49 protein-coding genes (2 of these 49 only partly in view) are annotated in these 57,671 nt (G+C 73.2%); 31 read left to right on the forward strand and 18 right to left on the reverse strand.

The genetic code is table 11. The features are described from left to right. Positions 1-487, reverse strand: the beginning of a protein-coding gene (locus ADL08_RS31410) for a MerR family transcriptional regulator (protein WP_053649007.1). The gene continues 737 nt to the left of window position 1, outside the view; 487 of the gene's 1,224 nt are visible here — the first part of the coding sequence; it begins with the start codon at positions 485-487; its stop codon lies off the left edge, out of view. 38 nt (positions 488-525) lie between these two features. Beyond that, entirely contained in the window at positions 526-1,275 is a 750-nt protein-coding gene (locus tag ADL08_RS31415) for an adenosylcobinamide amidohydrolase (protein WP_053649009.1), read from the reverse strand. Positions 1,276-1,501: 226 nt separating this feature from the next. Between ADL08_RS31415 and ADL08_RS31420 the strand changes: the two genes are divergently transcribed. Both ADL08_RS31420 and ADL08_RS31425 read left to right on the forward strand, forming a co-directional pair. Further along, positions 1,502-2,158, forward strand: a complete 657-nt coding sequence (locus ADL08_RS31420) for a fasciclin domain-containing protein (protein ID WP_053649011.1) — start codon at positions 1,502-1,504, stop codon at positions 2,156-2,158. Between the two features lie 546 nt (positions 2,159-2,704). Continuing rightward, a complete protein-coding gene (locus ADL08_RS31425) occupies positions 2,705-4,708 on the forward strand; it encodes a hypothetical protein (protein ID WP_053649013.1) in 2,004 nt (667 codons plus the stop codon). Positions 4,709-4,728: 20 nt separating this feature from the next. Here the strand turns inward: ADL08_RS31425 and ADL08_RS31430 are convergent, their stop codons facing one another. After that, positions 4,729-5,370, reverse strand: coding sequence for a helix-turn-helix domain-containing protein (locus ADL08_RS31430; protein ID WP_078968221.1), 642 nt, complete (start codon positions 5,368-5,370; stop codon positions 4,729-4,731). 212 nt (positions 5,371-5,582) lie between these two features. On the opposite strand from ADL08_RS31430, the gene ADL08_RS31435 reads away from it, so the two are divergent. From ADL08_RS31435 to ADL08_RS31485, 11 genes are all read left to right on the forward strand, one after another. Continuing rightward, positions 5,583-6,707 (forward strand): aryl-sulfate sulfotransferase, encoded by a 1,125-nt coding sequence (locus ADL08_RS31435; protein ID WP_053649017.1) that lies wholly within the window; start codon positions 5,583-5,585, stop codon positions 6,705-6,707. Beyond that, the gene (locus tag ADL08_RS31440) at positions 6,704-8,083 is read left to right on the forward strand and encodes a uracil-xanthine permease family protein (protein WP_107092036.1); all 1,380 of its coding nucleotides are present in this window, start codon (positions 6,704-6,706) and stop codon (positions 8,081-8,083) included. The genes ADL08_RS31435 and ADL08_RS31440 overlap by 4 nt, the downstream gene beginning before the upstream one ends. Before the next feature lie 73 nt (positions 8,084-8,156). Continuing rightward, on the forward strand, positions 8,157-8,636 hold the full coding sequence (locus ADL08_RS31445) for a GNAT family N-acetyltransferase (protein ID WP_053649019.1): 480 nt from the start codon (positions 8,157-8,159) through the stop codon (positions 8,634-8,636). 74 nt (positions 8,637-8,710) lie between these two features. Beyond that, on the forward strand, positions 8,711-9,721 hold the full coding sequence (locus tag ADL08_RS31450) for a LacI family DNA-binding transcriptional regulator (RefSeq protein ID WP_053649021.1): 1,011 nt from the start codon (positions 8,711-8,713) through the stop codon (positions 9,719-9,721). A 458-nt stretch (positions 9,722-10,179) separates the two neighbouring features. Further along, positions 10,180-13,554, forward strand: coding sequence for a CARDB domain-containing protein (locus ADL08_RS31455; protein WP_053649023.1), 3,375 nt, complete (start codon positions 10,180-10,182; stop codon positions 13,552-13,554). Positions 13,555-13,853: 299 nt separating this feature from the next. Next, entirely contained in the window at positions 13,854-18,143 is a 4,290-nt protein-coding gene (locus ADL08_RS31460) for a discoidin domain-containing protein (RefSeq protein ID WP_053649025.1), read from the forward strand. 318 nt (positions 18,144-18,461) lie between these two features. Next, positions 18,462-19,880 (forward strand): ABC transporter substrate-binding protein, encoded by a 1,419-nt coding sequence (locus ADL08_RS31465; protein WP_053649028.1) that lies wholly within the window; start codon positions 18,462-18,464, stop codon positions 19,878-19,880. Between the two features lie 122 nt (positions 19,881-20,002). Next, positions 20,003-20,962, forward strand: coding sequence for a carbohydrate ABC transporter permease (locus ADL08_RS31470; protein ID WP_053649030.1), 960 nt, complete (start codon positions 20,003-20,005; stop codon positions 20,960-20,962). A gap of 15 nt (positions 20,963-20,977) precedes the next feature. Further along, entirely contained in the window at positions 20,978-21,853 is an 876-nt protein-coding gene (locus tag ADL08_RS31475; RefSeq protein ID WP_053649032.1) for a carbohydrate ABC transporter permease, read from the forward strand. Positions 21,854-21,973: 120 nt separating this feature from the next. Continuing rightward, entirely contained in the window at positions 21,974-23,578 is a 1,605-nt protein-coding gene (locus tag ADL08_RS31480) for a glycoside hydrolase family 13 protein (protein WP_053649034.1), read from the forward strand. Positions 23,579-23,729: 151 nt separating this feature from the next. Continuing rightward, positions 23,730-25,769: a glycosyl hydrolase family 28-related protein gene (locus ADL08_RS31485; protein ID WP_053649036.1), complete on the forward strand. Its 2,040-nt coding sequence runs from the start codon at positions 23,730-23,732 to the stop codon at positions 25,767-25,769. Between the two features lie 82 nt (positions 25,770-25,851). Here ADL08_RS31485 and ADL08_RS31490 read toward each other — a convergent pair whose 3' ends face one another. Further along, on the reverse strand, positions 25,852-27,246 hold the full coding sequence (locus ADL08_RS31490; protein ID WP_053649038.1) for a sulfatase: 1,395 nt from the start codon (positions 27,244-27,246) through the stop codon (positions 25,852-25,854). 413 nt (positions 27,247-27,659) lie between these two features. Between ADL08_RS31490 and ADL08_RS31495 the strand changes: the two genes are divergently transcribed. The 7 genes from ADL08_RS31495 (at position 27,660) to ADL08_RS31525 (ending at position 33,704) form a co-directional block, all read left to right on the forward strand. Then, positions 27,660-28,529, forward strand: coding sequence for a HipA family kinase (locus ADL08_RS31495; RefSeq protein WP_199837129.1), 870 nt, complete (start codon positions 27,660-27,662; stop codon positions 28,527-28,529). Further along, entirely contained in the window at positions 28,526-28,909 is a 384-nt protein-coding gene (locus ADL08_RS31500) for a DUF3037 domain-containing protein (RefSeq protein WP_030214460.1), read from the forward strand. The genes ADL08_RS31495 and ADL08_RS31500 overlap by 4 nt, the downstream gene beginning before the upstream one ends. 177 nt (positions 28,910-29,086) lie before the next feature. Beyond that, positions 29,087-29,848 (forward strand): 3-oxoacyl-ACP reductase FabG, encoded by a 762-nt coding sequence (fabG, locus tag ADL08_RS31505; RefSeq protein WP_053649042.1) that lies wholly within the window; start codon positions 29,087-29,089, stop codon positions 29,846-29,848. Positions 29,849-29,882: 34 nt separating this feature from the next. Continuing rightward, on the forward strand, positions 29,883-30,650 hold the full coding sequence (locus tag ADL08_RS31510; protein ID WP_053649043.1) for an SDR family oxidoreductase: 768 nt from the start codon (positions 29,883-29,885) through the stop codon (positions 30,648-30,650). Positions 30,651-30,798: 148 nt separating this feature from the next. Then, positions 30,799-32,379: an ABC transporter substrate-binding protein gene (locus tag ADL08_RS31515; protein ID WP_053649044.1), complete on the forward strand. Its 1,581-nt coding sequence runs from the start codon at positions 30,799-30,801 to the stop codon at positions 32,377-32,379. Between the two features lie 98 nt (positions 32,380-32,477). Next, positions 32,478-33,161 carry a uracil-DNA glycosylase gene (ung, locus tag ADL08_RS31520; RefSeq protein WP_053649101.1) on the forward strand — a complete coding sequence of 228 codons (684 nt, stop codon included), beginning with the start codon at positions 32,478-32,480 and terminating at the stop codon, positions 33,159-33,161. Between the two features lie 69 nt (positions 33,162-33,230). Beyond that, positions 33,231-33,704, forward strand: a complete 474-nt coding sequence (locus tag ADL08_RS31525; RefSeq protein ID WP_053649103.1) for a hypothetical protein — start codon at positions 33,231-33,233, stop codon at positions 33,702-33,704. Positions 33,705-33,742: 38 nt separating this feature from the next. Here ADL08_RS31525 and ADL08_RS31530 read toward each other — a convergent pair whose 3' ends face one another. Then, positions 33,743-34,222, reverse strand: coding sequence for a hypothetical protein (locus tag ADL08_RS31530; protein ID WP_063885392.1), 480 nt, complete (start codon positions 34,220-34,222; stop codon positions 33,743-33,745). A gap of 174 nt (positions 34,223-34,396) precedes the next feature. Further along, complete coding sequence (locus ADL08_RS31535; protein WP_053649049.1) at positions 34,397-34,933, reverse strand: DinB family protein; 537 nt, start codon at positions 34,931-34,933, stop codon at positions 34,397-34,399. 230 nt (positions 34,934-35,163) lie between these two features. On the opposite strand from ADL08_RS31535, the gene ADL08_RS31540 reads away from it, so the two are divergent. Continuing rightward, entirely contained in the window at positions 35,164-36,069 is a 906-nt protein-coding gene (locus tag ADL08_RS31540) for a Gfo/Idh/MocA family protein (RefSeq protein ID WP_053649051.1), read from the forward strand. Positions 36,070-36,105: 36 nt separating this feature from the next. Here the strand turns inward: ADL08_RS31540 and ADL08_RS37745 are convergent, their stop codons facing one another. The 3 genes from ADL08_RS37745 to ADL08_RS31555 all read right to left on the reverse strand — a co-directional run bounded on the left by ADL08_RS37745 (position 36,106) and on the right by ADL08_RS31555 (position 38,183). Continuing rightward, on the reverse strand, positions 36,106-36,279 hold the full coding sequence (locus ADL08_RS37745; RefSeq protein WP_199837130.1) for a hypothetical protein: 174 nt from the start codon (positions 36,277-36,279) through the stop codon (positions 36,106-36,108). Positions 36,280-36,415: 136 nt separating this feature from the next. Next, complete coding sequence (locus ADL08_RS31550) at positions 36,416-37,288, reverse strand: undecaprenyl-diphosphate phosphatase (RefSeq protein WP_053649055.1); 873 nt, start codon at positions 37,286-37,288, stop codon at positions 36,416-36,418. Between the two features lie 139 nt (positions 37,289-37,427). Continuing rightward, a complete protein-coding gene (locus ADL08_RS31555) occupies positions 37,428-38,183 on the reverse strand; it encodes a TVP38/TMEM64 family protein (RefSeq protein WP_053649057.1) in 756 nt (251 codons plus the stop codon). Between the two features lie 95 nt (positions 38,184-38,278). Here ADL08_RS31555 and ADL08_RS31560 point away from each other — a divergent pair, with 95 nt between their 5' ends. Together ADL08_RS31560 and ADL08_RS31565 are read left to right on the forward strand one after the other, a co-directional pair. Continuing rightward, positions 38,279-39,199: a DNA alkylation repair protein gene (locus ADL08_RS31560; protein ID WP_078968222.1), complete on the forward strand. Its 921-nt coding sequence runs from the start codon at positions 38,279-38,281 to the stop codon at positions 39,197-39,199. Then, positions 39,196-40,041, forward strand: coding sequence for a spermidine synthase (locus ADL08_RS31565; protein WP_053649061.1), 846 nt, complete (start codon positions 39,196-39,198; stop codon positions 40,039-40,041). Before ADL08_RS31560 ends, ADL08_RS31565 begins: the two co-directional genes overlap by 4 nt. On the opposite strand, the gene ADL08_RS31570 is transcribed toward ADL08_RS31565, so the two are convergent. Both ADL08_RS31570 and ADL08_RS31575 read right to left on the reverse strand, forming a co-directional pair. Further along, positions 40,003-41,376, reverse strand: coding sequence for an MFS transporter (locus ADL08_RS31570; protein WP_053649063.1), 1,374 nt, complete (start codon positions 41,374-41,376; stop codon positions 40,003-40,005). The genes ADL08_RS31565 and ADL08_RS31570 overlap by 39 nt on opposite strands. A 172-nt stretch (positions 41,377-41,548) precedes the next feature. Continuing rightward, positions 41,549-42,691, reverse strand: coding sequence for a hypothetical protein (locus ADL08_RS31575; protein WP_053649065.1), 1,143 nt, complete (start codon positions 42,689-42,691; stop codon positions 41,549-41,551). 133 nt (positions 42,692-42,824) lie between these two features. Between ADL08_RS31575 and ADL08_RS31580 the strand changes: the two genes are divergently transcribed. Then, positions 42,825-43,262: a DUF4442 domain-containing protein gene (locus ADL08_RS31580; RefSeq protein WP_053649067.1), complete on the forward strand. Its 438-nt coding sequence runs from the start codon at positions 42,825-42,827 to the stop codon at positions 43,260-43,262. Between the two features lie 231 nt (positions 43,263-43,493). Further along, positions 43,494-44,150 (forward strand): DedA family protein, encoded by a 657-nt coding sequence (locus ADL08_RS31585; protein WP_053649069.1) that lies wholly within the window; start codon positions 43,494-43,496, stop codon positions 44,148-44,150. 77 nt (positions 44,151-44,227) lie between these two features. Here the strand turns inward: ADL08_RS31585 and ADL08_RS31590 are convergent, their stop codons facing one another. Further along, positions 44,228-44,755: a gamma carbonic anhydrase family protein gene (locus tag ADL08_RS31590; RefSeq protein ID WP_053649071.1), complete on the reverse strand. Its 528-nt coding sequence runs from the start codon at positions 44,753-44,755 to the stop codon at positions 44,228-44,230. A gap of 135 nt (positions 44,756-44,890) precedes the next feature. On the opposite strand from ADL08_RS31590, the gene ADL08_RS31595 reads away from it, so the two are divergent. Further along, positions 44,891-45,649 carry an acyltransferase gene (locus tag ADL08_RS31595; RefSeq protein WP_053649105.1) on the forward strand — a complete coding sequence of 253 codons (759 nt, stop codon included), beginning with the start codon at positions 44,891-44,893 and terminating at the stop codon, positions 45,647-45,649. A gap of 79 nt (positions 45,650-45,728) precedes the next feature. After that, positions 45,729-46,295, forward strand: coding sequence for a YbaK/EbsC family protein (locus ADL08_RS31600; RefSeq protein WP_053649073.1), 567 nt, complete (start codon positions 45,729-45,731; stop codon positions 46,293-46,295). 10 nt (positions 46,296-46,305) lie between these two features. Here ADL08_RS31600 and ADL08_RS31605 read toward each other — a convergent pair whose 3' ends face one another. Next, positions 46,306-46,746 (reverse strand): CoA-binding protein, encoded by a 441-nt coding sequence (locus tag ADL08_RS31605; protein ID WP_053649075.1) that lies wholly within the window; start codon positions 46,744-46,746, stop codon positions 46,306-46,308. A gap of 111 nt (positions 46,747-46,857) precedes the next feature. On the opposite strand from ADL08_RS31605, the gene ADL08_RS31610 reads away from it, so the two are divergent. The 3 genes from ADL08_RS31610 (at position 46,858) to ADL08_RS31620 (ending at position 51,888) form a co-directional block, all read left to right on the forward strand. Beyond that, positions 46,858-47,484, forward strand: a complete 627-nt coding sequence (locus tag ADL08_RS31610; protein ID WP_053649078.1) for a YigZ family protein — start codon at positions 46,858-46,860, stop codon at positions 47,482-47,484. Between the two features lie 172 nt (positions 47,485-47,656). Next, complete coding sequence (locus ADL08_RS31615) at positions 47,657-48,835, forward strand: exonuclease SbcCD subunit D (RefSeq protein ID WP_053649080.1); 1,179 nt, start codon at positions 47,657-47,659, stop codon at positions 48,833-48,835. Then, positions 48,832-51,888, forward strand: coding sequence for an AAA family ATPase (locus tag ADL08_RS31620; protein WP_053649082.1), 3,057 nt, complete (start codon positions 48,832-48,834; stop codon positions 51,886-51,888). Before ADL08_RS31615 ends, ADL08_RS31620 begins: the two co-directional genes overlap by 4 nt. Here the strand turns inward: ADL08_RS31620 and ADL08_RS31625 are convergent. The 3 genes from ADL08_RS31625 to ADL08_RS31635 form a co-directional block, all read right to left on the reverse strand. Further along, positions 51,878-52,327 carry an Lrp/AsnC family transcriptional regulator gene (locus tag ADL08_RS31625; RefSeq protein WP_053649083.1) on the reverse strand — a complete coding sequence of 150 codons (450 nt, stop codon included), beginning with the start codon at positions 52,325-52,327 and terminating at the stop codon, positions 51,878-51,880. The genes ADL08_RS31620 and ADL08_RS31625 overlap by 11 nt on opposite strands. A gap of 90 nt (positions 52,328-52,417) precedes the next feature. Further along, the gene (locus ADL08_RS31630; RefSeq protein WP_199837131.1) at positions 52,418-54,121 is read right to left on the reverse strand and encodes a DUF885 domain-containing protein; all 1,704 of its coding nucleotides are present in this window, start codon (positions 54,119-54,121) and stop codon (positions 52,418-52,420) included. Positions 54,122-54,170: 49 nt separating this feature from the next. Continuing rightward, positions 54,171-54,668 carry an Lrp/AsnC family transcriptional regulator gene (locus tag ADL08_RS31635; RefSeq protein ID WP_053649087.1) on the reverse strand — a complete coding sequence of 166 codons (498 nt, stop codon included), beginning with the start codon at positions 54,666-54,668 and terminating at the stop codon, positions 54,171-54,173. 59 nt (positions 54,669-54,727) lie between these two features. On the opposite strand from ADL08_RS31635, the gene ADL08_RS31640 reads away from it, so the two are divergent. Then, complete coding sequence (locus ADL08_RS31640; protein WP_053649089.1) at positions 54,728-55,945, forward strand: trans-sulfuration enzyme family protein; 1,218 nt, start codon at positions 54,728-54,730, stop codon at positions 55,943-55,945. Here ADL08_RS31640 and ADL08_RS31645 read toward each other — a convergent pair. Both ADL08_RS31645 and ADL08_RS31650 read right to left on the reverse strand, forming a co-directional pair. Further along, a complete protein-coding gene (locus tag ADL08_RS31645; protein ID WP_053649091.1) occupies positions 55,866-57,299 on the reverse strand; it encodes a GNAT family N-acetyltransferase in 1,434 nt (477 codons plus the stop codon). The genes ADL08_RS31640 and ADL08_RS31645 overlap by 80 nt on opposite strands. Before the next feature lie 88 nt (positions 57,300-57,387). Further along, a protein-coding gene (locus ADL08_RS31650) for a DUF6493 family protein (protein ID WP_234352337.1) crosses the window boundary here: on the reverse strand, positions 57,388-57,671 show its 3' portion. Its footprint extends 2,581 nt past the window's final position; only the last 284 of its 2,865 coding nucleotides appear in the window; its start codon lies beyond the right edge, outside the window; it ends in the stop codon at positions 57,388-57,390.

The raw sequence follows: 57,671 nt of genomic DNA on the forward strand, positions 1-57,671 counted from the left end.
GCCGCTCGTCCGTGGCGCCGGACCGCGCGCCCGGCCCTTCGGCCCTGTGCCCTTCCCGCTCCGAGGAACGGACGGAACCGGCCGCCGCTTCGGAACGGCCCGGTTCCGCACCTTCGCGTCGGCCCGGGTACGGCTCCGCGGACCGGTCCCGCGTCCCGGGAGCCGCGGGAGCGGGACCCGCGCCGGAGCCCGCCGCGGAAGCCGGGCCGAAGTCCGTGCCGAGACCCGCGTCGGGGCCCGGGCCCTCCGTCCTGCTCGCCCGCGCGATCCGGGCCGCCTCGGCCGGAGGGGCCCCTGACGCCGTCAGCCGGCACATCTCCTCCAGCATCGCGACGTCCTCCGGGGCCCACCGCCGGTGCCGTCCGTCCTCGCGGGCGGCGGGACCGATCCCGTACCGCCGGTCCCACGAGCGCAGGGTGGTCGGTGACACCCCGAGGCGCCGCGCCACCGTTCCCGTGGTGATGCCGTACGTCGCCGAGTCGCTCATGTGTCCAGGTTATGGCGCACAACCGATGCGAGTACGCCTCAGACGGCGGGACCGGTGCGCTCGGCGGCCAGCAGGCCCGCACAGGCCTCCCGGGTCGCCCGGTGCACGGCGCGGGCGAGCCGCGCGCCCCAGAGCGAGCGCGGCCCGGCGAAGGGCTCGGCCCCGGCGGCGAAGGGCCCGGCCCCGTCCCCGTCGGCGAACGGCCCGGCCCCGTCCCCGGCGGGGGAGGGCGCGGCCACGCAGACGGCGTCCGTCGGGGTGCCGGAGGCGTCGGCGCCCAGCTCGACCAGGGCCTGCGTCTTCGCCTCGGTGGCGGTGGCCACCGCGTTCACGAGGGCCGCGTCCGTCAGGGGCACGGGCAGCGACACGATGATGTTGATCGTCCCGGGGCGCGGGACCGTGACCCCGCCGACCCCCGGAGCGGCGGCCCAGCCCCGTACCCCGATCCCGGCCGTGACCACGGCGTGCGCGCCGCCGTCCACCGCGTGGCGCCGGTCCGCGACCGAGGCCGCCGTCATGAGGCCCACGCCGGCGCCCGGAAGCCCCGCGCCCGAGGCGAGTTCGCGGAGGTGGGCGACGGGATCGAGCCGGCCGTAACCGGGCGGCACCTGGGCGTTGACCACCCACTCCCGCTCGCCGATGCCCCCGCCGAGCACCGCGCTCGACACCATCCGCACGCCCGGCCCCGGGGCCCAGACGAGGAGGGGCCACTCTCGCCCCTGTTCCGTGTGGCCGAGGAGGACGGCGTCGGCGAGGGACGGGCGGGCGGAGAGGGTCCGGGGAAGCACCCCACACCCTAACGCGCGGCCTTTTTCTCACTCGAACGGATGAAAGCCCCCTCCGGACCCATCCGATCGGCGCCCGGTTCCGAATCACCCGTGACAGCAGGGCCGGAAGTGAGCGATGAGCCGCGGACGGCCCGGACGCGCCACCGCACTCCCCACCGGGAAGGCAGTGCCGTCTCCCCTCCACGTGCGCAGTCCTCTACGCATCCGGACCAAAGAGGTTTCTCCCATGACCACTTCCCGCATCCGCCGCGCCGCCGTCGCCGTGGCCGCCGCGGCCGTCCTGCCCTTCGCCCTGACCGCCTGCTCGGACTCCGGAAAGAACGAGGCGGCCGGCTCCGGCGCCCAGGCCTCCAGCGCCCCGGCGCAGGGCAACACCTCCTCGGCCCCCGCCGACTCCGACATGACTTCCGACGGCCCGTTCGGCCCGGCCTGTGCCGGTGTGCCGAAGGAGGGCGCCGGTTCCTTCGACGGCATGGCGAAGGACCCCGTCGCCACGGCCGCCTCGAACAACCCGGCCCTGTCCACCCTGGTGACCGCCGTCAAGAAGGCCGGCCTGGTCGACACCCTCAACAACGCCCAGAACATCACCGTGTTCGCGCCCACCAACGAGGCCTTCGCGAAGATCCCGAAGGCCGACCTGGACAAGGTCCTGGCCGACAAGGCCACGCTGACCAAGATCCTGACCTACCACGTGGTGGGCCAGAAGCTGACCCCGAAGCAGCTGGAGAACGGCACCTTCGAGACCCTCGAGAAGAGCACCCTGACCACGAAGGGCTCCGGCGAGGAGTACACGGTCAACGACTCCTCGAAGGTCGTCTGCGGCAACGTCCCGACGGCCAACGCGACCGTCTACATCGTCGACACGGTCCTCATGCCCAAGTAGGCGCCACGCGCGCGGAGCCCGCGGCGGGAGCGGCCGCGGGACGGACCGAACGGGATCGGGCCCCACACGCGCGGTACAGCCCGAAGGGCACTCACACGCGGGGCCACCGGATCTTGGGGCCGGTGGCCCCGTTGCCATGCCGTCTGCCGTCTGCCGTCTGCCGTCTGCCGTCTGCCGTCTGCCGTCTGCCGTAGGCCCCGTGTCTTTTGCCGTCCGCCGTCCGCCGTCCGCCGTCCGCCGTCCGCCGTCCGCCGTCCGCATCCGTCCTCGGCCCCGCACCTTCCGCCCTCCGCCCGTTTCCCCCTGTGGCCGGACCCCGTTTCCCGTACCCCGCTCTCCACGACCCGCTCTTCGCGCTCGCCCTCGTGCCCCGCTCCGTGTCCCCGTACCGGAGACGAGTGCCCGTACCGGAGACGAAGGCCCGCACCGGAGACGAGGGCCCGCGCCGGAGACGAGGGCCCATGCCGAAGGCGTGAACCCGCCGAAGAGGCGTGGACCCGCCACCGGGCCGGAGTGACGCGGGCCCGCCGGACTCGTTTTCCGGGCATGCCGTCCCGTCACGCCGTCCCCGGCCCCGCGATACCCGCCCACCGCCCCGCCCGCGAGGCCGCCGAGGCCGCGCTCGTCGAGCACTACCCCGCGCTCGTACAGCTCGCCTACCTCGTCCTGCCGCCCGCGCTCGGCCGCCACCGCCGCGTCCTCACCGCCCACGCCCTCGTCCAGAACTCCCTGGCGGAGGCAGCCGGCCGGGTCGGATCCGGGACCTCCCGGACCGGGACACCGCCCGCCGGGGCCTCCCTGCCAGGACAGCGCTCCGGCGAGCGCCCCGCGCACGCGTGGCTGCGGGCGACCGTGCTCCGCGCCGCCCTCCGCCCGCCGCGCCGCTTCGCGCCCCCGTTCCCGGTTCCGCTGCCCCTCGTCCTCGGCCTGCGGCTCTTCCCCCGGGCCGGGGGGACCGACGAACTCGCCCTCGACCGGGCCCTGGCCGAGGCCGCCCCCGCCACCCGGGCCGCGCTCGCCCTGCGGGCGCTCGAAGGCCTCCCCGCCGACGCGACCGCCCGGCTCCTCGCCTCGGCCGGCGTCACGGAGCCCGCCGCCGCCCTCCGCGCCGCCGAACGGATCGGCGCGGCGTCCGGCACCGACGTCGAGACGCTCCTCCGCAGCGCCGAGTTCGACCCGTGCACCGTCCACACCCGCCCCACCGACCTCCTGCGCCGCCGCCGGCGCACCCGGCTCGCCGCCCTCGCCGGTGCGCTGCTGCTCCTCACGGCGGGCGCCGCCGTCACCGCCGGAGTCCGCGCCGGGACGGAACCGGAACCGGTCGCCGCCCCGTCCGCCCCCGTCCGGGCGCCCGACCCCACCGCGCTCCTCCGCACGCCCGCCGACCGCTGGGCCGACACCTCGCGCGTCGACCTCACCGCCTGGCCCGCACGCGGTGCGAGGGCGGGGGACACGGCCCTGCTCCGGCGGGCCCTGGACACCTGGGCCCGGGGCGCCGGGGACGGCGTCCGGCAGACCGCCACCCCGGGCACGTCCGCCGCGCCGCCCGCCGCGCCGCCCCGGCTCCTCTTCGCGGGCACGGTCGACGGCGCGGGCGTGGTGCTCCTGTACGACGGGGGCAGGCTCGCCCGGTACGCCGAACCCCGCGACGGACGCGGGCCCGCGGCCCTCGACCTCGCGCGGGCCGACGACGCCGACGTCACCACCGGCGCCGCCGTGGTCCTCACCCGCACCCCCGGACGGGCGCGGTACCTCCTCGCGCCCTGGATCGCCGAGGCGGCGGTACGGGACCTCGGCGCGCCCGGCACCGCCGCCCGCCCGCTGGACGTCACCCCGGACGGCGTGACCGGCCCCGTCCCGTACGACGTCCCGTCCACCTCGGGGGCCCCGGGGCGTGCGCCCGGCGCGTGCGCGGGCGTGACCGCGCTCCAGCTGCGCTCCTCGTCCCGGATCGTCGAGGACCACGCCTTCCTCCTCGCAGACCTCGGGGAACTCGCCCCGGCGCACCTCACGTGGACGCCCCCGCCGGGCGCGGGCGCCCCGGCCCGCGCGCCCCGCGAGGCGACCGGCGCACGCGGGCTCGCGGCCTGGGCGCGCTCGGCCTGCTCCCTGGCGGCGCTGCACGGCGCCGGGGTCCGGTCGGTCAACCGCTGGGAGTACGCCGAACAGGCCCTGCCCGAGCGGGCGGGCCGGGCCCTGTGGGTCTGCTCCCGCGTGGACACCTGGGAGGGGAGCGGCCGGGTGGCCGTCTCCTTCGAGGCGCCGGACGGTTCCGCGCCCCGGCCCGTGACGGAGCTCCGGGACACGGCGGCGTGCAGCCGCTTCGGCCAGCACGTCCTCGCGGGCACGTACTGGACGGCCCGCTCGGGCACGCGCTACCTGCTCGCGGCGGGCAGCCGCCGGCTGACCGGCGTCACCGCCGGGGGCGCGGTCACCGCCGCCGCGCGCGGCCCGTTCCTGGCGGCCAGGGCCGTCGGGGAAGGACCGGTGCGGCTCACGGGCCGGCTGTCCGACGGCTCCGCCCTCACGGGACTCACCGGCCTCCCGTAGGGGCCCGGTCGCCGGCCGCGTCAGGGTTCCAGGACCTCCACGTGGTCGGCGACCGCCACCACCAGGACGCGCGCGCCGGGACCGACGGTCCGCCAGCGGTGGCGCACCCCGCCGGACATCAGCAGCGTGTCCCCGCGCCCGAGCCGGTGGACCCTGCCCTCCGCCTCCACCTCCACCGCGCCGTCCGCGACGTACAGCAACTCGTCGTTGCGGTGCAGGAACTCGCGGTCCGCGTCGTGCTCGCCGGTGAACTCCAGGGCGTGCACCTGGTGGCGGCCCCGGACCACCGGGCGGACCCGCGCGCCGTCCCGCAGACCGCTGTCGTCGCCCGCGCGGACGACGTCCACCGTGCGGGTCTCGTCCGAGGCGGCGAGCAGCCGGACGGCGGTCGTGTCGAGCGCGTCGGCGATCCGCTGGAGCGACCGCATGCTGGGGCGGGCCCGGTCGTTCTCGATCTGGCTGAGGAAGGGCGAGGAGAGCCCGCTGCGATCCGCCACCTCGGCCAGGGTGAGGTCGAGGGACCGCCGCCGACGTCGCACGGCCGCCCCCACGCGCGGGACACCGCCCTCCTTCACCCCCGGGGCACCCCCCTCCTTCACCTCCGGCGCGTCCGTTCCCGCCGTCGTCCTCCGTGCCCCGCCGCCCGGCGCCTTCGCCTCCATCGTCGTCCCCGTCCCTCTCCGCCCGGCGGTGCCTGTCGCGATCCTCGCTGCTCCCGGCACCCTACGCGGCGGTCGTGACGGGATCCGGGCACGGTTTCGCACTCCCGACACACGCCCGTCACACGACGCCTCTAGTTTCAAAGTCAGTTGCTCCAGTCAAAGAAAGTTTGACGACGGAGCCCGCAGCCGACCCGGAACGCAGGAGCGCCGCCATGCCCACGATCGACCAGAACTCCCGCCGCCGACGACCGACCGGTCTCCTCGCCCTCGACGAGACCGCCGCCTACGACGGCTACACCCTCTACGCCCCGCTCACCGGCACCGGCCAGGTCCACCTGGTCGACCTGCGCGGCGAGACCGCCCACCGGTGGGACCTGCCCTACCGCCCCGGCCGCCACGCCCGGCTGCTCGCCGACGGCACCCTCGCCTACAACGGCGTCCTGCCCGGCGAGGACGCCCTGTTCCCGATGTGGCACAAGTACCGCGGCGGCGTCATGCTGCACGCCGCTCCCGACGGCGCGGTGCTGCGCGAGCACCGCGACCCCCTCCAGCACCACGACGCCCACCACCTCGACGACGGCCGGATCCTCTACACCGCCCTCGAACCCCTCCGGGGCGCCGACGCCGAAGCCGTACGCGGCGGAGTGCCCGGCTCCGAGGCCGACGGCGGCACCGTCTGGGCCGACACCGTCCGCGAGGTCGGACCCGACGGCGCACTCCTCTGGTCCTGGCGCGCCTCCGAGCACCTCGACCGCGACGCGTACCCGCTGCACGAGGCGTACGCCCGCGAGCACTGGCCGCTGATCAACAGCGTCACCCCGCTCCGCGACGGCAACGTACTCGCCAGCCTGCGCAGCGTCTCGGCCGTCGTCGTCATCAGCCGCGAGACCGGCGAGATCCTGTGGCGCAGCGCCCCCGGCACCACCAGCCAGCAGCACGCACCGACCGAACTCGACGACGGCCGGTTCCTCGTCTTCGACAACGGCGTCTTCCGGCCGCACCACGACGTCCCGTACTCCCGCGTCGTCGAGATCGACCGGGAGAGCGGCGCGATCGCGTGGGAGTACCACGACCCGGCCCGCGAGTTCTTCTTCGCCCCGTTCATGGGCTCCGCGCAGCGCCTCCCCAACGGCAACACCCTCGTCACCGACTCCCCGTCCGGCCGGCTCTTCGAGGTGACGAAGGACGGCTACCTGTGCTGGGAGTACGTCGTCCCGCACTTCGCCGGATACCGCGAGAGCGAGGTCCGCGGCCTCTTCCCGTCCGAGCCCAACGCCGTCTTCCGCGCCTACCGCTACGCGGCCGCCGACATCCCGTGGCTGGGGGCCGGCTCGTGACCCCGACCACCGCTCCCGCCCCGCCCGTCGAGCCCGGCACCGCCCCGGTCGACGCCCGCGTCCCGGCGCGCCGGCTGCTGCCGCTCGCCGCGCAGCACGTCCTCGCGATGATCGCCGCGCCCGTCTCCACCGTCTTCCTCACCGCCGGCACCCTGCGCCTCGCGCCCGGCACGACGGCCTCGCTGCTCAGCGCCGTCCTGATCCTGTGCGGGGCGGGCGCCCTGCTCCAGTCCCTCGGCGTGTGGCGGATCGGCGCCCGGCTGCCGTTCGTCATGCTGCCCGGCGGCGCCGCCACCGCGCTCTTCCTCCAGATCGCCCAGGACCACGGCACGCCCACCGCCGCCGGTTCCGTCCTCCTCGCGGCGGCGCTGCTCATCGCCGTGCTCCCGCTCTACGCGCGCGTGGTCCGGCTCTTCCCGCCGCTCGTCATGGGCGTCACCGTGCTGCTCATCGGCATCGCCATGATCCGGGTCGCCGCCCGTCTCGTCACCGGACCCGACGGCGAGGGCGAACCCCGCGCCGTCCTCCTCGCGGGCCTCACCGTCGCCGCCACCGTCGGCGCGTACGTCCTGCTGCGCGGGGTCTGGCGGCAGACCGCGATCCTCACCGGCATGGCGGCCGGCGTCCTGCTCGCCGTCGTCACCGGCCTCGGCGCCTTCGCGCCCGCGCCCGGCAGCGGCTTCTCGCTGCCCGCCCTCCTGCCGTACGGCACACCGCGGTTCGACGTCCTCGCCGCCCTGCCGCTGCTCGTCTTCAGCCTCACCACCCTGGCCGAGATCACCGGCCAGACCGTGCTGAACAGCGAGACCGTCGGCCGGACCCCCGACCCCGGCAGGGACGTCCCCCGCGTCGCCCGCGCCGACGCGCTCGTCTCCCTCGTGGGCGGCCTGTTCGGTACGTCCCTGATGGTGACCAGCGCCGAGAACATCGGCATCGGCCGGCTCACCGGGGTCCGCAGCCGCTTCGTCACCGCCGGGGCCGGAGTGCTCCTGATCGGCGTCGGCCTGGCGACCCCCGTCTCCCGCGCCCTCGCGGGCATCCCGGAGGCGGTCGTGGGCGGCTCCTCGCTCGTCGTCTACGCGGTGATCGCCGTGATGGGCGTCGAGATGCTCCGCCGCGCCGAACTCTCCGGCGCCGGCACGGGCTCCATGGTCGCCGCCCTGGCCCTCGCGGCAGGCCTGCTGCCGCTCCTGACCCCGGGCCTGTACGACGGGTTCCCCGGCTGGGCCCGCACGATCCTGGGCAGCGGCGTCGTCGCCGGCACCCTGACCGCCGTCCTCCTGACCGCACTCCTCGGCCGGTTCGACCGGCGGGGCGGGGAACCGGAGCCGGGGCACGCGAAGACCGGGGCCCCGGAGCTGCGTGCCCCTGAATGACGGAAGCCCGAGCGACGGAAACCCGAGTGACGGAAGCCGGGTGACAGAACCCGGACGACGGCAGTATGTCCGTATGACTGGGGAGAGCCGGGACGAGGTCGTGGTGCGGCGGGCACTCCCGTCGGACGCGGACGCGGACGCGCTGTGCGGCGTCGACGCGGTCGCCGACGGAGGTGACGCCGCACGGCGGGCGAGCATACGGAAGTGGTGCGAGGACGGGACGGCCGCCGTCGCGGAGGACGCGAGCGGCCCCCTCGGCTACTGCGTGGTGGAGTACACCTTCTTCGAGCAGGGCTTCGTCACCATGCTCACCGTGGCGCCCGAGGCCCGGCGCGGGGGCGTGGGGCGCCGGCTGCTGGACGCGGCGGCGGCCTCGTGCGCCACCGAGAAGCTGTTCACCTCGACCAACGTCTCCAACCGGCCGATGCAGGGCCTCCTCCAGAGCGCCGGCTGGCGTCCGGTCGGCCTTCTCCACGGCCTTGACGCGGAGGATCCCGAGCTGTTCTATCTCCGCTCCACTCCTGCCCGCGCCAGGGGTGAGCGCCCGGCATGACGACGTATCGTCGTGCTGCAATCATGGCAAGAAACATGTAACTTCCTGACTCTCTTTGCGCTAGAGTTGCGTTCGTGACGCGACGACTTGCTCTGGTAGCGAAAAAAGTGGGAGTCAGCGAGGCCACGGTCAGCCGAGTTCTCAACGGCAAGCCGGGGGTCTCGGAGGCCACCCGCCAGTCCGTGCTCAGCGCGCTGGACGTCCTCGGCTACGAGCGCCCCACGCAGCTGCGCGGGGAGCGGGCCAGGCTGGTGGGCCTGGTCCTGCCGGAGCTGCAGAACCCCATCTTCCCGGCCTTCGCCGAGGTCATCGGCGGTTCCCTCGCGCAACAGGGCCTCACGCCGGTGCTCTGCACGCAGACCAAGGGCGGGGTCTCCGAGGCCGATTACGTCGACCTCCTCCTCCAGCAGCAGGTCTCCGGGGTGATCTTCGCCGGAGGACTCTTCGCACAGGCCGACGCGCCGCACGAGCACTACCGGCAGCTGGCGGAGCGCAACATTCCCGTCGTCCTCGTCAACGCGCCCATCGAGGAGCTCGACTTCCCGTGCGTCTCCTGTGACGACATCGCCGCCGTGGAGCAGGCCTGGCGCCACCTCTCCTCGCTGGGACACGAACGCATCGGCCTGGTCCTCGGCCCCGAGGACCACATCCCCTCGCGCCGGAAGCTGACCGCTGCGCGGACGGCCGCCGCGGCGGCCGGGACGGAGCTGGCGGAGGAGTTCGTGGAGCGCTCGATGTTCTCGCTCGAAGGGGGGCAGGCGGCCGCGGGCCGGCTGTGGGACCGGGGGGTGACCGGAGTCATCTGCGCCAGCGACCCGCTGGCCCTGGGCGCCATCAGGGCCGCCCGCAGGCGCGGACTCACCGTTCCCACCGACGTGTCCGTGCTCGGCTTCGACGACTCGGCCTTCATGAACTGCACCGAGCCGCCGCTGTCGACGGTGCGGCAGCCGATCGAGGCGATGGGGCGGGCCGCCGTCGACCTCCTGTGCGCCCAGATCCAGGGGACGCAGGCGCACCCCGGCGAGCTGCTCTTCGAGCCGGAGCTCGTGGTGCGGGGCTCGACCGCGCCGCCCTCCACCGCCTGATCCGTATCCGCCCGCCGGCGCGCTCCGCGCGGGGCGCGCGGTCATCGCGGACGATCCCCAGGGGCCAGACCTGACGGTCTGGCCCCTTTGCCGTGCCCGACGCCGGCAGGCGTGCCCGGCACCGGCAGGCGTGACCCGCGCCGGCCGCCGTACACAACGCCGACCCTCATGCCCCCTCGCACACCCTCCAACGGGCCAGTTGTGTCAGCCCCGTTGACAAAGTGGTGACCTGACGGAAACCTGTCACCCGGTAATCGCAAAAGATTGACTGAACTACTCAAAAATACTTGCTGGCACTCAAATGTTCCGCCCTGGGCATGGAAGGTGTCGTGCGAGGGCTCTGTCATCGTTCATCCGCGCATCCGCCCCCCACCCCGTCCCGCTGCCCCGGCGCCGTGCGCGCCGCCGGCCCGGGCGGGTCACGGCCGGGTGCCCGGGTGAGGAATCAAGAGGACTTCATGCGATTGAGAAACCACGGACGGCGAGTGATCGTCGGTTCGGTGATGGCGGGTCTGATGGGCGTGGGGATGCTCCCCGCCCCCGCCCACGCCGCCGAGGGCCCCAACCTCGCCCTGGGAAAGCCCGCGACCGCGGGCGGCACGAACGGCGGCTACGCCGCCGGCAACGTCACGGACGGAAGCCAGGCGTCCTACTGGGAGGGCCCCAACGGCTCGTTCCCCCAGTGGGTGCAGGTCGACCTGGGAGCCAGTACCGAGGTCGACCGGGTCGCGCTGAAGCTGCCCGCCTCCTGGGGCTCCCGCGTCCAGACGCTGAGCGTGCTCGGCAGCACGAACGGATCCTCCTTCACCGCGCTCTCCGGATCGGGGGCGCGCACCTTCGACCCGGCCGCCGCCAACACGGTCAGCATCCCCGTCACCGCGACCACGGCCCGCTACATCCGCGTGCAGGTGGCCGCCAACACCGGCTGGAACGCTGCCCAGTTGTCCGAGCTGGAGGTCTTCGGCGAGGACGACGGCGGCGGTCCGGTCGACCCGCCGCCCAACGGCACCAACCTGGCGCGCAACAAGCCGATCGAGGCCTCGTCGGTCACCCAGTCGTACGTGGCGGCCAACGCCAACGACGGGAACACCGGCACCTACTGGGAGTCGGCCGGCTTCCCCGCGACCCTGACCGCCAAGCTCGGCGCCAACGCCGACGTCGAGGCGGTCCGGATCAAGCTCAACCCCGACCAGGCGTGGGGCCCGCGCACCCAGGCCGTCGAGGTGCTCGGACGCGAGCAGTCCGCGTCCGGCTTCACCACCCTCAAGGCCCGCGCCGACTACCAGTTCAGCCCGTCCTCGGGCGCCAACACGATCACCGTTCCGGTGACCGGCCGGTACGCCGACGTACAGCTCAAGTTCTTCGGCAACACCGGCGCCCCCGGTGCCCAGGTCGCCGAGTTCGAAGTGGTGGGCGCCGCCGCCCCGAATCCGGACCTCACCGTCACCGACCTCGCGTGGACCCCCTCCTCCCCCTCGGAGACGGACCCCGTCGAGGTCAGCGCGACCGTCCGCAACGCCGGGACCGCCGCCTCGCCGGTCACCTCCCTCAACGTGAGCCTCGAAGGCGCCGTGGCGGGCAGCGCGCAGGTCGGCGCGCTCGCCGCGGGCGCCTCCACGACCGTCAGGATCCCCGTCGGCAGGAAGGCGATGGGCAGCTACACCGTGTCCGCCGTCGTCGACCCGGCGAACACCGTCGTGGAGCAGGACGACACCAACAACAGCCGGACCGGTGCCACCAAGCTGGTCGTCGGCCAGGCGCCCGGCCCCGACCTCACGGTCACCGCGATCACCCCGAACCCGTCCTCCCCGGCGGTCGGCGCGCAGGTCTCCTTCACGGCCACGGTCCAGAACCGGGGCACCACCGGCGTCGCCGCCGGCACCGTCACCCGCCTCACCGCGGGGACCACCACCCTGAACGGATCCACCCCGGCGGTCGCCGCCGGGCAGTCGGTCACCGTGCCGGTGTCCGGCAGCTGGACCGCCGCGAGCGGAGGCGTCACCCTCACCGCGACGGCCGACGCCACCGCGGTCGTGGCCGAGACCAACGAGAACAACAACGTCTTCAGCCGCTCGCTGGTCGTCGGCCGCGGCGCCGCCGTGCCCTACACCGAGTACGAGGCGGAGGACGCCCGCTACCAGGGCACCCTGCTCACCGCCGACGCCCAGCGGACCTTCGGCCACACCAACTTCGCCACCGAGTCCTCCGGCCGCAAGTCGGTCCGGCTCGACTCCACCGGCGAGTACGTGGAGTTCACCTCCGCCAACGCCGCCAACTCCCTCGTCGTGCGCAACTCGATCCCCGACGCCCCCGGCGGCGGCGGGCGGGAGGCCACGCTGAGCCTGTACGCCGACGGCCAGTTCGTACGGAAGCTGACGCTCTCCTCCAAGCACAGCTGGCTCTACGGCACCACCGACGACCCGGAAGGGCTCACCAACGCCCCGGGGGCCGACGCCCGCCGCCTGTTCGACGAGTCCAACGCCCTGCTGGCCCAGTCCTACCCGGCCGGCACCAAGTTCCGGCTCCAGCGGGACGCCGGTGACACCGCCTCCTTCTACGTCATCGACATGATCGACCTGGAGCAGGTCGCGCCCCCGACGGCCCAGCCGGCCGGCTGCGTCTCGATCACCAACTACGGCGCGGTGCCCAACGACGGCCTCGACGACACCGACGCGATCCAGCGCGCCGTGACCGCCGACCAGAAGGGCGAGATCTCCTGCGTGTGGATCCCGGCGGGCCAGTGGCGCCAGGAGCAGAAGATCCTGACCGACGACCCGCTGAACCGCGGGATCTACAACACCGTCGGCATCCGCGACGTGACCATCCGCGGCGCCGGCATGTGGCACTCCCAGCTCTACACCCTCACCCCGCCGCACCAGGCGGGCGGCATCAACCACCCGCACGAGGGCAACTTCGGCTTCGACATCGACCACAACACGCAGATCTCCGACATCGCGATCTTCGGCTCCGGCACCATCCGCGGCAACAACGCCAACGAGGAGGGCGGCGTCGGACTGAACGGCCGCTTCGGCAAGAACACCAAGATCAGCAACGTCTGGATCGAGCACGCCAACGTCGGCGTCTGGGCCGGCCGCGACTACACCAACATCCCCGAGCTGTGGGGACCCGGTGACGGCGTCGAGTTCTCGGGCATGCGGATCCGCAACACCTACGCCGACGGCATCAACTTCGCCAACGGCACCCGCAACTCCACCGTCTTCAACTCGTCCTTCCGCAACAACGGCGACGACGCGCTGGCCGTCTGGGCCAGCAAGTACGTCAAGGACACCTCGGTGGACATCGGCTCCAACAACCACTTCCGCAACAACACGATCCAGCTGCCCTGGCGGGCCAACGGCATCGCGGTCTACGGCGGGTTCGGCAACACCATCGAGAACAACATCATCGCCGACACCATGAACTACCCCGGCATCATGCTGGCGACCGACCACGACCCGCTGCCCTTCTCCGGGCAGACCCTCATCTCCAACAACGCCCTGTACCGCACGGGCGGCGCGTTCTGGAACGAGGACCAGGAGTTCGGCGCCATCACCCTGTTCGCGCAGGGCCAGCCCATCCCGGGCGTCACCATCAAGGACACGGACATCGTCGACTCGACCTACGACGGCATCCAGTTCAAGACCGGCGGCGGAGAGATGCCGAACGTCAAGATCACCAACGTCCGCATCGACAAGTCGAACAACGGCTCCGGCATCCTCGCGATGAGCGGCGCCCGCGGCAGCGCCACCCTGTCGAACGTGACGATCACCAACTCGGCCCAGGGCAACATCCTGGTCGAGCCCGGATCCCAGTTCGTCATCAACAACCCGTAGCACCGTCGGCGGCGCCCGAGGCGCCGTGACGAGGGGGTCCGGCCGCGGCGGTGGCCGGACCCCCGCCCCTCCCCGTGCTTCCCGTCGACCCCGTAGCCCCCTCGTGCGCGGGGCCTTCGGCATGCCCTCGTACGTGACGACGGGCCGGAGGAAGCACGCCTTCGCCAGATGTAGACGCCTTGGCAATTGTCTGCAACTCTCTCACCGCTCGCAGCAAACAGGCGACATCTGCGAGCCAGAGGCCAACCCGACGAGCCGCGCCACGCAGCCATCGCATGCGGGGCCGAGATCGAGGACAGATGAAACTCCACAGCTGGAGATCACGGGGCATGAGCGCCGTGATCGCGACGAGCCTGCTGGCGCTGGGAGGTCCCCTCATGACCGCCCAGGCCGCCGGAGGCCCCAACATCGCCCTGGGCGATCCCGCGGCGGCCGGCAGCGCGCTGCCGGAGTACGGCGCCGCGAACGTCACCGACGGCAACCAGGGGACGTACTGGCAGAGTTCCGGATCGAGCCTGCCCCAGTGGGTGCAGACCGACCTCGGCACGAGCACCCGCGTCGACGAGGTCGTCCTGAAGCTCCCGGCGGGCTGGGAGAGCCGCAACCAGACGCTGTCCGTCCAGGGCAGCGCCGACGGGACCAGCTTCTCCACCCTGAAGAGCTCGGCCACCTACACCTTCAGCCCGGGCACCGGCAACACCGTCACGGTGGGCTTCCCGGCCGCCCAGGCCCGCTTCGTACGCGTCGACATCACCGCCAACACCGGCTGGCAGGCGGCCCAGCTCTCCGAGCTCGAAGTGCACGCCGCCGACGGCACCTCCGCCAACCTCGCCGCGGGCAGGACCCTGACCGCGAGCAGCCACACCGAGGTGTACGCGGCGGGCAACGCCAACGACGGCAACAAGGCCACCTACTGGGAGAGCCGCAACAACGAGCTGCCCCAGTGGCTGCGGGCCGACCTCGGCTCCTCCGTCCGCGTCGACCGGGTCGTGCTGCGGCTGCCCGACGGCTGGGGCGCGCGCAGCCAGACCCTGAAGGTCCAGAGCAGCGCGAACGGCACGGACTTCACCGACCTCACGACGTCGAAGGCGTACGAGTTCGCCCCCTCCGGCCAGAACTCCGTGACGATCCCGTTCGGCGAGACGACGGCGCGCTACATCCGGGTCCTGGTCACGGCGAACACCGTGCAGCCGGCGGCCCAGCTCTCCGAGCTGGAGGTCTACGGACCGGCCACCGGGGACACGCAGGCGCCGACGGCCCCGGCGAACCTGGCGTTCACCGAGCCCGCGACCGGCCAGGTGAGGCTCACCTGGACCGCTGCCACGGACAACACGGGTGTCACCGGGTACGACGTCTACGCCAACAACACGCTCCTGACGAGCGTGGCGGGGAACGTCACCACGTACACGGACAGCCGTCCGGCCGACCAGACGGTCACCTACCACGTGCGGGCCAAGGACGCGGCGGGCAACCAGTCCGCCAACAGCAACGCCGTCACCCGGCAGGGCGACACCGGGGACACGCAGGCGCCGACGGCCCCGGCGAACCTGGCGTTCACCGAGGCGACCTCCGGCCAGGTGAGGCTGACCTGGGGCGCCTCCTCGGACAACACGGGTGTCACCGGGTACGACGTCTACGCCAACAACACGCTCCTGACGAGCGTGGTGGGCAGCGTCACCACGTACACGGACAGCCGTCCGGCCAACCAAACGGTCACCTACCACGTGCGGGCCAAGGACGCGGCCGGGAACCAGTCCGCCAACAGCAACGCCGTCACCCGCAACGGCAGCGGCTCCACGGGCTCCAACCTGGCCGTCGGCAAGCCGATCAGCGCCTCCTCCACCGTGCACGGCTTCGTCGCGGCGAACGCCAACGACAACAGCACCAGCACCTACTGGGAGGGCGCGGGCGGCAGCTACCCGAACACCCTCACCGTCAAGCTCGGCTCCAACGCCGACCTCGACCGGCTCGTCCTGAAGCTCGACCCGGCCACCGCCTGGGCCGCGCGCAACCAGACCGTCGAGGTCCTCGGGCGCGAGCAGAGCGCCTCCGGCTTCACGAGCCTGGTCGCCGCGAAGAGCTACACCTTCGACCCGGCCGGTGGGAACACCGTGACCGTCCCGGTCACCGCCCGCGTCGCCGACGTCCAGCTCAGGTTCACCGCGAACACCGGTTCCTCGGCGGGCCAGCTCGCCGAGTTCCAGGTCGTGGGCGTGCCCGCGCCCAACCCGGACCTGGAGGTGACCGGCCTGACCACGACGCCGGCCGCCCCGGTCGAGTCGGACCAGATCACGGTCGGCGCCACCGTCCGCAACAGCGGCCCGGCGGCCGCGCCGGCCAGCGCCGTCGCGCTGCGCCTGGGCGGCACCAAGGTCGCCACCGCCCAGGTCGGTGCCCTGGCCGCCGGGGCCCAGACCACCGTCAGCGCCTCCATCGGCGCGCGGGAGGCCGGCTCGTACGAGCTGAGCGCGGTCGCCGACGAGGCGAACGCGGTCATCGAGCAGAACGAGTCCAACAACACCCACACCAGCCCCACCCCGCTCGTGGTCAAGCCGGTCACCAGCCCCGACGTGGTCACCACCGGGGTCACGACCACCCCGTCCAGCCCGTCCGCCGGTGACACCGTCTCCTTCCGGGCGACGGTGCGGAACCAGGGCAACCAGGCCACCTCGGCGGGCGCTCACGGCGTCACCCTGAACCTGCTCGACAAGCAGGGCGCCACGGTCAAGACCCTGACCGGCTCGTACAGCGGCAGCCTCGCCGCCGGCGCCTCGACCGTGGTGACCCTCGGCCCGTGGACCGCCGCCAACGGCTCGTACACGGTGCGGACGGTCCTCGCCGACGACGCCGGCGAGCTGCCGGTCAAGCGCGCCAACAACACCGCCTCCCAGCCGCTCTTCGTCGGGCGCGGCGCGAACATGCCGTACACCACGTACGAGGCGGAGGACGGCACCGTCGGCGGCGGCGCCACCGTCGCCGGCCCCAACCGCACCGTCGGCGACATCGCGGGCGAGGCCTCCGGCCGCAAGGCCGTCAACCTGGACGCGACGGGGGAGTACGTCGAGTTCACCGCCCGCGCCGCCACCAACACCCTGGTCACCCGCTTCTCCGTGCCGGACGCCCCGGGCGGCGGCGGCATCGACTCCACGATCAACGTCTACGTCGACGGCGTCTTCAAGAAGGCGCTCCCGCTGACCTCGAAGTACGCCTGGCTGTACGGCTCCGAGATCGCCCCCGGCAACTCCCCGGGATCCGGAGGCCCGCGTCACGTCTACGACGAGGCGCACCTGCTCCTCGGCGAGACCGTCCAGGCCGGCAGTAAGATCCGGCTCCAGAAGGACGCCGCCAACACCGCCGCGTACTACGCGATCGACTTCGTCGACCTGGAGCAGGTCGCCCCGGTCGCGAACCCCGACCCGGCGACGTACACCGTCCCGGCCGGCTTCACCCACCAGGACGTCCAGAACGCCCTCGACAGGGTCCGCATGGACACCACCGGCAAGCTCACCGGCGTCTACCTGCCGCCCGGCGACTACCAGACGTCGAGCAAGTTCCAGGTGTACGGCAAGGCCGTCAAGGTGGTCGGCGCCGGGCCCTGGTACACGAAGTTCCACGCGCCCTCGACCCAGGACAACACCGACGTCGGCTTCCGCGCCGAGGCGGCGGCCAAGGGCTCGCTCTTCAAGGGCTTCGCCTACTTCGGCAACTACACCTCGCGCATCGACGGCCCCGGCAAGGTCTTCGACTTCGCCAACGTCACCGACATCGTGATCGACGACATCTGGAACGAGCACATGGTGTGCCTCTACTGGGGCGCCAACGCGGACCGGATCACCATCAAGAACTCCCGCATCCGCAACATGTTCGCCGACGGAATCAACATGACCAACGGCTCCACGGACAACCACGTCGTCAACAACGACGCCCGGGCCACCGGCGACGACAGCTTCGCGCTGTTCTCGGCGATCGACGCCGGCGGCGCCGACATGAAGAACAACGTCTACGAGAACCTCACCAGCACGCTCACCTGGCGGGCCGCGGGCCTCGCCGTCTACGGCGGCTACAGCAACACCTTCCGCAACATCCACATCGCCGACACCCTGGTCTACTCCGGCGTCACCATCTCCTCGCTGGACTTCGGCTACGCCATGAACGGCTTCGGCACCGAGCCCACGACCTTCGAGAACATCTCGATCGTCCGGGCCGGCGGCCACTTCTGGGGCAACCAGACCTTCCCCGGGATGTGGCTCTTCTCCGCCTCCAAGGTGTTCCAGGGCATCCGGGTGAACAGCGTCGACATCGTCGACCCCACCTACAGCGGCATCATGTTCCAGACCAACTACGTGGGCGGACAGCCGCAGTTCCCGATCAAGGACACCGTCCTCACGGACATCTCCGTCACCGGGGCCCGCAAGAGCGGCGACGCCTGGGACGCCAAGTCCGGCTTCGGCCTGTGGGCCAACGAGATGCCGGAGTCGGGGCAGGGGCCCGCCGTCGGCGAGGTGACCTTCAACGGGCTGCGGATGAACGGCAACGCCGTCGACATCCGCAACAACACCACCACCTTCAAGATCAACGTCAACCCGTGATCCCTCCGCCTCCCGCCGTCTCCCGCGGGTGACGGAGGCCGGCCCGGGCCCCGGACGGGACCCGGGCCGGCCGCGACGCCGCGGGACGCTCCGGCGCGCCTTCGCGCGCCCCCGACCGCTTCCGTTCCCTGTCGACCAGGTACGTGTCGGTCACGTTTCGATTACGCCTCACTGTCGTGCAATTGCGAAATCAGCGCGAGATATTGCGTTCACTTGTTGGTGGTGGTTGAGTGTGCCGCACCCCGCCAAGCCGTCGGCGGCGGGGGACCTCCACCTCACGCACCGCTCCTCCTCGTTCATGCCCGAAGGGGTCCACTCATGAGAACTGCCCGGTTCCGTCGCAGCCGTCGTGCCGCCGCGATCACCCTCGTCTCCGCCCTGTCGCTGACCGCGCTCGCCGCCTGCGGCACGAGCAGCAGCGGCGACGACAACAGCGACGGATCCCAGCAGAACGGTTCGTCCGACCCGACGGCGCCGCTGGACCCGAAGACCAAGGTGACGCTCACGATCGACTGCATGCCGCCCACGGCGAAGGCGGCCGAACTGAAGGAGTGGAAGGAGGACGTCGCCGAGTTCAACAAGACGTACCCCAACGTCACCATCGAGGGCCGCTCCACCCCCGGCCAGTGCCTGGAGCCCCCGCGCTTCACCGCGATGCTCAAGGCCAAGTCGCAGCCGGACGTGTTCTACACGTACTTCACCGACCTGCCGCAGGTCCTCGACAACGACGGCGCCGCGGACATCACGGCCTACGTCAACGACAAGTCCGTCCCGGCCCTGAAGGACATCGACCCGAACGTCCTCGGCTCGCTCAAGCAGGACGGCAAGCTCTACGGCCTGCCCACCAGCAACTACACCATGGGCCTGCTGATCAACCGCAAGCTCTTCAAGGACGCCGGCCTGAACCCGGACGCCCCGCCGCGCACCTGGGACGAGGTCCGCACCGCCGCCAAGAAGATCGCCGGCCTGGGCGAGGGCGTCTCCGGCTTCGGCGAGTACAGCGCGGGCAACACCGGCGGCTGGCACTTCACGGCGCAGATGTACAGCCTCGGCGGCGACGTCGTGGACGCGAGCGGCAAGAAGGCCGCGTTCAACACCGACCTGGGCCGCCAGGTGGTGAAGAACCTCCACGCCATGCGCTGGGAGGACGACTCCATGGGCAAGACCCAGCTGCTCAAGTGGGGCGACCTCCAGAAGCAGATCGCCACCGACAAGCTCGGCATGTTCCTCGCCGCCCCCGACGACATCGCCTACATGGTCCAGCAACTCGGCGCCAAGTACGAGAACTTCGGCATGGGCCCGATCCCCGGCGGCAGGAACACGCTCGCCGGCGGCAACAACTACATGATCAAGAAGGGCATATCCGGCGACAAGATCAAGGCCGCCGTCGCCTGGCTGAACTTCAAGAACCTCACCGTCGGCAAGGGCCAGTTCGACTGGGCCCGCACCAAGGCCGACGCCCTCCCGGTGGGCATCCCGCAGCCCAACTTCTGGCTGAACGAGTCCAAGACCAAGGACGACGCCGCCCGCCTGGAGCACGCCACCATGCCGGTCGAGAACTTCAAGACCTTCATGGACAACCCGGTCGCCGGCAAGAACGAGCCGCCGAAGGCGCAGGAGGTCTACAAGGTCCTCGACAACGTCATGTCCGCCGTCCTCACCAACAAGGACGCCGACGTCGACAAGCTCCTCTCCACCGCCGAGGCGCAGGTCAACCAGGTCCTCGCCAACCAGTGAGCGGGTCCGGGCGGGGCGGGGCGGACGCCCGCCCCGCCCACGGGCCGGTCCCCGTCGACCGGCCCGCCCGTACGCCCGGCACCCCGGGCCCCGAAACCGGCAGACAGCACCGAGGAGAGACGATGTCGGCCCCCAGCCTGACCCCGAGCAAGGCGGACACCCCCCGCCCCTCCCCGCCACGAGAGGCGGCCCCCGCACCGGCCGGCGGCCGGTTCGCCCGGAGCCTCCGGCGCAACCTGACCGCCCACGGCTTCCTCATCGGCGCGGTGCTGTGCTTCGGCGTCTTCTCCTGGTACCCGATGGTGCGGGAGTTCTTCCTCGCCTTCCAGAAGACCGAGGACGGCCGCACGACCTGGGTCGGCCTCGACAACCTGAACACGGTCCTCAACGACCCGGCCTTCTGGCAGGCGTGGGGGAACACCGCCCTGTTCACCGTGCTCGCGCTGGTCCTCGGCTTCGCGGTGCCCTTCCTCGTCGCGGTGGTCGTCAACGAGTTCCACCACGGCCAGGGCTACCTCCGGCTCCTCGTCTACCTGCCCGTCATGCTCCCGCCGGTCGCCTCGGTCCTCCTCTTCAAGTACCTCTACGACCCCGGCTACGGACTCCTCAACGAACTGTTCACCTCGGTCGGACTGCCCGAGCAGCAGTGGCTCCAGGACCCGGACCTCTCGATGTTCGCCGTCGTCATCGCCTCCACCTGGATGAACATGGGCGGCGCGACCCTGATCTACCTCGCCGCGCTCCAGTCCATCCCCGGCGAACTGTACGAGGCCGCCGAACTCGACGGCGCCGGCCTGCTGCGCAAGATCTGGCACGTCACCATCCCGCAGACCCGCCTCATCCTGTCGCTGATGGCGCTCATGCAGGTCATCGCCACGATGCAGGTCTTCGTGGAGCCGTTCCTGCTCACCGGCGGCGCGGGCCCCGAGGGATCGACCACGACCGTCGTCTACCTCATCTACCAGTACGCCTTCAACTTCAACAACTACGGTGCCGCGGCGGCGCTCGGCCTGCTCCTGCTCGTACTGCTCGCCGGTTTCTCGGCGGTGTACGTCAAGCTCAGCCGCGCCGAGGACGAATAGGACCGGAGACCAGCCATGTCCACACGCACGCTCATCTCACCGGCCGTCCTCGCCAGGCCCCGCGGCAAGGTCCTCTACTGGACCGTCTTCACCGCCGTCGTCCTCCTCTTCACCCTGGTCTTCCTCGGCCCCCTCTACTGGCTCGTGTCCAGCGGCTTCAAGGACGCCCAGGAGGTCATCCAGACCCCGCCCACCCTGGTCCCCGGCTCCTTCGAACCCGAGAACTACTCGCGGGCCTGGGAGGTCATGGACCTCGCCAGCCTCCTCTTCAACACCCTCTACTACGCCTTCGGCGCCCTCGCCTTCCAGCTCGTCCTCGACGTCGCCGCCGCCTACTCCCTCTCCAAGCTGCGGCCCGTGTTCGGCAAGGCGATCCTCGGCATGATGCTCGCCACCCTGATGATCCCGGCGACCGTCCTCGTCGTCCCCCAGTACCTCACCGTGCTCGACGTGCCCGTCATCGAGCGCAACCTGCTCAACACGCCCTGGGCCATCTGGCTGCCGGCCGTCACCAACGCCTTCAACATCTTCCTGCTGAAGCGGTTCTTCGACTCCATCCCCAAGGAACTGCTCGACGCCGCCTCGATGGACGGGGCCTCGCCCCTGCGGGTCCTGTGGTCGATCGTCCTGCCGATCTCCCGCCCCATCCTCGGCGTCGTGTCGATCTTCGCGGTCGTGGGGGTGTGGAAGGACTTCCTCTGGCCCATGCTCACCCTGCCCGACCCGTCCAAGCAGACGCTCAACGTCGGCATCTACTCGCTCTCCAACGGAGTCCCGGTGAACGTGCTGATCGCCGCGCTCACCATCGCCTCCGTCCCCACGCTGCTGATCTTCCTGGTCTTCCAGCGGAACATCATGAGCGGCCTCACCGCCGGCGGCCTCAAGGGCTGAACAGGCCCGAACCCCCGCCCCGTCACGAGCCCGCACCCCATAAGCCTTCGCCGCCGGCCCCTCCGCCGCCCCGCTTCCGGGCCGGCGGCGAAGAACCACCCTGCCCGAAAGGACCGTCCCGTGGCAGCCCCTCATCCGCCCCGCACCGACGACTGGTGGCGCGACGCCGTCATCTACCAGGTCTACCCGCGCAGCTTCGCCGACGGTGACGGCGACGGCACCGGGGACCTCGCGGGCGTCCGGGCGAGACTGCCCTACCTCGCCGAACTCGGCGTCGACGCCGTCTGGTTCACCCCCTGGTACGCCTCCCCGATGGTGGACGGCGGCTACGACGTCGCCGACTACCGGGCCATCGACCCGGCCTTCGGCACCCTCGACGAGGCCGAGAAGCTCATCGCCGAAGCCGCCGAACTGGGCCTGCGCGTCATCGTCGACATCGTTCCCAACCACGTCTCCGACCAGCACGCCTGGTTCCGTGAGGCCCTCGCCGCCGGCCCCGGCAGCCCCGAACGGGAACGCTTCCACTTCCGTCCCGGCCGCGGCGAGAACGGCGAACTCCCGCCGAACGACTGGCCCTCGCAGTTCTCCGGCAACACCTGGACCAGGGTCCCCGACGGCGAGTGGTACCTCCACCTCTTCACCCCGGAGCAGCCCGACCTCAACTGGGCCCACCCCGAGGTCCGCCGCGAGCACGAGGACATCCTGCGCTTCTGGTTCGCGCGCGGCGTCGCCGGCGTCCGCATCGACTCCGCCGCCCTCCTCACCAAGGACCCCGGCCTCCGCGACTTCACCGAGGGCGTCGACCCCCACCCGTACATCGACCTCGACGAGATCCACGACGTCTACCGCTCCTGGCGGGCCGTCGCGGACGAGTACGGCGGCGTCTTCGTCGGCGAGGTCTGGCTGCCCGACGCCGAGCGCTTCGCCCGCTACCTGCGCCCCGACGAACTGCACACCGCCTTCAACTTCAACTTCCTGTCCTGCCCCTGGGACCCCGACCGGCTGCGCCGCACCATCGACGACACCCTCGCCGAGCACGCCCCCGTCCACGCCCCCGCCACCTGGGTGCTCTGCAACCACGACGTGACCCGCACCGTCACCCGCTACGGCCGCGAGGACACCGGCTTCGACTTCGCCAAGAAGCGCTTCGGCACCCCCACCGACCCGGACCTCGGCACCCGCCGCGCCCGCGCCGCCGCCCTGCTCACCCTCGCCCTGCCCGGCTCGGTCTACCTGTACCAGGGCGAGGAGCTGGGCCTGCCGGAGGCCGACGTCCCCCTGGACCGCATCCAGGACCCCATGCACTTCCGCTCCGGCGGCACCGACCCCGGCCGCGACGGCTGCCGCGTCCCCCTTCCCTGGGAGGCCGACGCCCCCTCGTACGGATTCGGCGCCGGTACGGACCCGTGGCTGCCGCAGCCGGCCGACTGGGGCCGCCACGCCGTCGACCGGCAGGCCGCCGACCCGGGCTCGATGCTCGGCCTCTACCGCACGGCGCTGGAGCTGCGCAGGGCCGAGGCCGCGCTCGGGGACGGGCCCATGCGATGGCTGCCGTCGTCCGAGGGGGTCCTGGCCTTCGCCCGCGCGGAGGACCTCCAGTGCGTGGTCAACCTCTCCGGCGCGCCCGTGGACCTCCCGCCGCACACCGGCGTCCTGCTGGCCAGCGGACCGCTGCCGGCGGACGGCTCCCTCCCCGCGGACACCGCCGTCTGGCTGCGCACCTGACCGCGCCGCCCACGGCGGGACGCCCGGTGCGCGCCCCGGCCACGGGGACGCGCACCGGGCCCGCGGCCCCCACGGCCCGGGCCCCGCGCCCGGGCGACGTCCGCGTCACCTCCGACAGATCCGTGTCACCTCCGACAGAAGTGAGCCCGACATGAGTCCGAGCCGATCAGGACGCGGCGCGCGCGGCGGCCGAAGAGCCGCCCTGGCGATCGCCGCCCTCGCACTGAGCACGAGCGTGCTCCTCGACGGCGTGGCCGCGGCGGGCACCGGGGACCGGGGGCCGGCCGCCCGGGGGCCCGTGGTCACCCGCGCCGCCCTCGCCCCCGAGCTCGTCGCCGGCCGCGGCGCCGCCGTGGCCTTCGACGAGCAGGAGGCGGAGAACGCCGCCACCACCGGCACGGTCGTCGGACCGGACCGCACCCCGTACACGCTCCCCTCCGAGGCGTCGGGGCGCTCCGCCGTGCGGCTGACCGCCGGGCAGTACGTCGAGTTCGTCCTGCCCCGCAACGCCAACGCGCTCACCGTCCGCTACAGCGTCCCCGACGCGCCCGGAGGCGGCGGCATCACCGCCCCGCTCGACGTCGGCGTCGACGGACGCCACCGCGCGACGATGACGCTGACCTCCCAGTACTCCTGGCTCTACAACCAGTACCCCTTCACCAACGACCCGCGCGCCGACCTCCTCCACCCCGACTGGTGGATCACCGAGTGCGCCTGCGTCCCGGCGGCCACCACACCGGCGCCGGAGATCGCCAAGCCCTTCCGGCCCACCCACTTCTACGACGAGCAGCGCCTCCTCCTCGGCCGTACGTACCGGGCCGGCGACCGGGTCCGCCTCACCGTCCCCGCGGGCAGCCCCGCCGCCTGGACCGTGATCGACCTCCTCGACACCGAACTGGTCGCCCCGCCGCACGTGGAGCGCGGCGGAGTGAACGTCCTGGCCTTCGGCGCCGACCCCACCGGCCGCCGGGACGCGGCCCCCGCCATCGAGCGCGCCATCGCCTTCGCCCGCCGCGTCGACCGGCCCGTGTACCTGCCGCCGGGCACCTTCCGGGTCGACCGGCACATCGTCGTCGACGACGTCACGATCGTCGGCGCCGGCAACTGGCACACGGTCCTCAAGGGCCGCCAGGTCACCCTGGCCGAACCCGCCCCCGACGGCTCCCGCCACACCGGCGTCGGCCTCTACGGCAGGAACGCCGCCGAGGGCGGCAGCCACGGCGTGCACCTGCGCGGCTTCGCGATCGAGGGCGACGTCCGCGAGCGGATCGACACCGACCAGGTCAACGCCGTCGGCGGCGCCATGAGCGACTCCACCATCGACGGCCTCTACCTGCACCGCACCAAGGTCGGCCTGTGGTTCGACGGCCCGATGTCGAACGTGCGGGTCACGAACAACGTGATCACCGACCAGATCGCCGACGCCCTCAACTTCCACACCGGCGTCACCGACTCCCTCGTCGACGACAACTTCGTCCGCAACACCGGCGACGACGGCCTGGCCATGTGGTCGGACACGACCGCCGACGCGCGCAACACCTTCTCCCGCAACACCGTGCAGTCCCCGACCCTCGCCAACGGCATCGCGATCTACGGCGGCGAGGACAACACCGTCAGCGGCAACCTCGTCGCCGACCCCGTACGGGAGGGCAGCGGCCTGCACGCCGGATCCCGCTTCGGCGCCGAACCCTTCACCGGCACCCTCCGCTTCACCGACAACACCACGGTCCGCGCCGGCACCCTCGACCTCAACTGGAGGATCGGCCTCGGCGCCATCTGGTTCTACGCCCTGGACAAGAGCATCGACGCCGACGTCCGGGTCACCGGCGACCACTACCTCGACTCCACCCACAACGCGATCATGCTGGTCAGCGAGTACGGGGTGAAGGACCGGGTCGACGTCCCGGCCGTCCACTTCAAGGACGTCCGCGTCGACGGCACCGGCAACTCCGTGCTCAGCGCCCGGGTGAAGGGCTCCGCCACCTTCGAGAACGTCGACGCCCGCAACGTCGGAGCCGTCGGCGTCAACAACTGCGGCTCCTTCAACTTCCCCGCCACCGGCTCGGAGTTCGCCCTGACCGACCTCGGCGGCAACGACGGCGGCTGGCTCGCCCCGTGGCTCCTGCCCAACACCATCACCTGCGACGACCGCCCGCCGGTCGTCGCGCCCCCGGCGCCGTCCCGCTGGTGACGCGGACGCGAAGGGCGCGCGGTCGGGGACCCCGACCGCGCGCCCGGTGCCCAGCGGTGGCGGCTCGTCCCGCCGACCCCCCTCAGGACGCGCGGTCCGCGGCCAGCGCGGCCGCGAGGCCCGGGATGCCGAGCGCCTTCTCCTGCGCGGGCGTGGCCTGGTAGAGGCTGTTGCTCAGCTGGTAGGGGTCCGCGTCCAGGTCGTAGTACTCGCGGAACTTGACCCGGCCCGTCCCGCTGACGTTGCCCGCGGCGTCCGTGTGGAGCTCGTAGTACTCCGTGTACTGGCGGTCCTTGGCGACGTACGAGGACCAGGTGTTCTGCCCCTCCGTGCCCGTGCCCTGCTTCCACCACTCGATCAGCAGGTGGTCGCGGGAGTACCCGCCGAGCAGCGAGCGCCCGTCGTGCGGCGTGTCCGGCGTGATCCCGGCCGCGTCGAGCACGGTCGGCGCGATGTCGATGTTCGCCACGATCCGGTTGTCGGTCGTACCGCCGCCGAGGCCGCCGCCGGGCCAGGAGAGGTAGAACGGCACCTCGTGGGCGGGCCGGTAGGGCACGCCCTTGCCCCCCAGTCCGTGGTCGGCCCAGTTGAAGCCGTTGTCGCCGATGTAGATCACCAGCGTGTTGTCCAACTGGCCCAGTGCCGCCAGCTTGTCGCGGAACGCCCCCACCGCGTCGTCCACCGAACGCAGCGTCCGCAGCTGCTTCGCCCGCGTCAGCCGGCCGTCCGCGAGCGTCTGCGTCGCGTTGCGGACGTACGCGGGCTTGTCGCTGCGGTCCGCCTCGGGCACGGACGGACGCCCGTCCCAGGCCGGCACGTCGGTGCCGGCGTACTTGGGCTCGGGGGTGTTGGGCCCGTGCGAGGCGTACGGGGTGACGTAAGCGAACCAGGGCCGGTTGTCCGTACGGGACTTGTCGATGAAGGCCAGCGTGCGGTTCTTCACCACGGTCGTCGTGTAGCCGGGCACGGTCTGCACGGTTCCGTCCACGTTGAACGTCCCGTCCACGTACGACGGCCTGAGCAGCGCGAACTCCTCGAAGTGCGGCGGAGCCTCGGCCAGGTCCCAGGAGTTGAGGTACTTCCCGAACAGCCCCGTCCGGTATCCCGCCTGCTTCAGGTACCGCTGCAGCGTCGTGTGCTGGTCCAGCGAGCGCGACGCCCCGTTGTTCCGCACCCCGTGGTTGTGCGCGTACCGCCCGGAGAACACCGACGAGCGCGACGGCGCGCACAGCGGCGTGGTGGCGTGCCCGTTCGTGAACCGCACCCCCTGCCCCGCCAGCCAGCCGACGGTCTTCGGCGTCGCCCACTCGGTCTGCCTGGGCTGGTCGTCGGTGACGATCAGCAGCACGTTGGGCCGCGCGGCGGCGGCCCGTGCGGGCGCGGCGGCGAACACGGGGACGGTGGCACCGGCGGCGACGGCCGCGGCACCGGCCAGCACCCCCCGACGACTGGGACCGGACGCTTTGGACGTGTCCATGACAGTAACCCTCTCGGCTGTATGCGGAACGACGAAGGCGGCGGACACGACGCTACGACCGCGCCCGCCCGCGATCCATGCACGCGAAACCAAGAGTTCGTTGCGGCGCTGTTGCCGCGGTGCTTCGTCCCGTCCCGCACCCGGAGGAAGCCGGAGGCCCCGCCGTGACCCCGGTCCGGCGGTCCGGCCGCTCCTCGCAGACGATCACCCCCGGTTACTATCCTCACTTCGTGCCGGAATCCGGCGGCAAGGGGCACGGCGCCACCGGCGATCCACCGGGGATGCGAGGAGACCGGCCCACCGGCCGGAACTCCCCGGTTCCTCCCCGGCGCCGCCGACCGGCGCTCCCGCCTCCATGTACCGGAGAACGCGTCCATGGATTGCACGGCTGAAGAGATGGGTGGCCTGGGAAAGTGTTGGAAGAGGTCGTAGCGACCCGCTATGTCACGCCCTTGCGTGAGGGCGGCTCGCTCCCCGGGATCGTCGAGGCCGATGACCTCGGCACGTACGTGATGAAGTTCACCGGCGCGGGACAGGGTCGCAAGACCCTGGTCGCCGAGGTGATCTGCGGGCAGCTGGCCCGCCGCCTCGGGCTGCGGGTGCCCGAGCTCGTCGCCATCGAGCTCGACCCGGTCATCGGGCTCTCCGAGCCCGACCAGGAGGTGCAGGAGCTGCTCAAGGCGAGCGGCGGGCTCAACCTGGGCATGGACTTCCTGCCGGGATCGCTGGGCTTCGACCCGCTGGCGTACGAGGTGGACCCGGCCGAGGCGGGAAGGGTCGTCTGGTTCGACGCGGTCGTCAACAACGTCGACCGGTCCTGGCGCAACCCGAACATGCTCGTCTGGCACGGCGACCTGTGGCTCATCGACCACGGCGCCACCATGATCTGGCACCACAACTGGAAGGGCGCGCAGGCGTCCGCCGCCAAGCCGTACGACGCCTCCGACCACGCGCTCGCCCCCTTCGCCCCCGACGTCGCCGCGGCGGCCGCCGAACTCGCGCCGCTGGTCACCCGCGAGCTCCTCGACGAGGTCGCCGCCGACGTGCCCGACGCGTGGCTGGCGGACGAGCCCGGCTTCACGGGCCCGGACGAGGTGCGCGCCGCCTACGTCGAGGCGCTGCTGCCCCGCGCCGCCACCATCCACGAGCGGATCACGCTCGGACCGCGCACCGAGGACCGGCCCCAGCAGCCGCCCGGCTGGCTCGCCGAGCGCCTCGCGCCCCGGCCGCACCCCACCCAGAAGGCCGCTGACAAGGCCACCGAGAAGGACGGCACCACGTGAGCGACCGCGACGTCTTCGAGTACGCGCTGCTGCGCGTGGTGCCGCGGGTCGAGCGCGGCGAGTGCTTCAACGCGGGCGTGGTCGTCTACTGCCGTGCCCGCTCCTTCGTGGCCGCCCGCACGCACCTGGACGAGGCCAAGCTGACGGTGCTCGACCCGGCGGCCGACGTGACCGGCGTACGGGCGGCCCTCCGCGCCGTCGAGGGGGTCTGCCTCGGCGGGGACGCGGCCGGACAGGCCGCGCGCGACGACGCGGGGCGCCGCTTCCGCTGGCTGATCGCGCCGCGCTCCACGGTCGTGCAGCCGGGGCCCGTGCACACGGGCCTCACCGCCGACCCCGAGGCCGAGGTGGAACGCCTGCTCGATCTCCTCGTGCGCTGAGCGTCCGCCCCCGGACGGAGCGTGACCAGGTGCACCCGGTGGGCCGTTGACACCGGGTGCCAGGGCTTCTAGCGTCTCGTCTGCGGACGATACTAAGCGGTCGCTCATGTGCGGGACGCAGGAGCGGACGACGGTCCGGCCGCCACCAGGGACGATCCAAGGGCGAGGAGAACCAGCATGTCCACCACCGAGCAGCGCGTAGCCGTCGTCACGGGTGCCGCACGGGGCATCGGCGCGGCCACCGCGCTCCGCCTCGCGGCCGAGGGCCGCGCCGTCGCCGTACTCGACCTCGACGAGGCGGCCTGCAAGGACACCGTCGAGAAGATCACCGCCGCGGGCGGCACCGCCCTCGCGGTCGGCTGCGACGTCTCCGACGGCGCCCAGGTGGAGGCCGCCGTCGCGCGCGTCGCCGCCGAGCTCGGGGCGCCGACGATCCTCGTCAACAACGCGGGCGTGCTCCGTGACAACCTGCTCTTCAAGATGTCCGAGTCGGACTGGGACCTCGTCATGAACGTGCACCTCAAGGGTGCCTTCCTGATGGCGAAGGCCTGTCAGAAGCACATGGTGGACGCGGGCTTCGGCCGGATCGTCTCCCTCTCCTCCTCCTCGGCGCTCGGCAACCGGGGCCAGGCCAACTACTCCGCCGTCAAGGCCGGTCTGCAGGGCCTCACCAAGACCCTCGCCAAGGAGCTGGGCAAGTTCGGCGTCACCGCCAACGCCGTCGCCCCGGGCTTCATCGTCACCGAGATGACCGCGCAGACCGCCGAGCGCGTCGGCATGGGCTTCGAGGACTTCCAGGCCGCCGCCGCCTCCATGATCCCGGTGCAGCGGGTCGGCCGCCCCGAGGACGTCGCCAACGCGATCGCGTTCTTCACGGGCGACGAGGCCGGCTTCGTCTCCGGCCAGGTCATGTACGTGGCCGGCGGCCCGCTCAACTGACGACCGGTACCGACAGGAGCAGGAGGAGACGGACATGAGCACGCAGGAGCAGCCGGAGCCGTCCGGCAAGGTCGCCCTGATCACCGGGGCGAGCCGCGGCATCGGCTACGGCATCGCCGAGGCGCTGGTCGCCCGCGGCGACCGGGTCGTCATCACCGGGCGCGGCGAGGAGGCCCTCAAGGAGGCCGTCGAGCGGCTCGGCGCCGACCGGGCGATCGGCGTCCCCGGCAAGGCCCACGACGAGGCCCACCAGGCCGCCGCCGTCGAGGCGGCGATGGACGGCTTCGGCCGGGTGGACTTCCTGATCAACAACGCCGGTACGAATCCGGTCTTCGGCCCCATCGCGGACCTGGACCTCAATGTGGCCCGCAAGGTCTTCGAGACCAATGTGATCTCCGCGCTCGGCTTCGCCCAGCGGACCTGGCACGCCTGGCAGAAGCGGAACGGCGGGGCGATCGTGAACATCGCCTCGGTCGCCGGCGTATCCGCCTCGCCTTTCATCGGGGCGTACGGAATCAGCAAGGCCGCGATGGTCAATCTGACCCTCCAGCTGGCGCACGAATTCGCGCCGATCGTACGGGTCAACTCGATCGCCCCGGCCGTTGTCAAGACGAAATTCGCGCAGGCGCTCTACGAGGGCCGCGAGGCGGAGGCCGCGGCCGCCTATCCGCTCGGCCGACTCGGCGAGCCGGAGGACATCGGAGGGGCGGCGGCCTTCCTCACCTCCTCGCAGTCGGAGTGGATCACCGGCCAGACGCTCGTCGTCGACGGCGGGATTTTCCTGAACGCCGGAGTCGGGTGACCGATAACCGGACACTTTCCGGAATTCGTGTCCGGATTGAGCCCGGTTCTGCATCGAATGCCTCAAGTGCCCCGTCAGACTCGAACATTGACCTGACGGGGTGCTGCGGTATCGTCGGCCGACCCATGGCTGAACGAGGAGCGTGCACGTGTTCAACCGGACCAGTCTGCAGGCGGCTGCAGCCCTTGTGTCCATATCCCTGGTGACCGGATGCGGTGTCTTTTCGGACAGCGAATCCCCCGGGGATCAGAGGCTCGTGATCGGCACGACGAGTTCTCCCTCCACGCTTGATCCAGCCGCGTCCTGGGACAATGCCTGGGAGCTCTTCCGGAATGTCTTCCAGACCCTGGTGAGCTTCCCCACGGGCAGCACGACGCCGCAGTCGGACGCCGCCGACTGCAAGTTCACGGACACCGCCAGCCGGGTCTTCGAGTGCAAGCTCATCGACGGCCTCACGTTCTCCAACGGGCACAAGCTGGACGCCAAGGCCGTGCAGTACTCGATCGAGCGGATCCGCACGATCGACCACAAGGGCGGCCCCAACGGCATGCTCGGCTCCCTCGACAAGATCGAGACCGTCGGCGACCGCACGATCGTCTTCCGCCTCAACAAGCCGGACGCCACCTTCCCGTTCGTCCTCGCCACCCCCGCCATGTCCATCGTGGACCCGGCCGACTACCCGGCCGACCGGCTCCGCTCGAAGGACGGCAAGGTCAGCGGCTCGGGACCGTACGTCCTCGACGGGTACACCGAGGGCGAGTCGGCGGAGCTGACGAAGAACCCGACGTACAAGGGCTTCGCGCACCTCAAGAACGGGGGGGTGACCATCAAGTACTTCAAGGAGTCCGAGGCGATGGTCGCGGCGCTCCGCAAGAAGGAGATCGACGCCACCTACCGCGGCCTCACCGCCGAGGAGGTCATCTCCCTCCAGGACGACAAGCCCGAGAACGCGGGCCTCCAGCTCGTCGAGTCGACCGGCGCCGACATCCGCTACCTCGTCTTCAACACCCAGGACCCCTCGGTCGCCAAGCTCCCCGTCCGCAAGGCCATCGCCCAGCTCGTCGACCGCGACGAACTGGTCAACAGGGTCTACCAGGGCACCGCCGAACCCCTGTACTCCATGGTGCCCAAGGGCATCGCCACCCACACCACCAAGTTCTTCGACCGCTTCGGCACGCCGAGCGTCGAGAAGGCCACCAAGATCCTCCGCGAGGCCGGCGTCGACGAGCCCGTCAAGCTGACCTTCTGGTACACCACGGACCGCTACGGCTCCTCGACGGCCGCCGAGTTCAAGGAGCTCAAGCGGCAGCTGGAGGAGTCCGGGCTCTTCGAGGTCACCCTGAACGGCAAGCCCTGGACGGAGTTCCAGGCGGCCTACCAGAAGGGCGAGTACCCGGTCTTCGGCCGCGGCTGGTTCCCCGACTTCCCGGACCCGGACAACTTCGTCGCCCCCTTCGTGGGCAAGGAGAACGTCCTCGGCACGCCCTACCTGAGCCCCCGGATCACCGACGAGCTCCTCCCGAAGTCCCGCCGCCAGAGCGACCGCGGGACCGTCACGGACGAGTTCGTGGCGGCCCAGGAGATCATGGTCCAGGACGTCCGGCTGCTGCCCCTGTGGCAGGGCAAGCTCTACATCGCGGCCCGCGAGGACATCGGCGGCGGCGAGCGCGCCCTCGACCCGCAGACGGTCATGCAGCTGTGGGAGCTGCACCGCCGGGCCAGCTGGTAGCGGACACCGGCGGGGAGAAGACCTACCGGGGGCCACTGTCAGTGGCCCCCGGTAGGTTCTGGGGCGTAGACAGGAACGTCCACCGGAGGTTGTTGACCGTGACCGACACCAGCATGCTGCCCGAGTCCTGGCGGGGTGTTCTCGGCGAGGAGCTGCAGAAGCCGTACTTCGCCCAGCTCACCGAGTTCGTCGAGGAGGAGCGCGCCAAGGGACCGGTCTTCCCCCCGAAGGACGAGGTGTTCGCCGCCCTCGACGCCACCCCGTACGACAAGGTCAAGGTCCTGATCCTCGGTCAGGACCCCTACCACGGCGAGGGCCAGGGCCACGGCCTCTGCTTCTCGGTCCGCCCCGGCGTGAAGACCCCGCCCTCCCTGCGGAACATCTACAAGGAGATGAACGCCGAGCTCGGCCTGCCGATCCCGGACAACGGCTATCTGATGCCGTGGGCCCGGCAGGGCGTCCTCCTGCTCAACGCGGTGCTGACCGTCCGCTCCGGCGAGGCGAACTCGCACAAGGGCAAGGGCTGGGAGAAGTTCACGGACGCCGTGATCACCGCCGTCGCCTCGCGCCCCGACCCGGCCGTCTTCGTCCTGTGGGGCAACTACGCGCAGAAGAAGCTGCCGCTCATCGACGAGGAGCGGCACGTGGTGGTGAAGGGCGCCCACCCCTCGCCCCTCTCGGCGAAGAAGTTCTTCGGATCGCACCCCTTCACCCAGATCGACGAGGCCGTGGCGGCCCAGGGCCACGAGCCGATCGACTGGCGCATCCCGGACCTCGGCTGAGCCTCGGCCCGATCCGGTCCGGGTGCGGCTAGCGTCGGCCCTCCCAGTGGTGATCTTGTGGAGGTCGCGGTGACCGAGCAGCAGCAGGTGTCGGACGACGGGGTCATGACCAGGATCGGGCAGGCCCTGATGCTGCTCCACGGCGGCGACCGCGAGGAGGCCCGCAACCGCTTCGGGCTGCTGTGGCAGCAGATCGGCCCGGACGGGGACCCCCTGCACCGCTGCACCCTCGCGCACTACATGGCGGACACCCAGGACGACCCCGACACCGAGCTGGCCTGGGACCTGCGGGCGCTGAGCGCGGCCGAGGACCTCACGGACGAGCGGCTCGCCGCGCACGACGCGTCGGCCGCGGTCCGGGCGCTGTACCCCTCGCTCCACCTCAACCTGGCCGCCGACTACGTCAAGCTCCACCGGCCCGACGCCGCGCGCACCCATCTCGACCGGGCCCGCGCGGCGTCGGCCCGTCTCGACGACGACGGCTACGGGAACGGGGTGCGGGCCGCGATCGAGCGCCTGGAGCTGCGGCTGCGCGGGGAGTGACGGGCCGCCGCGCCGCCCGCGTACCCCGGCTCACCGGCTCAGGATCCGGGGCAGATCCCCGACCGGCCGCCGCCGGGGCTCCAGCCCCCGTACCGCTCGCCCAGCGCGCAGACGTCGGACGGGGAGAGCGGCGGGTCCCCCGGCAGGCCCCCCGGCCGGAGCGACCCGGTCGGTACGGCCGGACCGGCCGGCGCGGCCGGTCCCGACGGGTCCGGTACGAACAGGTCCGGGCCGGCCGACGCACGCGGGCGTTCCCGCTGCCGCGGTACGACGCCGGGGCGCGGGGCCTCCGGGAGCGGCGGGGCCGCCGCCCTCCGGCCCCGCTCGGCCGTGGGGGTCGCGCGGGGCGCGGCGGACGGCGGGGGAGCGGGGAGCGCCGCTTCGAGGGCCTCGCGGGCCGGTCCGTCGACGATCTGCGGCGCGACGTCCTTCCCGGGCCGTACGGGCTCCGCCGCCGGAGCGGGGAGGGGCGCCACCGTCGGCGCGTCCACCGAGACGCAGCCGGTCAGGGCGGCCATCGCCGCCCCTAACAGGATCTTCGCTGTGGTTCGGGTTCCATGCACCCGCGCCACTCTGCTGCTCCGGCGGCGATCTTCGCGCCCCTACCGGCGGGGAATGCCCCGCACGGGTGAGCCGGCGGGGGCCCGGCCTTGACCCCGCGGGGCGGCCGGGCGGCCGACCGGCCGGGTGGCTCAGTCGCCGGTCGCGCCGTCGATCCGCTCCCGGAGCAGGTCCGCGTGGCCGTTGTGGCGGGCGTACTCCTCGATCATGTGGAGGTAGATCCAGCGGAGGTTGAACGGCGTCCCGCTGTGGTGCTCGCCGGAGCCCAGGTCGTCGAGGTCGCGGGTCGCCGCCAGGGCGCGGGCGTGGGCGATCTCGGCCTGCCAGGTGGCGAAGGCCTCCTCGTAGGTGTCCCCCTCCCGGGTGCGGATGTCCCGGTCGCGGTCCTCCTCCGTCGAGTAGATCCACTCGGTCTCCTCGCCGCCCAGGGTGCGGCGGAACCAGCCGCGCTCGACCTGGGCCATGTGCCGGACGAGACCGAGCAGGTTGAGGTCCGACGGCGGGGCGGAGGGGGTGCGGAGCTGGGCGTCGTCGAGCCCCTCGCACTTCCTCGCGAGGGTCGCGCGGTGGAAGTCGAGCCACTGCTCCAGGGCTTCGCGCTCGCCCGAGGTGGTGGACGGGGAGACGCGCGGGGTGGTGTCGATCTGTTCGGTGGTCATGCGGGGCATCGTTCCCCATGACCGGAGGGCGGTGCCACCGGATTCGGCCCTGTTCGGATCGGGTTCGGTTCGCGCCCGCCCCCGGCCCTCGTCGGCGCGGCCTCCCGCCCGGCCCCGGATCCGTCCCGCGGAGGCTTCGGCGGCATCGCCGCCCGGCGGCCCCACCCGCCCCGCGTAAGCTGACCGGCGCGAACGGCCCGTACGAGCGGGGCCGGCGAACGACGACAAGGGAGACCCCCGTGAAGGTTGGCTGCATCGGACTCGGCGACATCGCGCAGAAGGCCTACCTTCCCGTCCTCGCCACCCTCCCCGGGGTCGAACTGCACCTGCAGACCCGCACCCCCGCCACCCTGGAGCGGATCGCCGACACCCTGCACCTGCCCGCCGGCCGGTGCCACACCACCCTCGACGGGCTGCTCTCCGCCGGGCTCGACGCGGCCTTCGTGCACGCGTCGACCGCCGCGCACGCCGAGATCGCCGAGCGGCTCGTCGAGGCCGGCGTCCCCACGTACGTCGACAAGCCCCTCGCCTACGAGTACGCCGACTCCGAGCGGATCGTGGAGCTCGCGGAGAAGCGCTCGGTCTCCCTCGCGGTCGGCTTCAACCGGCGCCTCGCGCCGAGTTACGCCCAGTGCCTCGACCACCCGCGCGACCTGATCCTGCTCCAGAAGAACCGGATCGGCCTGCCCGAGGACCCCCGCACGCTGGTCCTCGACGACTTCATCCACGTCGTCGACACCCTGCGCTTCCTCCTGCCCGGCGAGACCGAGCACGTCGACGTGCGGGCCCGGGTCCGCGACGGGCTCATGCACCACGTGGTGCTCCAGCTCTCCGGCGACGGGTTCACCGCCATCGGCATGATGAACCGGATGAACGGCTCCACCGAGGAGATCCTGGAGGTCTCGGGCCGGGACACCAAGCGCCAGGTCCTCAACCTCTCCGACGTCGTCGACCACAAGGGCCAGCCGACCGTCCGCCGGCGCGGCGACTGGGTGCCCGTGGCCCGGCAGCGCGGCATCGAGCAGGCGGTGCTCGCCTTCCTCGACGCGGTGCGCGAGGGCCGGGTGCTCAGCGCCCGCGACGCCCTGCTGACCCACGAACTGTGCGAGCGCGTCGTACGGGAGTCCCTGGCCCAGGCGTCCTGACGGCGACAGGAACGGCGGGCTCGCCGCGCCGAGGTCCTACGCCGCGAGCTCCTGCTCGGCGCGCACCGCCGCCTCCCACTCCAGCAGCAGCCGGGCGTACTCCTCGCGTTCCGCCCCGGTGAGCTCGCCACGGCCCAGCAGGGCGCGGATCCGGCAGTTGATGACGGCGGGATCGGCGACCTGGACGGTGGGCTCAGGGGTCTCGGACATGAGCACAAGCCTACGGGGCGGGACTGACGGAACCGGCCCCGTACGGCGTGACCCGTGTCTCCACGCGCCCCCGCCCGGTCGCGGGACGGTGTGCCGCCCCGCGACCGGGCGGGGGCGGGAGGAGGACGGGAGGCCGTCAGCCGGCCGACTCGCCCGCGTGCGGGCTCAGGGCGTCCGTGCCGACCAGGACGAACAGCAGGATGCCGAGCAGGATCCGGTAGATCACGAAGGGCATGAAGCTCTTGGTGGTGATGAAGCGCATGAACCACGCGATGACGGCGTATCCGACGACGAAGGCGATGATCGTCGCGAAGATCGTCGGGCCCCAGGAGACGTGTCCCTCGCCCGCGTCCTTCAGTTCGTACGCGCCCGAGGCGAGGACCGCCGGGATCGCGAGGAGGAAGGAGTAGCGGGCCGCCGCCTCGCGGGTGTAGCCCATGAGCAGGCCGCCGGAGATCGTCGCGCCCGAGCGGGAGACGCCGGGGATCAGGGCCATCGCCTGGCAGACGCCGTAGATCAGGCCGTCCCGCACGTTGAGGTCCTTGAGCGTCTTGCGTTCGCGGATCGCCCGGTGGCGGCCGCCGATCTCGTCCCGGGCGGCCAGCCGGTCCGCGACGCCCAGGACGACGCCCATGACGATCAGGGTGGTGGCGATGAGCCGCAGATCCCGGAAGGGGCCCTCGATCTGGTCCTTGAGCGTGATGCCGAGGACGCCGATCGGGATCGAGCCGACGATCACCAGCCAGCCCATCTGGGCGTCGTGGTCGGACCGCATCGACTTGTCGGTGAGGGAGCGGAACCAGGCCGAGACGATCCGGGCGATGTCCTTGCGGAAGTAGATCAGGACCGCGGTCTCCGTGCCGATCTGGGTGATCGCGGTGAACGCCGCGCCCGGGTCGTGCCAGCCCGCGAACGCCGCCGTGAGGCGGAGGTGCGCGCTGGAGGAGATGGGGAGGAACTCCGTCAGCCCCTGGACGAGTCCCAGGATGAACGATTCGAACCAACTCATGGGGCCAGGGCCGTCCCGTTATGTACGTGTGTGGTCAGAAGGTCGTGCGCAGCGTACCGCTCGGAGGTGAAGAATCACCGGACACGGCATGTACACGAAGTAGCGCACGCCCTACCTTCCGGGACGTCGTCGGCGGGCCTCAGCGGGCGCTGCCCACCAGCTCCGGTTCCGGCGTGTCGTCCCGTACGGGGGCCGGGGCCCGCAGGCCGTGCCGCTTGCGCCAGGCCACCACCGCGGCGCCGAGCCCCGACAGGACGATGAAGCCCGCCGAGAAGAGGAAGGCCGGCGAATCCGGCGAACCGGCCTGGGCGCCCGCCACCACGTACGCCGCCGTGTTCGGGACCGTTCCGATCCCCGTCGCCAGGAGGAACGGCACGTACGTCATCCGGGAGACCGCCGCGCAGTAGTTGGCCGCCGCGAACGGCACCCCGGGGAACAGCCGGATCGCCAGCATCGACCGGAACCCGTGCCGGCTCAGCTGCCCGTCCGCCGCCGTCAGCAGGCGGCCCCGCAGCAGCGGCCGCAGCGCGTCCTGTCCCAGGTACCGGCCGAGGGTGAACGAGATCCCGGCGCCCAGCACCGTCCCCGCGACCGCCCCCGTCAGACCGGCGGCCGAGCCGAAGAGCGCGCCCGCCGCCAGGTTCAGGACCGGGCGCGGCACGAAGGCCGCCGTGCACACCCCGTACGCCAGGGCGAAGAGCAGCACCGCGCCCGTGCCGCTCGTCCGCGGCGGCCAGCCCGAGGCCAGCAGGCGCTGCGGCTCGTACAGCACCACGAGGGTGGCCGCCGTGAGCAGCAGCAGCGCGAGCAGCGAGAGCCGTGAACGGGGAGCGAGGAGGGCCCGGGAACAGCGGACGGCGAGGGAGCCCGGCGGCCGGGGCACGGGAGCGAGCATTCGGGGAGAGTAACGGACACGGGTGTAGGAGCGCCGTAATGTGCGTCATGTCCGTCCGGACCGGGTTCCGGAACGCGCCGGTATGGAGAGGCCCCATGACGACCGACCCCGCGTCAGGGGGAGCCCCGACCGGCAGGCTTCCGGCGGCCGACCCCAAGTCCGGGGGAGCCCCGACCGAGAGGCTTCCGGCGGCCGACTCCGCGTCCGGGGGAGCCCCGACCGAGAAGCCCCCGACGGCCGATCCCGCGTCCGGGGGAGCCCCGACCGAGAAGCCCCCGACGGCCGATCCCGTCCCCGGGGGAGTCCCCGACAGCGCTCTCGCCGACACCGTCCTCGAACGGCTCACCACCCTCTATCCTGCCGCCGGGAACCCCTTCCGGGCGCAGGAGATGGTCGCGTACATGAAGGGCGTCGCGCCCTTCCTCGGGGTGCGGACGCCCGAGCGCCGGGCCCTGTCCCGCACCGTCCTCGACGGCACCCCGCGCCCCGACGAGGACGACTGCGCCGCGATCGCCCTGCGCTGCTTCGCGCTGCCCGAGCGCGAGTACCACTACTTCGCCGTCGACTACCTCCGCCGCCACGTGCGCCGCTGCTCCTCCGGCTTCCTGCCCGTCGCCCGCCGCCTCGTCACCACCGTCTCCTGGTGGGACACGGTCGACCACCTCGCCGCCCACGTCGTCGGCGGTCTGGTCGCCGCCGACCCCGCCCTCGCCCCCGAGACGGACGCCTGGATCGAGGACGAGGACCTGTGGGTCGTGCGCGCCGCCCTCCTCCACCAGCTCCGCTACCAGGAGGACACCGACGCGGACCGCCTCTTCGCCCACTGCCTGCGCCGCGCCGACCACCCCGACTTCTTCGTCCGCAAGGCGATCGGCTGGAGCCTGCGCGAGTACGCCAAGACCGCCCCCGCCGAGGTCCGCGCCTTCGTCACCGCCCACGGGTCCCGGCTCTCGCCCCTCTCCGTGCGGGAGGCCCTCAAGAACCTCACCCCGCCCCCCGTCACAATGGGACCGTGAACGAGCACATCCCCGTCCTCCGCGAGGTCGACCAGGGCACCGCGCGCCTCCTGCCCGACGTGGACCGGGAGCGGGCCTGGCTCCTGACGGTCGACGGCGCGCCCCAGTCGTACGTCGACCTCGACGACCCGGCGTACCTGGAGTTCGAGTACGCGCGCCGGCTCGCCCACGTCGTCGACGGCGCGGCCGGCGAGGGCGAACCGCTGGACGTCCTGCACCTCGGCGGCGGGGCGCTCTCCCTGCCCCGCTACGTCGCCGCCACCCGGCCCGGTTCGCGCCAGGACGTCGTGGAGGCGGACCGCGGCCTGCTCGCCCTGGTCGCGGAGCACCTGCCGCTGCCCGCGGGCTCGGGGGTCACCGTGCACGGCGCGGACGCCCGGCGCTGGCTGGAGGCGGCCCCCGCCGCCTCGGCCGACCTGATCGTCGGCGACGTCTTCGGCGGCTCGCGCGTCCCCGCCCACCTCACCTCCGTCGAGTACGCGCGCGAGGTCGGGCGCGTCCTGCGGCCCGGCGGCGTCTACGCCGCCAACCTGGCCGACGGCGCCCCCTTCGCCTTCCTCCGCTCCCAGCTCGCCACCTTCGCCGCCGTCTTCCCCGAGCTCGCGCTCGTCGCCGAACCGTCCGTCCTGCGCGGCCGCCGCTTCGGGAACGCCGTCCTGGTCGCCTCCGCCCGCGCGCTCGACACCGCCCGCCTCGCGCGCCGGGCCGCGGCCGACGCGTTCCCCGCGCGCGTGGAGCACGGGGACGCGCTCGCCCGGTTCACCGGGGACGCGGAACCCGTCGGGGACGCCGGGGCCGTACCGTCACCCGTTCCCCCGGACGGCGCCTTCGGCATCGGCTGAGCGGGGGCCCGGTACGGCTCCCGGCTCCTTTCCGGTGGGACCGGCCGGCGGGTGCGCGGGCGCGTGCGGGCGCCGCGTCAGGTTCCGTACGTCCGGCACCAGCAGGACGAGGGCGGTGACGAGCACCATCAGCGCCGCCGCGCCCCACAGCGCCCCGCTCCGGCCGAACGCGCCCTCCGCCGGGCCCGTGAGCGCCGTCGTCAGCGGCAGCAGGGCCGTCGAGCCGAACCAGTCGTAGGCGGAGACCCGGGACAGCTTCTCCTCGGGGATCTCCTGGTGCATCGTCGTCATCCACGAGACGCCGAAGACCTCGATCGCCACGCCGCTCACGAACATCGCGGCCGTCAGACCGCCCGCGGGCAGCGGCACCGCGAGCGCCGCCGAGGGCAGCGCGATCGGGAAGACGCACAGCGTCCCGACGAACAGCATCCGGCGCGGTTTCCACCGGGTCATCAGGACGGCGCCCGCCACCGTTCCCGCCCCGAACGCGGCGAGCGCGAAGCCCCAGGGGCGCGCGCCGCCCAGCTCCTCCCGGGCGACCAGCGGCCCGTACACCGCCTCGACCGCGCCGATGAGGCCCACCACCACGGAGAACTGGGCGACGATCGACCACAGCCAGGGCCGGCCGGTGAACTCCTGCCAGCCCTCCCGCAGGTCGGAGAAGAGCCCGCCGCCGGGGGCGCGCTCGGGGACGCCCCGCACGTCGAGGAAGGCGCGCATCCCGCCCGCTACGGCGAAGGCGACGGCGTCGACCACCAGGACCCAGCCCGGTCCGACGAACGCGACGAGCGCGCCGCCGAGCGCGGCGCCGCCGATGGAGGCGCCGTGCATCGCCATCCGGAAGACGGCGAACGCCCGGCTCGCCTGCTCCCCGCTGACGGTGGCCATGAGCATGCCCTCGGCCGCCGGGTTGAAGAAGGCCTGGCCGGTGCCGCAGAGCGCGGTGAGCACCATCATCTGCCAGATCCGGGCCCCGCCGGAGAGGACGAGGGCGGCGAAGACGGCCTGCGAGACGCAGTTGAGGACGTTGGCGGCGACCATCACCCGGTGCCGGGGCAGCCGGTCGGCGACGGCGCCGCCGATGAGCAGGAAGAGGACGAGCGGCAGGAAGCGCGCCATCGCCACGAGGCCCACGTCGCCCGCGTCGCCGCCGGAGTCGAAGACCGCCCAGGTGGTGGCGATCAGGGCGCCGTGCGTGCCGAGGTTGGTCACGACCGTGGCGGCGGTCAGCAGGAGGTAGTTGCGACCGGCCCACTCGGGCCGGCGGGAGCGGGACGGAGCGGGGGAGGGGGAGAGGGAGGCGGGTGAGTCGGGGGAGCCGGCGGGTGATGTCACCCCGGGACTATCCCCGTCACCCGCCCGAAGTGCCAAACCGGTATCCGGACGGATCGTGGCACAGGACGGTGAGCCGTCGGGACGCTGAGGCGCTGCGCCGCCGGGCCACCGGGACGGCGGCCCCGGTGGCCGTGGCGGTCGGAAGCTCAGGTCGGTCGGGCGTCCCCGGCCGTCAGGAGTCCTCCGCGAGCCGGACCGTGGAGAGGATCTGCCGGATCGTGGCGTCCGGCAGCTCGTCGGCGACGCCGTCGGCCGCGTTGAGGACCCAGGTCGAGAAGTCGTTCTTCGCGTTCTTGAAGGTGAAGGCGATCGCCTTGCCGTCCGACTCGCACTTGTTGCGCTTCTTGACGCCGGGGGCCGTGGCCGTCGACAGGCTGCCGGCGAGACCGGACTTCGTCGTGTACGGCACGGCCTTGGTGATCTTGATGGTCTTCTGCGGCATGTGCTGCGCGTAGCCGCCCCAGACCCAGGTGCCGGCCTCGTTGTACGCGGCCTCGCCCGTGCTCTTGGCGCCCTGGCCGCCCTTGGTGCCGGCCGACGCCAGGCTCCAGGACTCCTCGCTGCCGTCCTTGTTCGTGTCGTAGGTGCACCACTTGCCCTTGAGGTGCGTGGGCCCGGACATCGTGACGAGCGGGCTGCCGTCGCCCTTCTTCTCGTCCTCCAGGAAGCTGATCGTCCCGGGCTTCGACACGTCCCACTCCGGCGGCACGTCGAAGAGGGTGCCGTACTTCGGGTTGTGGACGACCTTCCAGCCGGGGATCGTCGGCTGCCGCGCGGCGTCGTCGCGCGGGTTGTCGAGCCCGGACGACTGGCTCGGCTCGGGGGCCGCCGACGGGTCCACGGAGGCGGTGGCCGTCGCGGACGGCTTCGGGTCGGCGACGGCCGGCGTCTTGTCGTCGTCCTTGTTCAGCACCAGGAAGCCGGTGACACCGGCCGCGACGACCACGGCGGTCGCGGCGACGACCGCCACGACGGTCGTCCCCTTCCCGCCGCCACCACCGCCCGGACCGCCCGGCTGTCCCGGACCCGGGACCCCGTACTGCTGCGGCACGGTCGGCTGCTGGTACGGGTTCGGCTGCCCCGGCTGCGGGCCGTACCCCTGCTGCGGGTACCCCGGCGGGGCCGGCGGCTGCTGGCCGTACCCCGGCTGCTGCTGCGGATGACCCGGCTGCGTCGGCGGCTGCTGCGGGTACCCGGGCTGGGCCGGCGGCTGCTGGTACGGGTTCGGCTGCTGGTACCCCGGCTGCTGGTAGGGGTTCTGACTCTGGTCCTGCGGGTTCTGCTCGCCCCCGGGCGGCTGCTGTCCTGGCCACATGGCCAGTAACCATAGAGGTGCGGGGGCCGTCCGACCACGCCCGCCCCCGGTCCCGGGAGACCGCGACGGGCGCGCGGGGGATGGCCAAGACATCTACCCGCGAGTAACATCACGCTCCATGAGCGCAGACCAGATGACCGTCGGCGAGATGCTCGCCGCCACGGTTCCCATGGCCGGGACCCTGAACCTGGAGTTCCTGGAGACCACCGCCGAGCGCGCCGTCGTGCGCCTGCCGGACCAGCCCGCCTACCACAACCACGTCGGCGGCCCGCACGCCGGAGCGATGTTCACCCTGGCCGAGTCCGCCAGCGGCGCCATCGTGCTCGCCGCCTTCGGCGACCAGCTGAGCCGCGCGGTCCCGCTCGCCGTCAGGGCCGAGATCGGCTACAAGAAGCTGGCCATGGGCGTCGTCACGGCCACCGCCACCCTGGGCCGCCCCGCCGCCGAGGTCGTCGCCGAGCTCGACGCCGGACAGCGCCCGGAGTTCCCGGTGCGGATCGACATCACCCGCGAGGACGGCGCCGTCACCGGCGAGATGACCGTCGTCTGGACCCTGCGCCCGAACGCCTGACCCGGCCCGGGACACCGCGCCCCCGCCCCCGTACCCCTTCCGGTGCGGGGGCGGACGCCTTCCCGGCGCCCGCCGCGAGGCCGGGAGCGGACCGGCCCCGCCCTCGGCGTCGAGGTCCGCCCGTCCCGACCGGTAGGCTGCCCCGGCGTGCCCGCCGAGGCGCACGACGGCGCCACGGCCCCCGACCACGGGCCGGGCGCGACAGGGGAGCCGAAACGGGAGGAAGCCGCGTTGCACGTCCAGGAGTGGCTGGAGACGATCCCGCCGATCGCCGTCTACCTCCTCGTGGGGGTGGTGATCGGCCTGGAGAGCCTGGGCATCCCGCTGCCCGGCGAGATCGTCCTCGTCAGCTCGGCGCTGCTCGCCTCGCAGCACGGCGACATCAATCCGTACGTGCTGGGCGCCTGCGCCACCGCCGGCGCGATCATCGGGGACTCGATCGGCTACGCCATCGGCCGCAAGGGCGGCAGACCGCTGCTCGCCTGGCTGGGGAAGAAGTTCCCGAAGCACTTCAGCGAGGCCAACGTCGGACTCGCGGAGAGCTCCTTCCAGAAGTGGGGCATGTGGGCGGTCTTCTTCGGCCGCTTCGTCGCCCTCCTGCGCATCTTCGCCGGTCCGCTCGCGGGCGTGCTGCACATGCCGTACTGGAAGTTCCTCGTCGCCAACGTCTTCGGCGGCATCCTGTGGGCCGGCGGCACCACGGCCGTCGTCTACTCGGTCGGCGTCGTCGCCGAGGCGTGGCTGAAGCGCTTCTCCTGGCTCGGCCTCGTCCTGGCCGTCCTGATCGGCCTCACCTCGATGCTCGTCATCAGGAACCGCGCCAAGAAGGCGGCCGCGGAGCGGGCCGCCGCCGCGCCCGCCGAGCCGGAGCCGGCCCTGGCGGACTGATCCCGTCCCCGTACGGCGAGGAGGGCGGCACCCCGGCCGGGGCGCCGCCCTCCTTCCCGTTCCCGTGCGGGAGCCGCTCAGTCCTCGAAGGCCTCCGCGTGGCCCTTGGCGAGGTGCAGGTACATCTCGGCGTTGAGCCGGATGCCCGCCCGCTCCTCCTCGGTCAGCGGACGGCGCACCTTCGCGGGGACGCCCGCGACCAGCGAGCCGGGCGGGACCTCCATGCCCTGGGGGACGAGCGCCTGGGCGGCGACGAGCGACCCGGCGCCGATCCGGGCCCCGTTGAGCACCGTGGCGCCCATGCCGACGAGCACGTCGTCCTCGATGACGCAGCCGTGCACGGTGGCGTTGTGGCCGATGGTCACCCGGGCCCCGATCGAGACGGGGAAGCCGGGGTCGACGTGGACCGTGCAGTTGTCCTGGACGTTGGAGTCCTCGCCGATGTCGACGGGGCCGCAGTCCGCCCGCAGCACCGCGTGGTACCAGACGCTCGCGCGGGCGCCGAGGGTGACCTCGCCGAGGACCACCGAGGTCGGGGCGGTGAAGGCCGTCGGGTCGATCCGCGGCTCCTTGCCGCCCACGCCCTTGATCAACGCCTCTGTCATGGTTCTTCGCTCCTGATCGTCAGCCGTCGTGTCGCGCCCGGGGGTGCCCCCGCGCCGCACCCTATGCCGTGCCCATGACGGACATCACAGCGCACGGCGGTGATCGGTCGCGACGGCGCCGACTACCGTGGCCGGGTGCCCAGGAACAGAAACACGTTCTCGTCCCTCGCCGCCCTGCGGCGCCGGATCGTCGCGCACGCCCTCCAGGGCGGCTGGCGCTGGGTGCAGCAGGCCGGCGCCGTCACCGCCGAGCACCAGGGGAGGCTGCGCTTCCGCCGGCTCGGCGAGGGCACCCGGCTCGCCTTCCCGCAGGGCACGGTCTTCGGCGAGCGGTGGATCGAGATCGGCGCGTGCTGCATCATCGCCGAGCAGGTCACGCTGACGGCCGGGATGCTGCCGGACCTCGACCTCGGGACGGAGACGGTCCTGTCCCTCGGCGACGGCGTCGTCCTCGGCCGGGGCAGCCACGTCATCGCCGACGCGAAGGTGACGATCGGCTCGGACACGTACTGCGGCCCGTACGTCTACATCACCTCGACGAACCACAGCTACGACGACCCGGACGAGCCGGTCGGCCGCCAGTGGCCCCGCTCGGCACCGGTCTCCATAGGCCCCGGCTGCTGGCTCGGCACGGGCGCCGTGATCCTCCCCGGCGCGCGCCTCGGCCGGAACGTGGTCGTCGCGGCGGGCGCGGTGGTGCGCGGCGAGGTCCCCGACCACTCGGTCGTGGCCGGCGCCCCGGCGAGGGTGGTCCGCGGCTGGGACCCGGAGAACGGCTGGCAGCCCCCGCTCCGCACCCCCGCCCCCGTCCCGATCCCGGAGGACGTCACCCCCGAACAGCTCGCGGCGCTCGCCGCGTGGGAGGTCGAACAGGCGGGCACGGCGGCGTCCTGACGAACCCGTTCGCGAGCTCCGGGACCGTACTCCGAGACGGCGCCCCGCCCGTCCCGCGCCGGTTGTTAGCGTGACGGGCATGCGCGCACCCATCGGAGACTTCACCGACGCCCGGCCCGCCCCGGACGGTCTCGACCTCCTGACCGGCCCCGTCGCCGCCGCCGTCCGCGCCTGGACCGGCCCCGTCCCGGCCGACCAGGTGCTCTACGTCGACACCGACCCGGCCATCGCCGACACCGCCGTCTTCGTCGAGCACCACGGCGCCGACCTCCTCGACGCCTCCGCGAACTGCGTGGTCGTGGCGGCGAAGCGGGGCGGCGAAACGACCCTCGCCGCCTGCGTCGTCGGCTCCGCCACCCGCGTCGACGTCAACGGGGTGGTGCGCCGTCACCTCGGCGCCCGCAAGGCCTCGTTCGCCCCGATGGACACGGCCACCGGCGAGAGCGGCATGGAGTACGGCGGCATCACCCCCGTCGGCCTCCCCGCCGCCTGGCCGCTCCTCGTGGACGCGGCGCTGCTCGACGTCCCGTGGGTGCTCGTCGGCAGCGGCCGGCGCCGGGGCAAGCTCATCCTCCCGGGCAAGGCCCTGGCCCAGCTCCCGAACGTCGCCGTCCTGGAGGGCCTGGGCCTCCCGGCCGCCCCCTGAGCCGGGGAGGTCAGCCCAGGCGCGGGATCTCGATGGCGGGGCAGCGGTCCATGACCATGTCGAGGCCGGCCTCCGTCGTACGGGCGTACGCGGCCGCGTCGACGACGCCGAGCTGGAACCACACCGCCTTCGCGCCGATCGCCACCGCCCGGTCGGCGACCTCGCCGGCCAGCTCGCTGTTGACGAAGACGTCGACCACGTCGACGGGGAAGGGGACGTCGGCCAGCGAGGCGTACCCCGGCTCGCCGTGCACCGTCTCCGCCTTCGGGTGGACGGGAACGATCCGCTTCCCGAACCGCTGGAGCACGGCCGCCACCCCGTACGCCGCCCGCTCGCGGTTCGAGGAGAGGCCGACGACGGCCCAGGTGTCACCCGTGCCGGTCAGGATCCGGCGGACGACCTCCTCCTCGGAGCGTCCGGTCGCCTCGCTGGTCGTGGTGTCGCCGCTCATCCCTGCCGCCCGCCTTCTCTCTGTCCGTACGTGGTCCGTACGCGCTCTTCCCCCGTACGAACCCACGACACCGCCCGAACCTTCCCGCACCCGGAAAAGTACGCTGGCGGAATGCAGGAGCAGTACCGCACCCTCGCCCGCGAGGGCGTCCACGAGACCGAGATCAACCGCTCGCGCTTCCTCTGCGCGCTCGCGCCCGTCGCCGACGAGCACGAGGCGCAGGAGTTCGTGGCGAGGATCCGCCGCGAACACCCCACGGCGACCCACAACTGCTTCGCGTACGTCCTCGGCGCCGACGCCTCCGTGCAGAGGGCCAGCGACGACGGCGAACCCGGCGGCACCGCCGGCGTCCCCATGCTCCAGATGCTGCTGCGCCGCGAGACGCGGTACGTCGCCGCCGTCGTCACCCGCTACTACGGCGGCGTGAAGCTCGGCGCGGGCGGCCTGATCCGCGCGTACGGAGGCGTGGTCGGCGAGGCCCTCGACGCGCTCGGCACCGTGACCCGGCGGCGCTTCCGGCTCGCCACCGTCACCGTCGACCACCAGCGCGCCGGAAAGCTGGAGAACGACCTGCGGGCGACGGGCCGCGCCGTCCGGGACGTGCGCTACGCCGACGCCGTCACGATCGAGATCGGCCTCCCGGACGCCGACGTCCCCGCCTTCCGCGCCTGGCTCGCCGACGCCACGGCGGGCACGGCCGCCCTCGAACTCGGCGGCGAGGCGTACGGCGACGCGTGAGGCGCGCCCGGCGGCCGGGCGTACGGCGACGCGTGAGGCGCGCCCGGCGGCCCCTCACCCGGACGGGCCACGCCCACACCCCCGCTCGGGATAGCGTGGTGGGCGCACACGAACGGGAACCGGGCGGGACCGGTGGGGGAGGGACGGCACACATGCGGGGTGGGACGGCGACGTGAGGCTCCTGCACACCTCGGACTGGCACCTCGGCCGGTCCTTCCACCGCGTCGGGCTCCTCGGCGCCCAGGCCGCGTTCCTCGACCACCTCGTGGCCACCGTCCGCGAGCACCGGGTCGACGCCGTCCTCGTCGCCGGGGACGTCTACGACCGGGCCGTGCCCCCGCTGCCCGCCGTCGAGCTCTTCGACACCGCCCTGCACCGGCTCGCCGAGGCCGGGGTACCCACCCTCATGATCTCCGGCAACCACGACTCGGCCCGCCGCCTCGGTGTCGGCGCCGGGCTCATCGAACGGGCCGGCATCCACCTGCGCACCGACCCCGACGGCATCGGCACCCCCGTCGTCCTCGCCGACGCCCACGGCGACGTCGCCCTCTACGGCCTGCCCTACCTCGAACCCGCCCTCGTCCGCGAGCGGCTCGGCGCCGGGAAGGCCGGCCACGAGGCCGTCCTCACCGCCGCCATGGACCGGGTCCGCGCCGACCTCGCCGGCCGGCCCGCCGCCACCCGCTCCGTCGTCGTCGCCCACGCCTTCGTCGCCGGCGGCGCGCCCAGCGACAGCGAGCGGGACATCACCGTCGGCGGCGTCTCCGCCGTCCCCGCCGGGATCTTCGACGGCGTCGACTACGTCGCCCTCGGCCACCTCCACGGCAGCCAGACCCTCACCCCCCGGGTGCGCTACTCCGGCTCCCCGCTCGCCTACTCCTTCTCCGAGGCCGACCACCGCAAGACCATGTGGCTCGTCGACCTCGGCCCGGCGGGCCCCGACGGCGCCGACCTGGCCGCGGCACGCCTCGACTGCCCCGTCCCGCGCCCCCTCGCCCGGCTCCGGGGCCGGCTCGACGACCTCCTCGCGGACCCCGCGCTCGCCCCCCACGAGCGGTCCTGGGTCGAGGCCGCCCTCACCGACCCCGTACGGCCCGCCGACCCCATGAACCGGCTCGCGGAACGCTTCCCGCACACCCTGAACCTGGTCTTCGACCCCGAGCGGACCGAGGACGACCCCGGCGCCTCCTACGCCCGGCGGCTCCGGGACCGCAGCGACCAGCAGATCGCGGAGGACTTCGTGGCCCACGTGCGCGGCGGCGCGGCGCTCGACGGAGCGGAACGGGCCGTCCTGTACGGCGCCTTCGACCACGTACGGGTCGACACCGCCGCGCGCGAGGTGGACCGGTGAGGCTGCACCGCCTGGAGATCACCGCGTTCGGCCCGTTCGGCGCCCCGCAGACCGTCGACTTCGACGCCCTGTCCTCCGCCGGACTCTTCCTGCTCCACGGGCCGACCGGCGCGGGCAAGACCTCCGTCCTCGACGCCGTCTGCTTCGCCCTCTACGGAAGCGTGCCCGGCGTCCGCCAGACCCCCGGCGCCTCCCTGCGCAGCGACCACGCCCCCGTCGGCACGTACACCGAGGTCCTCCTCGAACTGACCGTGGGGGAGAGGCGGTTGGAGATCACCCGCCGCCCGGCCCAGCAGCGGCCCAAGAAGCGCGGCGGCGGCTTCACCACCGAGAAGGCCCAGACCTGGCTGCGCGAGTACGACCCCGCCACCGGCGCCTGGAACGGCCTCAGCCGCTCCCACCAGGAGATCGGCGAGGAGATCACCCAGCTCCTCGGCATGAGCCGCGAGCAGTTCTGCCAGGTCGTCCTCCTCCCGCAGGGCGACTTCGCCCGCTTCCTGCGCGCCGACGCCGAGGCCCGGGGCAGGCTCCTCGGCCGCCTCTTCGACACCCGCCGCTTCGCCGCCGTCGAGGAACGCCTGGCCGACCTGCGCCGCGTGGCCGAACAGCGGGTGCGGGAGGGGGACGAGCGGCTGCTCGCCCTCGCCCACCGCATGGCCCAGGCCGCCGGCGGCCTCGACGCGGCCCGCACCCCGGTCGAGGGCCGGCCCGGCGAACCCGGACTCGCCGCGTCCGTCCTCACCTGGGCCGCCGTCGCCCGCACCGAGGCCCGGGAGACCCTCGACATCGCGGACGCCCGGCTCGCCGCCGCCGAACTCCGGCGGACCGGCGCGCGCGCCGCCCTCGACGCCGAGCGGGACCTCGCCGCCCGCCAGGCCCGCCACGCCGACGCCCTCCGGCGCCGCGAGCTGATCGCCGGGCGGGCCCCCGAGCGCGACCGCCTCCGGGCCGCCCTCGACCGCGGCCTCCGGGCCGACCGGGTCGCCCCCGCCCTGGCCCTGCGCCGGGACGCCGAACGCGAGCACGCCACCGCCCTGTCCGCCCTCGCCCGCTCCCGCGCCCAGCTGCCGTCCGACCTCGCCGACGCCGGCACCGAACAGCTCTCCGCCCTGGGGAACCGGCTGCGCGAGGAGCTCGGCGGCCTCGAAGCGGCCCGTCGCGCCGAGCACCGCGCCGCCGCCGTCACCGCGGAACGGGCCGTACTGGCACGGGAGGCGCGCGCCGACGAGGACGCCCTGCGGGACGCGGCCGACTGGCTCGCCGGCTGGGAGCCGCGCCGCGCCCGGCTCACCGGGCACGCCGAGGCCGCCCGGGACGCCGTCGCCCGCGCCGAACACCTCGCGGGGCGCCTGGAGCCCGCCCGCCGCCGGCTCGCCGCGGCCCGCCGCCGCGACGCCCTCGCCCGGGGCGCCGAGGCGGCCGAGAGCCGACTCGTGCGGGCCCGCGAGCGGCGGAACGACGCCCACGAGACCTGGCTCGACGTCAAGTCCCGCCGCCTGGAGGGCATCGCCGCCGAACTCGCGGCCGGCCTGGAGGCGGGCGCCCCCTGCCAGGTCTGCGGATCCGCCGACCACCCGGCCCCCGCCCGCACCACCGCAGGCCACGTCGACCGCGCCACCGAGGAGGCCGCCTACACGGCCTACACCGACGCCGAGGAGGCCCGCACGGCCGCCGAACGCGAACTGGCCGTCACCCGCGAGTCCTGGACCGCCGCCCGCGCCGAGGTCCGGACCGGACCGGACGACGACACGGCCGCCGAGGACCCCTCCGGCGATCCCACCGTCGAGGAACTCGCCCGGGAGGTCGAGGAGTCGGCCCGGCTCCACGCCGAGGCCCACGCGCTCGCCGGACAGGCCCACGCCGCGCGCCAGGCGCTCGCCGCGGCCGAGCGGGAGCACGAGGAGCGGGTGGCCGCGCAGCGGGAGGCCGAGCGGCGGGTCGCCGCCCGGACCTCGCGGCGCGAGGCGCTCGACCAGGAGCGGGCCGCGCTCGACGAGGAGATCGTCCGGGGCCGCGGCGCGTTCGCCACCGTGGCCGAACACGCCGACCGCCTGGAGCGGCGGATCGCCCTCCTCGCCGACGCCGCCGGCACCGTGAGCTCCGCCGAACTCGCCGACCGGCGCCTCAAGGAGGCCGACGCCCGCCTCGCCGACGCCGCCTACGAGGAGGGCTTCGCCACCCCCGACGAGGCCGCCGACGCGTTCCTGGCCGCCGCCGCCCGCCGCGACCTCCGGGAGCGCCTGGACGCCTGGCAGGCCGAGGAGGCCGTCGTCGCGGACCGGCTCGCCGAACCGGGCACCGCGGCCGCCGCCGCGCTCCCGCCCGCCGACCCCGCCGCCGCGGGAGCCGCCCACACGGCGGCCGAACGCGCCCTGCGCGAGGCCGACTCCGCCCTCGCCGCCGCCCGCGAACGGGCCGCCGGCCTCACCGGACTCTCCCGGCAGGCCACCGCCGAGGTCCACCGCCTGGGGCCGCTCCGCCAGGAGTACGAGCGGGTGGCCCGCCTCGCCGCCCTCACCGCCGGCACCTCCGCCGAGAACGAGCGCCGGATGCGCCTGGAGTCGTACGTCCTGGCCGCCCGGCTCGAACAGGTCGCGGCCGCCGCGACCGCCCGGCTCCGGCGGATGTCCTCCGGCCGCTACACCCTCGTCCACTCCGACGCCCGCTCCGGCTCCAAGCGGGCCGGACTGGGCCTGCACGTCGTCGACGCCTGGACCGGCAACGAGCGCGACACGGCCACGCTCTCCGGCGGCGAGACCTTCTTCGCCTCCCTCGCCCTCGCCCTCGGCCTCGCCGACGTGGTCACGGACGAGGCGGGCGGCGTCCGGCTCGACACCCTCTTCATCGACGAGGGCTTCGGCAGCCTCGACGAGCAGACCCTCGACGAGGTCCTCGACGTCCTCGACTCGCTGCGCGAGCGGGACCGCAGCGTCGGCATCGTCAGCCACGTCGGCGACCTGCGCCGCCGGATCCCGGCCCAGCTGGAGGTCGTCAAGGCGCGGCACGGCTCGGCGGTGCGGCTGCGCACCGGCGGGGACGCCCTCAGCGGCTGAGGGAACGCCGGGGCAGCGGCGAGGAGTAGACGACGCTGGTCGTCACCGAGCCGAGCCCGGAGATCTTCCCGGTGATCGTCTCCAGGTCCCTCATGGAGCGCGCCGCGACCTTCAGGACGAAGCAGTCGTCCCCGGTGACGTGGTGCGCCTCCAGGACCTCCGGCGTGGTGTCGAGCAGGTCGTGGAACGGCTTGTAGTTGCCGTGCGGATAGCGCAGCCGCACGAAGGCGAGGACGGTGAGCCCGAGCCGGTCCTGGTCGACGAGCGCCGTGTACCCGGTGATCACCCCGGCCTCCTCCAGGCGCCGCACCCGGTCGGTCACCGCGGACGGCGACATCGACACGGCGCGCGCGAGTTCGGCGAAGCTGGCGCGGCCCTCGGACTGGAGGGCTTCGAGGATGCGCCAGTCGGTGGCGTCCGGCGTGTAAGCGGTGGTCATGGGGGAGGAATAGCAGGGAGGACCCCCGCCGATCAAGGGAAATCCCCGGCCGGTCAGACGAACGGCCGGGGATCGGTCCCGCGGCGGGCCTCAGAGCCGTGAGATCTCGTCCACCAGGTCGTCCAGGCCGAGCGGCCCCTGCGAGAGGGCCGCCATGTGCCAGGCCTTCGCGTCGAACGCCTCGCCGTGCGCCGCCCGCGCGTTGGCGCGGCCGATCAGCCAGGCGCGCTCGCCCAGCTTGTAGCCGATCGCCTGGCCCGGCACCGACAGGTAGCGGGTCATCTCGCTCTCCACGAAGGCCGGCGGGCGGCTGCTGTGCAGCTGGAAGAACTCCTGGGCCAGCTCCGGGGTCCACCGCTCGCCCGGCCGGAAGGGGGAGTCCGCCGGGATCTCCAGGCCCAGGTGCATGCCGATGTCCACGATGACCCGGCACGCGCGCATCATCTGGGCGTCGAGGTAGCCGAGGCGCCGCTCCGCGTCGGGCAGGAAGCCCAGCTCGTCCATCAGGCGCTCCGCGTACAGCGCCCAGCCCTCCATGTTGGCGCTCACCTTGCCGATGGTCGCCTGGTAGCGGGAGAGCCGGTCGGCGACGTGCACCCACTGCGCGGTCTGGAGGTGGTGGCCCGGCACGCCCTCGTGGTACCAGGTCGACACCAGGTCGTACACCGGGAAGCGGGTCGTGCCGTCCACGGGCAGCCAGGTGCGGCCGGGACGCGAGAAGTCCTCGGACGGGCCGGTGTAGTACGGCGCGGCGGCGCCGCCCGGCGGGGCGATCCGGGACTCCACCCGCCGCACCCGCTCGGCGAGTTCGAAGTGGGTGCCGTCGAGCGCCTCGATGGCCTCGTCCATGAGCCGCTGGAGCCAGGCCCGGACCTCGTCGACGCCCTCGATGTGGGTGCCGTGCTCGTCCAGGTGGGCGAGCACCTCCCAGGGGTCCGCGCCGGGCAGGATCCGCTCGGCCTCGGTCCGCATCTCGCCCAGGAGCCGGTGGTACTCGGACCAGCCGTACGCGTAGGCCTGGTCGAGGTCCAGGTCGGTGCCGTTGAAGAAGCGGGACCAGCGCCGGTAGCGCTCGCGGCCCACCGTGTCCGGGGCGTCGGCGACGGCCGGGGCGTACACGTCCCGCATCCAGTCCCGCAGCGCCCCGACGGCCGCGGTGGCGTCCTTCCCCGCCGCCGCCAGCTCGGCGCGGAGCCCCGGGGGGAGCGCGTCGGACCCGGCGGCGGCGAACTCCTCGAACCAGCCGGCCCCTTCGCCCCCGCCGCCCGCCCACTCGGTGAGCTGTCCGACGAAGGTGGCGGTGGGGCGGGGACCCGCGAACAGCTTGCGCTCCAGGCCGAGGGCGAGCGAGGAGCGGTAGCCCTCCAGGGCGGCCGGCACCGCACGCAGCCGGGCCGCCACCGCCGTCCAGTCCTCCTCGGTCTCCGTCGGCATCACGGTGAAGGCGATGCGGACGCTGTGCGCGGGCGAGCGCATGTTGCTGACGGTACAGAGGCCCTCCTCGGCCTCGTGCACGGCCAGTTCCGCCGTCAGGCGCTCCCGCAGCAGCCGGGCGCACCGCCGCTCGGCGTCGCTGTCGGCCCCCGGCGCCCGCTCGGCGCCGTCGAGCCGGGCGAGCGTGCGGCGGGCGAGGTCGGCCACGGCCCGCTGACCGGCGGGCGAGAAGTCGGGCAGCAGTCCGGCGCTCTCCCTGACTCCCAGATACGTACCGACGATCGGGTCGAGGGCGATGAGTGCGTCGACGTGGTCGTCGGCGACCTGGCGGGGCAGCGGGCTGCTGGAAATCTCTGGCATGGGGGCCATCCTGGCCTCTCCCGCGGGCCCGCGTCACCCTCGTCCGGCCTCAGACGGCTGACAAGGAGGGGCCCGCGGAGGGCGGCAGGAGCGGCCCGCACTCCCACTGCTGGAAGATCAGCCGGGTCTCCACCCGGGCCACCTCGCGGCGGGAGGTGAACTCGTCCAGGACGAGTCGTTGCAGGTCGGTGGGGTCCGCCACGGCCACGTGCACCAGGTAGTCGTCGGGCCCGGTGAGATGGAACAGCGCCCGGGACTCCGGCAGGGCCCGGATCCGGTCGACGAACGGACCGATCAGTTCCCGCCGGTGCGGGCGGACCTGGACGAGGAGGAGCGCTTCAAGCCCACGGCCGAGTTTGGCTGGATCCAGACGTAGTTGGTGTCCGAGGATCACGCCCGTGCGCCGCAGCCGGGCCACCCGGTCCAGGCAGGTGGAGGGAGCGACGCCGACCTCGGCGGCGAGCTCGCGGTAAGTGGTCCGGGCGTCGTTCTGCAGGAGGCGAAGAATGTGCAGATCGACCGGGTCCAGTACGACGGAATCGGCCATCCGCCGAACGTAGCACGGCGATTCCGCGCTACTTGCCGGTATCCGTTCACAGTGCCGCCATGGACGCCATGGATCTCGGCCCCTCGGTCACCCCGAGGGCCCTTGCCACCGAAGCCGTGCACGCGGGCCGCGAGGATCTCGCCGGTCTGGGGCTGCACGCCCCGCCGATCGACCTGTCCACCACCTACCCCTCGTACGACGCCCGGGCCGAGGCCGCCCGGATCGACGAGTTCGCCACCACCGGCGCCCGGCTCGACGGCCCGCCCGTCTACGCCCGGCTCGACAACCCGACCGTCGCCCGCTTCGAGGAGGCCCTCGCCCGCCTGGAGGGCACCGAGTCCGCCGTCGCCTTCGCCAGCGGCATGGCGGCCCTGACCGCCGTCCTGCTCGCCCGGGCGAGCCAGGGCCTGCGCCACGTCGTCGCGGTCCGCCCGCTGTACGGGTGCAGCGACCACCTCCTCGACGCCGGTCTGCTCGGCACCGAGGTGACCTGGACCGACCCGGCCGGCGTCGCGGACGCGATCCGGCCCGACACCGGCCTGGTCATGGTCGAGTCGCCCGCCAACCCCACCCTCGCCGAGGCCGACGTCCGGGCCCTCGCCCACTCCTGCGGCTCCGTGCCGCTCCTGGTCGACAACACCTTCGCCACCCCCGTCCTCCAGCGGCCGGTCGAGCAGGGCGCCCGGATCGTGCTGCACAGCGCGACCAAGTACCTGGGCGGCCACGGCGACGTCATGGGCGGGGTCGTCGCCTGCGACGAGGAGTTCGCCCGCACCCTCCGGCAGGTCCGCTTCGCCACCGGCGGGGTGCTCCACCCGCTCGCCGGCTACCTGCTGCTCCGCGGCCTGGCCACCCTGCCGGTACGGGTCCGGGCGGCGTCCACGACGGCCGCCGAGCTCGTCCGGCGGCTCGCCACCGACCCCCGGATCGCCCGCGTCCACTACCCGCGGATCGGCGGCGCGATGATCGCCTTCGAGGTGTACGGGGAGCCGCACGACGTGATCGCCGGGGTACGGCTCATCACCCCGGCGGTCAGTCTCGGCAGCGTCGACACCCTCATCCAGCACCCGGCCTCCATCAGCCACCGGATCGTGGCCGAGGGGGACCGGCGCTCGGCGGGCGTCAGCGACCGCCTGCTGCGGATGTCGGTCGGCCTGGAGGACGTCGAGGACATCTGGCGCGATCTGACCCGTGCGCTCAGCGCTCCGCCGGCCGGGTCCCCTCGTGCTGCCGCGTCCGGGCGGCCGGCTGTCGTGCCGGGGCCAGCCGGGCGGTGATCACCAGGGTGCCCTCCTCGATCTGGTAGTCGAGGGGCAGGTTGAGCGCCCGCATCGCGGCCACCATCCCCGTGTTGGACGACTGGGTCACGGCGTACACGCTGTCGCAGCCGGCCTCCTCGGCCATCGCCACGAGCCGGCCGAGGAGTTCGGACCCGATGCCGCGCCGCTGCCAGTCGTCCTCGACCATCAGCGCGACCTCCGTCTCGTCCCCGTCCCACAGCAGGTGCCCCAGGGCGACGAGGCGGCCGGAGGCGGTCTGCACGGCGAGGGTGCGCCCGAAGCGGGGGCTGAGCAGGTGGTCGAGGTAGCGGTCGGCGTCGCCGACCGGGCCGTGGTAGCGCAGGCCCAGGGTGCGGGCCGAGCAGCGGTCGTGCATGGCCCGCGCGGCCGTCAGGTCGCGCTGGTCGGCGCGGCGGACGGTGATCTCGTTGCCCTCGGGCAGGGTCAGCACGTCCCGGCCGCGCGGGAGGCGCGGGCCGAGCCGGGCGTCCAGCTCGACCAGGGCGCGCGCCCGGGCGAACTCGGTCGGGGTGAAGGGGAGGTAGGGGCGCTCCACGACGAGCGTGCCGCCGTGCGGGTCGCGCAGCCGCATCACGGTCTCCTCCAGGACCCCTTCGACCGGGGGCTGTTCACCGGTGGGGCGCCCGGTGAGCGAGACGGCCGGCACGGAGTGGAGGGTGCAGCGGCCGAGGAGCTGGCGCAGCGCGAGCGGCAGTTCGGCCGCGTCGAGCGCCGTACGGGTGGCGAGCCCGAGGACCCGGGTGGGCGTGTCCACCAGGTCGTGGGCGTCGGCCCGCTCGGTCCAGGTGTCCCGGCCGCCGGCCGCCGCGGTCTCGCGGGCCAGTTCCTGGGCGGAGAGGTCGGCGGGGGCCCGCAGCAGGAACTCGTCGACCGTGCCGTCCGCCAGCGGGTGGGTCTGGAGGGTCAGGATGTCCACGTCCAGGCGGGCGAGGACCGTGCACAGGGCGGCGAGGCTGCCCGGGGTGTCCGCGACGGTGGTGCGCATCCGCCACAGCGAGGTCCCGGCCGCCCGGCCGGACTCCCCGTCCGTCCCCGCGCCGGGCTCCGGCCGCGCCGCGGGGACGGCGGCGGGGCGCCCGCCGGGATCACCGGCGGGCGGGGCATGGCTGGCATGACTGCGCCTCCGCGCCCACCAGGTGTGGAAGGTGGCGGTGCCGACCAGCGCGATCGCCGAGAACACCAGCAGGTAGGGGCCCTCCGGGCCCTTGGCGATGGTCTTGGCGATCGTGTCGGCCACCACCACGGCGGTGAACAGCGCGGCCAGCTCGATCAGGTCGTGCCGCCAGTGGTGCGGATGGCGGGCACTCTTCGAAGACGTCACATCGGTCATGACTTCACTGTGACCCAGTGGTGTTGCGTGATCACGAACGCTTTGTGACTGACGGGTTAAGCGCCCGTCTGGCGGCTTAACAGCTGATTCAGGTCGTTTCTGTCGGAGTCTGATCGACCTCTTGGCGGAGTGCGTTCAGCAGCCGCCCGGCCTGCGCCACCAGCTGCGAGGAACCCCGCGCCGAGGCCGTCCCCTCCAGCCCGGCGACCTCCCCCCGGGCCCCGCACCGCTCCACGCAGTCGGCCGCGACCGCGAGCAGCTCGCCGAGCCCCCGCACCGGCTTCTCCGCACCCAGCAGCTCCGGCAGCATCGCCTCCAGGACCGCCCAGACCGTCCCGTACGCCCCGGTGACGGCGGCCGTACGGACCGCGT

The sequence above is a fragment of the Streptomyces sp. NRRL F-6492 genome (assembly GCF_001280125.1).
Classification (GTDB): Bacteria; Actinomycetota; Actinomycetes; order Streptomycetales; family Streptomycetaceae; genus Streptomyces.

Bases quoted from the DNA above. Each gene is read 5' to 3' on its own strand.
- fabG (WP_053649042.1), top strand. From the start codon at position 29,087: ATGTCCACCACCGAGCAGCGCGTAGCCGTCGTCACGGGTGCCGCACGG.
- ADL08_RS31605 (WP_053649075.1), bottom strand. From the start codon at position 46,746: ATGAGCGGCGACACCACGACCAGCGAGGCGACCGGACGCTCCGAGGAG.
- ADL08_RS31590 (WP_053649071.1), bottom strand. From the start codon at position 44,755: ATGACAGAGGCGTTGATCAAGGGCGTGGGCGGCAAGGAGCCGCGGATC.
- ADL08_RS31555 (WP_053649057.1), bottom strand. From the start codon at position 38,183: ATGCTCGCTCCCGTGCCCCGGCCGCCGGGCTCCCTCGCCGTCCGCTGT.
- ADL08_RS31560 (WP_078968222.1), top strand. From the start codon at position 38,279: ATGACGACCGACCCCGCGTCAGGGGGAGCCCCGACCGGCAGGCTTCCG.
- ADL08_RS31575 (WP_053649065.1), bottom strand. From the start codon at position 42,691: ATGTGGCCAGGACAGCAGCCGCCCGGGGGCGAGCAGAACCCGCAGGAC.
- ADL08_RS31465 (WP_053649028.1), top strand. From the start codon at position 18,462: ATGAGAACTGCCCGGTTCCGTCGCAGCCGTCGTGCCGCCGCGATCACC.
- ADL08_RS31490 (WP_053649038.1), bottom strand. From the start codon at position 27,246: ATGGACACGTCCAAAGCGTCCGGTCCCAGTCGTCGGGGGGTGCTGGCC.
- ADL08_RS31535 (WP_053649049.1), bottom strand. From the start codon at position 34,933: ATGCCCCGCATGACCACCGAACAGATCGACACCACCCCGCGCGTCTCC.
- ADL08_RS31470 (WP_053649030.1), top strand. From the start codon at position 20,003: ATGTCGGCCCCCAGCCTGACCCCGAGCAAGGCGGACACCCCCCGCCCC.
- ADL08_RS31460 (WP_053649025.1), top strand. From the start codon at position 13,854: ATGAAACTCCACAGCTGGAGATCACGGGGCATGAGCGCCGTGATCGCG.
- ADL08_RS31455 (WP_053649023.1), top strand. From the start codon at position 10,180: ATGCGATTGAGAAACCACGGACGGCGAGTGATCGTCGGTTCGGTGATG.
- ADL08_RS31475 (WP_053649032.1), top strand. From the start codon at position 20,978: ATGTCCACACGCACGCTCATCTCACCGGCCGTCCTCGCCAGGCCCCGC.
- ADL08_RS31625 (WP_053649083.1), bottom strand. From the start codon at position 52,327: ATGACCACCGCTTACACGCCGGACGCCACCGACTGGCGCATCCTCGAA.
- ADL08_RS31600 (WP_053649073.1), top strand. From the start codon at position 45,729: ATGCGCGCACCCATCGGAGACTTCACCGACGCCCGGCCCGCCCCGGAC.
- ADL08_RS31510 (WP_053649043.1), top strand. From the start codon at position 29,883: ATGAGCACGCAGGAGCAGCCGGAGCCGTCCGGCAAGGTCGCCCTGATC.
- ADL08_RS31425 (WP_053649013.1), top strand. From the start codon at position 2,705: ATGCCGTCCCGTCACGCCGTCCCCGGCCCCGCGATACCCGCCCACCGC.
- ADL08_RS31485 (WP_053649036.1), top strand. From the start codon at position 23,730: ATGAGTCCGAGCCGATCAGGACGCGGCGCGCGCGGCGGCCGAAGAGCC.
- ADL08_RS31580 (WP_053649067.1), top strand. From the start codon at position 42,825: ATGACCGTCGGCGAGATGCTCGCCGCCACGGTTCCCATGGCCGGGACC.
- ADL08_RS31435 (WP_053649017.1), top strand. From the start codon at position 5,583: ATGCCCACGATCGACCAGAACTCCCGCCGCCGACGACCGACCGGTCTC.
- ADL08_RS31635 (WP_053649087.1), bottom strand. From the start codon at position 54,668: ATGGCCGATTCCGTCGTACTGGACCCGGTCGATCTGCACATTCTTCGC.
- ADL08_RS37745 (WP_199837130.1), bottom strand. From the start codon at position 36,279: ATGTCCGAGACCCCTGAGCCCACCGTCCAGGTCGCCGATCCCGCCGTC.
- ADL08_RS31420 (WP_053649011.1), top strand. From the start codon at position 1,502: ATGACCACTTCCCGCATCCGCCGCGCCGCCGTCGCCGTGGCCGCCGCG.
- ADL08_RS31550 (WP_053649055.1), bottom strand. From the start codon at position 37,288: ATGAGTTGGTTCGAATCGTTCATCCTGGGACTCGTCCAGGGGCTGACG.
- ADL08_RS31640 (WP_053649089.1), top strand. From the start codon at position 54,728: ATGGACGCCATGGATCTCGGCCCCTCGGTCACCCCGAGGGCCCTTGCC.
- ADL08_RS31610 (WP_053649078.1), top strand. From the start codon at position 46,858: ATGCAGGAGCAGTACCGCACCCTCGCCCGCGAGGGCGTCCACGAGACC.
- ADL08_RS31445 (WP_053649019.1), top strand. From the start codon at position 8,157: ATGACTGGGGAGAGCCGGGACGAGGTCGTGGTGCGGCGGGCACTCCCG.
- ADL08_RS31630 (WP_199837131.1), bottom strand. From the start codon at position 54,121: ATGCCAGAGATTTCCAGCAGCCCGCTGCCCCGCCAGGTCGCCGACGAC.
- ADL08_RS31645 (WP_053649091.1), bottom strand. From the start codon at position 57,299: ATGACCGATGTGACGTCTTCGAAGAGTGCCCGCCATCCGCACCACTGG.
- ADL08_RS31530 (WP_063885392.1), bottom strand. From the start codon at position 34,222: ATGGCCGCCCTGACCGGCTGCGTCTCGGTGGACGCGCCGACGGTGGCG.
- ADL08_RS31430 (WP_078968221.1), bottom strand. From the start codon at position 5,370: ATGGAGGCGAAGGCGCCGGGCGGCGGGGCACGGAGGACGACGGCGGGA.